General features: G+C 59.7%; 58 protein-coding genes and 4 pseudogenes (1 of these 62 only partly in view). 31 read left to right on the top strand and 31 right to left on the bottom strand.

Annotated features, from left to right (window positions below):
- Nucleotides 1-361: 361 nt before the first annotated feature.
- The 3 genes from IVB27_RS24990 to IVB27_RS24980 all read right to left on the bottom strand — a co-directional run bounded on the left by IVB27_RS24990 (nucleotide 362) and on the right by IVB27_RS24980 (nucleotide 1,572).
- Complete coding sequence (locus tag IVB27_RS24990; RefSeq protein ID WP_247445817.1) at nucleotides 362-802, bottom strand: DUF2285 domain-containing protein; 441 nt, start codon at nucleotides 800-802, stop codon at nucleotides 362-364.
- A 139-nt stretch (nucleotides 803-941) separates the two neighbouring features.
- Nucleotides 942-1,073 carry a transcriptional regulator domain-containing protein gene (locus IVB27_RS24985; RefSeq protein ID WP_247390226.1) on the bottom strand — a complete coding sequence of 44 codons (132 nt, stop codon included), beginning with the start codon at nucleotides 1,071-1,073 and terminating at the stop codon, nucleotides 942-944.
- A 220-nt stretch (nucleotides 1,074-1,293) separates the two neighbouring features.
- Nucleotides 1,294-1,572 (bottom strand): DNA -binding domain-containing protein, encoded by a 279-nt coding sequence (locus IVB27_RS24980; protein ID WP_247445816.1) that lies wholly within the window; start codon nucleotides 1,570-1,572, stop codon nucleotides 1,294-1,296.
- A 215-nt stretch (nucleotides 1,573-1,787) separates the two neighbouring features.
- Between IVB27_RS24980 and relB (IVB27_RS24975) the strand changes: the two genes are divergently transcribed.
- The gene (relB, locus tag IVB27_RS24975) at nucleotides 1,788-2,015 is read left to right on the top strand and encodes a type II toxin-antitoxin system RelB family anti-toxin (RefSeq protein ID WP_247445836.1); all 228 of its coding nucleotides are present in this window, start codon (nucleotides 1,788-1,790) and stop codon (nucleotides 2,013-2,015) included.
- 202 nt (nucleotides 2,016-2,217) lie between these two features.
- On the opposite strand, the gene IVB27_RS24970 is transcribed toward relB (IVB27_RS24975), so the two are convergent.
- Entirely contained in the window at nucleotides 2,218-2,493 is a 276-nt protein-coding gene (locus tag IVB27_RS24970) for a DNA -binding domain-containing protein (protein ID WP_247445815.1), read from the bottom strand.
- Between the two features lie 182 nt (nucleotides 2,494-2,675).
- Here IVB27_RS24970 and relB (IVB27_RS24965) point away from each other — a divergent pair, with 182 nt between their 5' ends.
- Nucleotides 2,676-2,912, top strand: a complete 237-nt coding sequence (relB, locus tag IVB27_RS24965) for a type II toxin-antitoxin system RelB family anti-toxin (protein ID WP_247445814.1) — start codon at nucleotides 2,676-2,678, stop codon at nucleotides 2,910-2,912.
- Nucleotides 2,913-3,475: 563 nt separating this feature from the next.
- Here relB (IVB27_RS24965) and IVB27_RS24960 read toward each other — a convergent pair.
- Entirely contained in the window at nucleotides 3,476-3,637 is a 162-nt protein-coding gene (locus IVB27_RS24960; protein WP_247445813.1) for a hypothetical protein, read from the bottom strand.
- A gap of 695 nt (nucleotides 3,638-4,332) precedes the next feature.
- Between IVB27_RS24960 and IVB27_RS24955 the strand changes: the two genes are divergently transcribed.
- A complete protein-coding gene (locus IVB27_RS24955) occupies nucleotides 4,333-4,773 on the top strand; it encodes an NlpC/P60 family protein (protein WP_247445812.1) in 441 nt (146 codons plus the stop codon).
- A 548-nt stretch (nucleotides 4,774-5,321) separates the two neighbouring features.
- Here IVB27_RS24955 and IVB27_RS24950 read toward each other — a convergent pair.
- The 9 genes from IVB27_RS24950 to IVB27_RS24910 form a co-directional block, all read right to left on the bottom strand.
- On the bottom strand, nucleotides 5,322-5,642 hold the full coding sequence (locus IVB27_RS24950; protein ID WP_018454792.1) for a DUF736 domain-containing protein: 321 nt from the start codon (nucleotides 5,640-5,642) through the stop codon (nucleotides 5,322-5,324).
- Between the two features lie 551 nt (nucleotides 5,643-6,193).
- Complete coding sequence (locus IVB27_RS24945; RefSeq protein WP_247445811.1) at nucleotides 6,194-6,676, bottom strand: hypothetical protein; 483 nt, start codon at nucleotides 6,674-6,676, stop codon at nucleotides 6,194-6,196.
- A gap of 138 nt (nucleotides 6,677-6,814) precedes the next feature.
- Nucleotides 6,815-7,738 (bottom strand): DUF2493 domain-containing protein, encoded by a 924-nt coding sequence (locus IVB27_RS24940; RefSeq protein WP_247445809.1) that lies wholly within the window; start codon nucleotides 7,736-7,738, stop codon nucleotides 6,815-6,817.
- A 331-nt stretch (nucleotides 7,739-8,069) separates the two neighbouring features.
- Nucleotides 8,070-9,131, bottom strand: coding sequence for a DUF7146 domain-containing protein (locus IVB27_RS24935; RefSeq protein WP_247445807.1), 1,062 nt, complete (start codon nucleotides 9,129-9,131; stop codon nucleotides 8,070-8,072).
- Nucleotides 9,131-13,453 carry a strawberry notch-like NTP hydrolase domain-containing protein gene (locus IVB27_RS24930; RefSeq protein WP_247445806.1) on the bottom strand — a complete coding sequence of 1,441 codons (4,323 nt, stop codon included), beginning with the start codon at nucleotides 13,451-13,453 and terminating at the stop codon, nucleotides 9,131-9,133. Before IVB27_RS24930 ends, IVB27_RS24935 begins: the two co-directional genes overlap by 1 nt.
- 185 nt (nucleotides 13,454-13,638) lie before the next feature.
- A complete protein-coding gene (locus IVB27_RS24925; protein WP_247445805.1) occupies nucleotides 13,639-15,759 on the bottom strand; it encodes a ParB/RepB/Spo0J family partition protein in 2,121 nt (706 codons plus the stop codon).
- A 108-nt stretch (nucleotides 15,760-15,867) separates the two neighbouring features.
- The gene (locus tag IVB27_RS24920) at nucleotides 15,868-16,824 is read right to left on the bottom strand and encodes an ArdC family protein (protein ID WP_247445804.1); all 957 of its coding nucleotides are present in this window, start codon (nucleotides 16,822-16,824) and stop codon (nucleotides 15,868-15,870) included.
- 500 nt (nucleotides 16,825-17,324) lie between these two features.
- Nucleotides 17,325-17,507: a hypothetical protein gene (locus IVB27_RS24915; protein ID WP_247445803.1), complete on the bottom strand. Its 183-nt coding sequence runs from the start codon at nucleotides 17,505-17,507 to the stop codon at nucleotides 17,325-17,327.
- 133 nt (nucleotides 17,508-17,640) lie between these two features.
- Nucleotides 17,641-18,162, bottom strand: a complete 522-nt coding sequence (locus IVB27_RS24910) for a thermonuclease family protein (RefSeq protein WP_247445802.1) — start codon at nucleotides 18,160-18,162, stop codon at nucleotides 17,641-17,643.
- 112 nt (nucleotides 18,163-18,274) lie between these two features.
- Between IVB27_RS24910 and IVB27_RS24905 the strand changes: the two are divergent.
- From IVB27_RS24905 to IVB27_RS24860, 10 genes and pseudogenes are all read left to right on the top strand, one after another.
- Nucleotides 18,275-18,645: pseudogene (locus tag IVB27_RS24905) on the top strand (ATP-dependent DNA ligase); the annotation flags it as partial.
- A gap of 561 nt (nucleotides 18,646-19,206) precedes the next feature.
- Entirely contained in the window at nucleotides 19,207-19,833 is a 627-nt protein-coding gene (gene lexA, locus IVB27_RS24900) for a transcriptional repressor LexA (RefSeq protein ID WP_247445800.1), read from the top strand.
- 50 nt (nucleotides 19,834-19,883) lie between these two features.
- The gene (locus tag IVB27_RS24895; RefSeq protein WP_247445799.1) at nucleotides 19,884-22,961 is read left to right on the top strand and encodes an N-6 DNA methylase; all 3,078 of its coding nucleotides are present in this window, start codon (nucleotides 19,884-19,886) and stop codon (nucleotides 22,959-22,961) included.
- Entirely contained in the window at nucleotides 22,958-23,686 is a 729-nt protein-coding gene (locus tag IVB27_RS24890; protein ID WP_247445798.1) for a hypothetical protein, read from the top strand. Before IVB27_RS24895 ends, IVB27_RS24890 begins: the two co-directional genes overlap by 4 nt.
- A gap of 64 nt (nucleotides 23,687-23,750) precedes the next feature.
- On the top strand, nucleotides 23,751-23,999 hold the full coding sequence (locus IVB27_RS24885) for a TatD family hydrolase (RefSeq protein WP_256468466.1): 249 nt from the start codon (nucleotides 23,751-23,753) through the stop codon (nucleotides 23,997-23,999).
- A 105-nt stretch (nucleotides 24,000-24,104) separates the two neighbouring features.
- A complete protein-coding gene (locus IVB27_RS43340; RefSeq protein ID WP_247445795.1) occupies nucleotides 24,105-25,814 on the top strand; it encodes an AAA family ATPase in 1,710 nt (569 codons plus the stop codon).
- On the top strand, nucleotides 25,811-26,641 hold the full coding sequence (locus tag IVB27_RS24875) for an HNH endonuclease (RefSeq protein ID WP_247445794.1): 831 nt from the start codon (nucleotides 25,811-25,813) through the stop codon (nucleotides 26,639-26,641). Before IVB27_RS43340 ends, IVB27_RS24875 begins: the two co-directional genes overlap by 4 nt.
- Before the next feature lie 255 nt (nucleotides 26,642-26,896).
- Nucleotides 26,897-27,211: a hypothetical protein gene (locus tag IVB27_RS24870; protein WP_247445793.1), complete on the top strand. Its 315-nt coding sequence runs from the start codon at nucleotides 26,897-26,899 to the stop codon at nucleotides 27,209-27,211.
- Nucleotides 27,208-27,579 (top strand): hypothetical protein, encoded by a 372-nt coding sequence (locus IVB27_RS24865; RefSeq protein ID WP_247445792.1) that lies wholly within the window; start codon nucleotides 27,208-27,210, stop codon nucleotides 27,577-27,579. Before IVB27_RS24870 ends, IVB27_RS24865 begins: the two co-directional genes overlap by 4 nt.
- Before the next feature lie 612 nt (nucleotides 27,580-28,191).
- Nucleotides 28,192-28,350 (top strand): annotated as a pseudogene (locus IVB27_RS24860) (Lrp/AsnC ligand binding domain-containing protein); the annotation flags it as partial.
- Here IVB27_RS24860 and IVB27_RS24855 read toward each other — a convergent pair.
- The 7 genes from IVB27_RS24855 to bioB form a co-directional block, all read right to left on the bottom strand.
- Complete coding sequence (locus IVB27_RS24855; protein ID WP_247445791.1) at nucleotides 28,297-28,662, bottom strand: hypothetical protein; 366 nt, start codon at nucleotides 28,660-28,662, stop codon at nucleotides 28,297-28,299. The pseudogene IVB27_RS24860 and the gene IVB27_RS24855 sit on opposite strands and share 54 nt — an antisense overlap.
- A 59-nt stretch (nucleotides 28,663-28,721) precedes the next feature.
- Nucleotides 28,722-28,916: a hypothetical protein gene (locus IVB27_RS24850; protein ID WP_247383929.1), complete on the bottom strand. Its 195-nt coding sequence runs from the start codon at nucleotides 28,914-28,916 to the stop codon at nucleotides 28,722-28,724.
- A gap of 653 nt (nucleotides 28,917-29,569) precedes the next feature.
- Nucleotides 29,570-30,832, bottom strand: coding sequence for an adenosylmethionine--8-amino-7-oxononanoate transaminase (gene bioA, locus IVB27_RS24845; protein WP_247445790.1), 1,263 nt, complete (start codon nucleotides 30,830-30,832; stop codon nucleotides 29,570-29,572).
- Nucleotides 30,832-31,464 (bottom strand): dethiobiotin synthase, encoded by a 633-nt coding sequence (bioD, locus tag IVB27_RS24840; RefSeq protein WP_247445788.1) that lies wholly within the window; start codon nucleotides 31,462-31,464, stop codon nucleotides 30,832-30,834. The genes bioA and bioD overlap by 1 nt, the downstream gene beginning before the upstream one ends.
- Nucleotides 31,461-32,615 (bottom strand): 8-amino-7-oxononanoate synthase, encoded by a 1,155-nt coding sequence (locus tag IVB27_RS24835; RefSeq protein ID WP_247445787.1) that lies wholly within the window; start codon nucleotides 32,613-32,615, stop codon nucleotides 31,461-31,463. The genes bioD and IVB27_RS24835 overlap by 4 nt, the downstream gene beginning before the upstream one ends.
- 27 nt (nucleotides 32,616-32,642) lie before the next feature.
- On the bottom strand, nucleotides 32,643-33,047 hold the full coding sequence (panD, locus tag IVB27_RS24830; protein WP_247445786.1) for an aspartate 1-decarboxylase: 405 nt from the start codon (nucleotides 33,045-33,047) through the stop codon (nucleotides 32,643-32,645).
- Between the two features lie 48 nt (nucleotides 33,048-33,095).
- Entirely contained in the window at nucleotides 33,096-34,091 is a 996-nt protein-coding gene (gene bioB, locus IVB27_RS24825) for a biotin synthase BioB (protein ID WP_247445835.1), read from the bottom strand.
- Nucleotides 34,092-34,216: 125 nt separating this feature from the next.
- Between bioB and IVB27_RS24820 the strand changes: the two genes are divergently transcribed.
- The 4 genes from IVB27_RS24820 (at nucleotide 34,217) to IVB27_RS24805 (ending at nucleotide 37,486) form a co-directional block, all read left to right on the top strand.
- A complete protein-coding gene (locus IVB27_RS24820) occupies nucleotides 34,217-34,855 on the top strand; it encodes a GntR family transcriptional regulator (RefSeq protein ID WP_247445785.1) in 639 nt (212 codons plus the stop codon).
- A gap of 216 nt (nucleotides 34,856-35,071) precedes the next feature.
- Nucleotides 35,072-35,377 (top strand): Dabb family protein, encoded by a 306-nt coding sequence (locus IVB27_RS24815; protein WP_524536502.1) that lies wholly within the window; start codon nucleotides 35,072-35,074, stop codon nucleotides 35,375-35,377.
- Between the two features lie 115 nt (nucleotides 35,378-35,492).
- Nucleotides 35,493-36,887, top strand: a complete 1,395-nt coding sequence (gene pabB / locus IVB27_RS24810) for an aminodeoxychorismate synthase component I (protein ID WP_247445783.1) — start codon at nucleotides 35,493-35,495, stop codon at nucleotides 36,885-36,887.
- On the top strand, nucleotides 36,884-37,486 hold the full coding sequence (locus IVB27_RS24805; protein WP_018457434.1) for an anthranilate synthase component II: 603 nt from the start codon (nucleotides 36,884-36,886) through the stop codon (nucleotides 37,484-37,486). Before pabB ends, IVB27_RS24805 begins: the two co-directional genes overlap by 4 nt.
- Before the next feature lie 156 nt (nucleotides 37,487-37,642).
- Here the strand turns inward: IVB27_RS24805 and IVB27_RS24800 are convergent, their stop codons facing one another.
- Nucleotides 37,643-38,152, bottom strand: coding sequence for a hypothetical protein (locus tag IVB27_RS24800; RefSeq protein ID WP_247445782.1), 510 nt, complete (start codon nucleotides 38,150-38,152; stop codon nucleotides 37,643-37,645).
- A 319-nt stretch (nucleotides 38,153-38,471) separates the two neighbouring features.
- Between IVB27_RS24800 and IVB27_RS24795 the strand changes: the two genes are divergently transcribed.
- Together IVB27_RS24795 and IVB27_RS24790 are read left to right on the top strand one after the other, a co-directional pair.
- Nucleotides 38,472-39,047 carry a helix-turn-helix domain-containing protein gene (locus tag IVB27_RS24795; protein ID WP_247445781.1) on the top strand — a complete coding sequence of 192 codons (576 nt, stop codon included), beginning with the start codon at nucleotides 38,472-38,474 and terminating at the stop codon, nucleotides 39,045-39,047.
- Nucleotides 39,040-40,263, top strand: coding sequence for a type II toxin-antitoxin system HipA family toxin (locus IVB27_RS24790; protein WP_247445780.1), 1,224 nt, complete (start codon nucleotides 39,040-39,042; stop codon nucleotides 40,261-40,263). The genes IVB27_RS24795 and IVB27_RS24790 overlap by 8 nt, the downstream gene beginning before the upstream one ends.
- A 141-nt stretch (nucleotides 40,264-40,404) precedes the next feature.
- Here IVB27_RS24790 and IVB27_RS24785 read toward each other — a convergent pair whose 3' ends face one another.
- The 4 genes and pseudogenes from IVB27_RS24785 to IVB27_RS24770 all read right to left on the bottom strand — a co-directional run bounded on the left by IVB27_RS24785 (nucleotide 40,405) and on the right by IVB27_RS24770 (nucleotide 41,885).
- Nucleotides 40,405-40,629: a hypothetical protein gene (locus IVB27_RS24785; RefSeq protein WP_247445779.1), complete on the bottom strand. Its 225-nt coding sequence runs from the start codon at nucleotides 40,627-40,629 to the stop codon at nucleotides 40,405-40,407.
- Between the two features lie 3 nt (nucleotides 40,630-40,632).
- A pseudogene (locus tag IVB27_RS24780) lies at nucleotides 40,633-40,895 on the bottom strand (ATP dependent DNA ligase); the annotation flags it as partial.
- Nucleotides 40,895-41,149, bottom strand: a pseudogene (locus IVB27_RS24775) (IS3 family transposase); the annotation flags it as partial. The pseudogenes IVB27_RS24780 and IVB27_RS24775, both read right to left, overlap by 1 nt.
- Nucleotides 41,142-41,885 (bottom strand): hypothetical protein, encoded by a 744-nt coding sequence (locus IVB27_RS24770; RefSeq protein ID WP_247445778.1) that lies wholly within the window; start codon nucleotides 41,883-41,885, stop codon nucleotides 41,142-41,144. The pseudogene IVB27_RS24775 and the gene IVB27_RS24770, both read right to left, overlap by 8 nt.
- A 369-nt stretch (nucleotides 41,886-42,254) precedes the next feature.
- On the opposite strand from IVB27_RS24770, the gene IVB27_RS24765 reads away from it, so the two are divergent.
- A complete protein-coding gene (locus IVB27_RS24765; RefSeq protein ID WP_247367787.1) occupies nucleotides 42,255-42,440 on the top strand; it encodes a hypothetical protein in 186 nt (61 codons plus the stop codon).
- 373 nt (nucleotides 42,441-42,813) lie between these two features.
- A complete protein-coding gene (locus IVB27_RS24760; protein ID WP_051113032.1) occupies nucleotides 42,814-43,272 on the top strand; it encodes a cupin domain-containing protein in 459 nt (152 codons plus the stop codon).
- 69 nt (nucleotides 43,273-43,341) lie between these two features.
- Here IVB27_RS24760 and IVB27_RS24755 read toward each other — a convergent pair whose 3' ends face one another.
- Nucleotides 43,342-43,608, bottom strand: coding sequence for a hypothetical protein (locus IVB27_RS24755; RefSeq protein WP_018457443.1), 267 nt, complete (start codon nucleotides 43,606-43,608; stop codon nucleotides 43,342-43,344).
- 420 nt (nucleotides 43,609-44,028) lie between these two features.
- Nucleotides 44,029-44,286, bottom strand: coding sequence for a hypothetical protein (locus tag IVB27_RS24750; RefSeq protein WP_247403341.1), 258 nt, complete (start codon nucleotides 44,284-44,286; stop codon nucleotides 44,029-44,031).
- Nucleotides 44,287-45,094: 808 nt separating this feature from the next.
- On the opposite strand from IVB27_RS24750, the gene IVB27_RS24745 reads away from it, so the two are divergent.
- From IVB27_RS24745 to IVB27_RS24720, 6 genes are all read left to right on the top strand, one after another.
- The gene (locus IVB27_RS24745) at nucleotides 45,095-45,805 is read left to right on the top strand and encodes a hypothetical protein (protein WP_247445777.1); all 711 of its coding nucleotides are present in this window, start codon (nucleotides 45,095-45,097) and stop codon (nucleotides 45,803-45,805) included.
- 169 nt (nucleotides 45,806-45,974) lie between these two features.
- A complete protein-coding gene (locus IVB27_RS24740) occupies nucleotides 45,975-46,202 on the top strand; it encodes a hypothetical protein (RefSeq protein ID WP_247282199.1) in 228 nt (75 codons plus the stop codon).
- Nucleotides 46,203-46,318: 116 nt separating this feature from the next.
- Nucleotides 46,319-46,489 (top strand): hypothetical protein, encoded by a 171-nt coding sequence (locus tag IVB27_RS24735; RefSeq protein ID WP_018457447.1) that lies wholly within the window; start codon nucleotides 46,319-46,321, stop codon nucleotides 46,487-46,489.
- 555 nt (nucleotides 46,490-47,044) lie between these two features.
- Nucleotides 47,045-47,236, top strand: a complete 192-nt coding sequence (locus tag IVB27_RS24730) for a hypothetical protein (protein WP_247282200.1) — start codon at nucleotides 47,045-47,047, stop codon at nucleotides 47,234-47,236.
- Nucleotides 47,190-47,603: a GcrA family cell cycle regulator gene (locus tag IVB27_RS24725; protein WP_345946568.1), complete on the top strand. Its 414-nt coding sequence runs from the start codon at nucleotides 47,190-47,192 to the stop codon at nucleotides 47,601-47,603. Before IVB27_RS24730 ends, IVB27_RS24725 begins: the two co-directional genes overlap by 47 nt.
- 357 nt (nucleotides 47,604-47,960) lie before the next feature.
- Entirely contained in the window at nucleotides 47,961-48,272 is a 312-nt protein-coding gene (locus tag IVB27_RS24720) for a hypothetical protein (protein ID WP_247282201.1), read from the top strand.
- A 548-nt stretch (nucleotides 48,273-48,820) separates the two neighbouring features.
- On the opposite strand, the gene IVB27_RS24715 is transcribed toward IVB27_RS24720, so the two are convergent.
- Together IVB27_RS24715 and IVB27_RS24710 are read right to left on the bottom strand one after the other, a co-directional pair.
- The gene (locus tag IVB27_RS24715; protein WP_083926480.1) at nucleotides 48,821-49,087 is read right to left on the bottom strand and encodes a DUF3551 domain-containing protein; all 267 of its coding nucleotides are present in this window, start codon (nucleotides 49,085-49,087) and stop codon (nucleotides 48,821-48,823) included.
- Between the two features lie 376 nt (nucleotides 49,088-49,463).
- On the bottom strand, nucleotides 49,464-49,736 hold the full coding sequence (locus IVB27_RS24710) for a hypothetical protein (protein ID WP_247445776.1): 273 nt from the start codon (nucleotides 49,734-49,736) through the stop codon (nucleotides 49,464-49,466).
- A gap of 538 nt (nucleotides 49,737-50,274) precedes the next feature.
- On the opposite strand from IVB27_RS24710, the gene IVB27_RS24705 reads away from it, so the two are divergent.
- Both IVB27_RS24705 and IVB27_RS24700 read left to right on the top strand, forming a co-directional pair.
- Nucleotides 50,275-50,442, top strand: a complete 168-nt coding sequence (locus tag IVB27_RS24705) for a hypothetical protein (RefSeq protein ID WP_018460477.1) — start codon at nucleotides 50,275-50,277, stop codon at nucleotides 50,440-50,442.
- Between the two features lie 110 nt (nucleotides 50,443-50,552).
- Nucleotides 50,553-50,771 (top strand): hypothetical protein, encoded by a 219-nt coding sequence (locus tag IVB27_RS24700; protein ID WP_247445775.1) that lies wholly within the window; start codon nucleotides 50,553-50,555, stop codon nucleotides 50,769-50,771.
- Nucleotides 50,772-50,820: 49 nt separating this feature from the next.
- Here IVB27_RS24700 and IVB27_RS24695 read toward each other — a convergent pair whose 3' ends face one another.
- Nucleotides 50,821-51,387, bottom strand: a complete 567-nt coding sequence (locus IVB27_RS24695; RefSeq protein WP_247445774.1) for a MarR family winged helix-turn-helix transcriptional regulator — start codon at nucleotides 51,385-51,387, stop codon at nucleotides 50,821-50,823.
- Nucleotides 51,388-52,112: 725 nt separating this feature from the next.
- Between IVB27_RS24695 and nadA the strand changes: the two genes are divergently transcribed.
- The gene (gene nadA / locus IVB27_RS24690) at nucleotides 52,113-53,219 is read left to right on the top strand and encodes a quinolinate synthase NadA (protein WP_247445773.1); all 1,107 of its coding nucleotides are present in this window, start codon (nucleotides 52,113-52,115) and stop codon (nucleotides 53,217-53,219) included.
- Nucleotides 53,220-53,271: 52 nt separating this feature from the next.
- Nucleotides 53,272-54,845: the 5' portion of an L-aspartate oxidase gene (locus IVB27_RS24685; protein WP_247445772.1), read on the top strand. It continues 31 nt past the right edge of the window; the window shows 1,574 of its 1,605 coding nt (coding positions 1-1,574); its start codon is at nucleotides 53,272-53,274; the stop codon falls past the right edge of the window.

The raw sequence follows: 54,845 nt of genomic DNA, 5'->3' as shown, positions 1-54,845 counted from the left end.
TGGAGCGCGACGGAGTTTGATCGCGCGTCGAGGGACACCATGGAGGAGCGAAGGCACTTGAGGGGATGCCGAACATTGTTAGGACGATTTCGGCACCCCTCCTTTTGGTTTCGCGCTGCGATCGCGAAAAGAGGACTGCAGGCTTTGGTAGTCAGCAATCGGCCGACGATTCTGCTGCGCAGCCAGGGACGTCTCAGTTGTTGGGCGTGGTGCGGGAAAGTTCGACGCGCTCCGATGCGCCGCAGGCGATCGGCACGCATGAGGCGTAAGATCCAACCGCGGGCCGCCCGCCGGTGAAGTCAGCGGGAGGGCGAGAGGCGCCAAACCTGACCTGGTTGCATCAGTTGTACGCTATCCAGATCTATTTCTTGCGGGATCTCGATCGAAACAATGCACGGTAGCCGGTACGCACGATGAAGCGACCGGCTTTGACCAGGCGAATGGTACGGCTGCGCAGGTCATGGGTCTTCCAGCCGCGGTCGATGAGCCGCCTTTTGCCGAACATCACCTCGGCGATCGTTCGATAGGATGCGCCATCCTCATGCCCATCCCGCGCTCGCAGAGCCAGGCCGAGCTTCTTCCGCTGCTGGGCCGAAAGCCGATGAAAGGCAGGTCCCGGCGGGCGGCCGTTCAGCGCTCGCCATAAGCGATGTGCGGCGTGGGCGCGCGCGACGAAATTCTCGTCAAGCGGCAATTCGGTGGCATATCCGGTACCGAGGTGCGGGGCCTCTCTGAGCCATAATCGATGCTGCGCTCCCTGGACCAGCAAGATGGCATGCCAGCCGTCCGGTGCTTGCCTCATGGTGGCCGACGTAAGGTCAGCAAGCGGAAGTACTACGTCCGAACCTTGAGGGCCGGACGCTCTCCGAACGATCGGCACCACCGTTGGCATCGCCTCGGGCGCCCAGAAGATGGTCTGCTCGTAGAAAGACCCTTGCGGGTCATGGGCGAAAGCAGACGCCCCATCTCCTTCTGAACTCGGGGCTTACGTGCCCGCCTTTGGCGCGCGCCTCCCGGTAGTCCCGTTGATATTCAGGATTGCGGCGGAGGAGCTCCCACGCGAAATCTTCCATTTCACCTGAGGTAATTGCGCGCTGATAACTCTCCGGTGAGCGCCAATCGAATGTCGACATTAAGATGATCCCAAAAGCCAGGCCGTAGTAGGAGACGATCTACGTAACCTTCAGTTGTTCGACAAGTCAGTAATCTGGCATCACGCGATGCCTGCAGGGCATCACCAGAATTTCCGCAGACGGCTATTCTCGAGAAAAAGCTTGCGACAGCTGTTTTCTGCTACTTGCCGGTGCCGCCGCGAAGCAGCTCGCGATAGCCGCGGTCCGCCATCCAATTTGCTCTGGCCAGATGAGTATCGAAAGCCCTGCGGGCGCGTGTCGGCTCACGATCGGGATCGATGTGCAGGACGATTCGCGAGACCTCCCTCCAATCAGCACCCGCGGCTGCTGCATCAAGCAGCCGCCAATAGGTCACCAGATGCTTCTCGTCATAGGACGTAAGGACTGGATCGTTCGGAGCTGAATCGGCCAGGTCGGGCTCGAGTGGGGGTGTCTGCATGGCCGTACCATCAACTTCGTTGCTCGATCCTACTCAATTTCTAGATGGCATGCCACAACCGTGCCATAAAGCCACAAGACGCCGGATCTATCTCTATTTCTGTGTGCGCGAACAGCGCCCGCCGAAGCGGAACGAATCGAGCCTTAGCCCGACGAAGCCTCGCCGCGTATTATAACACGTAGCGCCAAAATACGCGATTGCTTCCTATCCTGCGGATGGACATTCGCAAGCTTTTTGGAGCAAACACGCGTCGATTTCGCTTAGACCTTCGCCTGAGCCAAGAAGCTGTGGCAGAGCGCATGGGTGTCGATCGTGCGTTCATCAGTAGTATGGAAAGAGGGTTGCAAAATGTGACCCTGCTTACGATGTGGCAAGTTTCGCAGGCTCTCGAAGTTCGCCCCGCCCAATTGCTTGAGGAGAAGACGGCCAAGATTCGTCCATAATATTACTCGGTCGCCCCTACTTGAGATTAGAGACCCGCAAAGGGCGATTGGGTCCACAGTGCCCCAGTCAGGCGCAAGGCTGTGCAAATCAGGTTGTCGTGGAGGGCGTCAATTCTGTTTCCCGTGATGCTCACAACGGATCCGTCATGGACGGAGAGAATTGATTTCTTAACTGGGGGTGGCCAAGTGGTAAATCCTGCTATCAACCTGCGCCGCCGCGCAACATATGACGGTAGCCGTGATGTGCCAACCATCTTGCGCGCGCCAGATGGCTGTCGAAGGCGGTTCGAGCCCGCACGGATTGGCTTTCTGGATCAATATGCAGCACGACGCGAGCTACTTCCTTCCAATCAGCGCCATGGGTCACCGCGTCGAGAAGGCGCCAATACGTCACCAGATGCTCCTCGTCATAGGACGTGACTGCGGGATCTGCGGGTGCAGAGGTCGCGACATCCGGGTCAAGTGGCGGAGTTTTCATGGAGTTTCTGCCCAAGAATTAGAGCGGCATCTGTGTACTTCCACGCCGGCTTCTTGAACGCAGCAGCTGTAACTGCATTCGCCACGCCAACAACATAGAAAGCAGCTGAACATACCCGCGCCTGATGATTTGTAGAGAATACTCCGTGGCGAAATACTCTACAAGAGCATGGCCTCTCGCGTATGGATATACGCGAGATATTGGCGATCAATTTGAGGAAGTACAGACACGCCCGTCGCCTGTCACAGGAGGAGCTGGCACATCGTGCCGAGATTGACCGAACCTACATCAGCTCGCTCGAGCGGAGTGTTTATGCGGCCGGTATAGATGTCGTCGAGCGTCTTGCGCGCGCTCTTGGCGTTGAGGTCACGGACCTGCTGACACGTCCTGCGAAGAAGAAGAATCCGCGGCCAGACTAGAGCTGGATACTTAGCTGCATTTCGCCGTTGAGACTTCGCAGACCCTGTGGCTGCGGGACGGAAAGGACCGGCGCCAGAAAATGGGTAGCGGCCAGTGGGGTGAATGTGCCGACCGGCCGATCAAGTCATGCGGCCGCGTTAGCGCAAGGAAAACCAAGCTGCGCAATGGAGATCACCCAAGGGTCCCTCCGCCGCTCGCGTCTTGGAGGCGACGGTTGACACGTACTCGAAGCTGATCTGCTGATCTGGCACAGCAAGCTGGAAACTGCATTCCGGCTTCGCGCCCGGATCGAACACGGTTTTGGATGATGCCGAGTTGGACCGACTTCTCGTGGTGCCAAGCGCTTCTATCGATGAGTCACGTCGATCTGGTCTTCGCGCATTCCGATGGGACTCTTAAGCCGAGCAAACGTGCAGGCGAGCACAACTGGACTGGCCTGTTTGTTGAGACGTCAATACGCTGCGACCAGGTGGCCGCCGCTCGTACACACATCGTCGACCAATATCACAGGACCTGACGGCGTTCGCACCATGCGGTACGCGCTCTCGAAATGCTTCGGATCTCAGGGGCCGCCCTCGCGCGACTTCTGCTGGACCTCACCAAAGACCAGCGCCGACACAACCTTTAGTTGGCCGTTGCCATTTGCGGCGATCTTCTCTGCCAATTCGAGTGCCTTGAATCCGGGCGTCGTGGAGGCGATGACGTGCGAATTCGGGATAGGCACTAGAGTGGCTTCACGGGTTATTGACGCGCAATCATCCGGGCGAGTGCCCGAGGGAGTCGCTCTACGAACTCCGACACATTGGACTGATCGAACCGGCGCATCTTCTCGCCGAGTTTGAGTCAAAATATCCCTTGAGAGATGCAGATCGTGACAAAGGAATTCGTGCCGCTGCCATCCTGCTTCGCCAACTCGGCTGGCGTGCTGATGGGCAAGGACTATCACGGCTCTCTCGTTCGCTCATCGCGATGTGTATTCCGAGTTCTGGGTCAACCTTGACGCGGCAAGAGTACGACGCCGCCGAGTCGCAGAGTGAGAGGAAGGTGCTCGCCGTCCTCTTTGTTGGTGACCGAATTCGCGCGGCACTGCCGCCACGCAGTTGGCAAAATAGGTTCGCGCGCCCAAAGTGTAAGCATGAACGTCAACGACGGCAACGGCGCCAGAATTCCGGCCCATCGGGACCGGTGCGGTGGTTGCGCGGGCGCACCTTCCGCAGATAGCCGAAATAGAAGGCCGCCGTCGCCCATGTACCTCGCAACCAATCGGCCGGCTTTCTCGATTGCGACACAGCAGGGATTGTTACTGCCGATTATTCGCCGGAAGTCCTCAGGTCGGAGTGCCGTTGCTCTGTTGACAATTGATGCAGCCACGGCAAGGCAGTAAGATACCTCAACGCTCGAGCACGAAAGTTTAAGATTATGAAGACCGTGTCTGCGGACATGATACCCGACCACTTCTGGAGGATTAGGTACAATCAAGAGCACGATCCAGATACGCCAATTCTGCCGAGCCTTTCAGAGAGCCCGAATTGCCAGAACTTCGCCTACGCGCTGCTTAAGCATTTCGGGTATGACGTTTACCCATTTCGGTCGAGCAACCTGTGGGAGGACACCACCGACACCTGCTTGGTGTCAGATGAATTGAAGCCGCTCGACCTCTTGCTTTTCAATCGAACGGAAAACCCTTGGGGAGCACATGTCGCGCTCTACCTGGGCGATAACCAAGCTATTCATCTGAGCAAGAAGCAGTCCGCTCCGGTGATCTGGCCGTTTGCTCAATTTCTCGAGCTTCCCGAATATCGAACCTTCGTTGGCGCAAAGCGGCTCCGCCAACTTGCGCGGACCGATACTCGAAGGTAGTCTTCGCAATGCTGGTCACTCTGGCGGACACGCAACGTCTGTTCATGTCCCGCTGCCTCAAAAGTACCGAAGCTCGACGGGATGAGGAACGGTTGCGTTTGACCGGACGGCTAGATTGCTATCCTTCTTGCCTTCGTTTGATTCGTATCCATTCGGTTATGGCTGGCTGCATCCTAACGAGGCCACGTCCTGCTAGGGCGATCGCTGCTTGCTCGCGCTGTCGCCTCGAAACAGCTTGAGTCCGTCAATGGCTCGATTGGAGTCGCGCTCGCACGACGCGCCTGCCGGCCAACGTCGGAAATGGCAACGTTGAGCTCGGCATAGCGACTTCCCAACGCCCGGCGGCCGCTTCTCGTCTTTGTCTCATCCCGACCGACGAACATGGTTTCGGCTCCTACGGTTGCAAGGCCTTTGCGGTGAATGTTGGCGGCGATCTCCCCTCGCGGAGTGGACGACAAAATAGTTTTACCTCGAGCAAGATCGACTGCAGCCAAGGGTTCAAGAAAGTCCCCGCCCGATCAACTCGGGCGGGGCTTTGGACCGCGGCCTCACTCCCCGTTCTTGCGCGGCCGCGACCACAAGAGCGTGTAGCCCTCGCCGCCTTCGTCGTCGAACAGGTTCGCGTAGATCGGCGCGTTGAACGAGGGATCGTCGAGCTTGAGCGAGAGGTAATCGCGGCCCTCCTCGGAGCGCTTGGACCAGGCCGCCCCGATCTCCGCCCGGCCCACGTAGATGCGGTGGCTGGGAGCGTTGTCGTTGGAGCGGTTGGTCTCGGCGACGATGCGGACGCCCTTGGCCTGCAAACTCAGGGTGACGATCTCGCCCTGGAAATCGTTGCCGACTTTCTTGAAAGAACCGATGTTAGCCATGTCACTTCTCCTGTTGTGTTTCGAGCCCGCGACCACCGCGGCCTCGATGGCGATCTAAAGGCCGAAGACGATCGGCGACGCACCCGCTGGCGGGCCGGAGCGCAGCGGAGGACGCCGTTGGAGCGACTTTCTTGTCTCGCGAGGAATGGGCGCCAGCCCAGGGGAAGAAAGTCGCTCCAACGGCGTTGCGGCTCAGACGATCGAGGCGCAGCCGCTCTTGGGCCAGATCGAGCCATCAAAGAGGCCACGTGCGTCCGCGTGCTGAACCGCAATCTTAAGGAGAAGATTTGGCGAATCTCGGTGTGGTGAGCAAGAGGTCGGTACGGATCCGCGCAGAAGGAGAAACAATCTGCCGCAAAGGGCGGTATCGTCCCCGCAGAAATGATCGAGCACGGCGCGCCTCACCGCAGCTATGCGGGCCAGACAGAGATTGGTGGGGCTTGCTTAAAGGCTTCGAGGAGAAGCGCGGTTACCTCTCGCTCAAGCTCGACGCTCTCTCGTTCAACCTGGTCTCTCTGTGCGAGCTTGCTGGACCTGATGGCAACGACGCCTCATTGCTCGTGTTTGGCGGCGGTAAGAACTGGTCGAGGTGTATTCTCCACCACCCCGGCCGAGTCCGATGGGCGGGTCCTCGCGAAAAAGGTCAAACGCGCCCATGCCGTGCCGCCGATGCAAAGCGCACCTACGCAAGCAAAGGCCTCGCGCCAAACCAGCGAGGCGACCTCGATCTGCGACAGGGCAAACACCACATGATAGCCGGCGATTGCCGCGGGGACCGCGAAGACGGTTGCGATCGCGACGCGCAAGGTCAAGGACTGACTAACGGCGAGAGTGAGCTGACCAGCGGCAAGCGTCAGCGCGCCAGAAACAATTCCGATAAGCAGTGCGCCGAAGACGCCCGCGCCATCACGAAATGCGGACATTCCGACGGTAACTGCGACGAAAAACGGCAAGGCATAGACCGCGAGCGCAAAGAGCAGCCAGCAGAACAAACCGATGCCAAGCGTGTTGAGGGCAAGCCCAAGGGCGAGCATGGCGGTGGCTCCAATGCACAGACGTATTGGTCGCGCCTCCACCACCACCACGGCGCGGCTTTGCACGTAAAATCGAAACGAGGCGGAGTTGCGGCGCGCAACGCCATCTTGGTCGGCTTGGAGGCGAGTAGACGGCGCTCATGCGCCGCCGAACTTCCAAACGGGAATACCGAACCGCTTCGCCTTGTCAGCGAGATTGTCCTGAATTCCCGTGCCCGGGAAATGCATGACGCCGATCGGCAGGAGTTCGAGCATCGCATCGTTGCGTTTGAACGGCGCCGCCTTGGCGTGCCTGGTCCAGTCGGGCTTGAAGGCGATCTGTGGCACTTTGCGGCCGGTTGCCCATTTGGAGGCGATCAGTTCGGCACCCTTCGGAGAGCCGCCATGCAAGAGGACCATGTCGGGGTGCTTGGCATGAACCTTGTCGAGGCGATCCCAGATGAGGTTGTGGTCATTGAATTCGAGCCCGCCGGTGAGTACGATTTTCGGTCCTGGTGGCAACAAGACCTCGGTCTCGGCGCGTCGTTTGGCGGCAATGAAGTCGCGGGAGTCGATCATTGCCGCAGTGAGCGTGCGGTGGTTGACCAATGATCCCGATCGCGGCCGCCAGGATGCGCCGGTGTTGACCTCAAATCGTTCGATGGCCTGGTCGCGAAAGAGCTCCAGGCAGTTGCGGCGCTCTATCAGCGTGATGCCTTCGGCTGTCAGGCGCTCAAGCTCGACCGATCGCACTTCGGAGCCGTTCTGCTCGCGTTGGCTCTTCTGCTGCGCCTGTTCGTTATTATCGAGCTGCCGCTCAATGCGGTCGACGGCACGATGGAACAGGTTGACTGTCGACCAGAGCAGATCGTCAAGATCCGGCTCAAGCCGCGTGTCGCTCAGGGTCGCGACCAGGGCGTCGAATATATCTGCGACGGCGCCGCCAATCATCTTGCCCTCGGGGAGCGGTCTTGGATCGGGCTGGTCGTCGAATGGACGATGGCCGAAGAGCTGTAGTTCGGTGATGACGTGGTCGGTCGGAGAAGAGTTGTGCGGCGGTTCGATGTCGTCATGGTCGGTCATGGGAAGAGGTCCTTGCCGGATCGGCCGCGACCATCGCGGCCTTCGTGGCGATCCTCTGACGGCGGGCGGAGCGTGCCAGAACCCGAAAGGGCCGAAGCGGCAGCGGAGGATGGCGAAGGCCGGCTATTTTGCTTCGCGATGCAAAGCGCGCTAGCCAAACGTACGATGTGTCTTCACATCGCCGGCGCGCGGCGGAAAATAGCCGGACGCAGCCATTGCCGGCCCGCACCCGCTTGCCGTCCGATCGCCCTCTAGAAGGCCGAGGTCGCGTCCTCTTCCGGTATTGGCCTCGCCTATGACTGGCCCATCAACGTCGATTGAAGACCGGGAGCTATTCCGCGGGCACTGTCGAGGAATGCAGGAAGCGAACGACGTCCTCTGGCACGAGCTGGAACCGCAACGCTGCTCGGACGGCATCGAGGCCGAAGACATGGAGATCTTCGTTGAAGTCGCCCAGCCGGGGCGACAGCGCGATTGCTTCAATGCCGGCGTCCGCTGCGCGCTGGCTGAGAGTCGCCTGCACCGCATCGCCAGCAGCATCGAGATCGCGGGAGATGTAGAGCCGGCGCAGCCCAGTGGGAAGCACCATGGCTGAGAGGTGATTGGCCGAGAGCGCAGCCGCCATGGGCATGCTCGGCAGCACGTAACGTAGCGAAAGCATGGTTTCGATTCCCTCGCCGGCAGCGAGCACGTCGTCCACCACGCCGAAGCGAACCGCATTGCCGAGGAGATCGCCCATCGCGCGTCGTGGGGTATCGATCGGAGCTTTGCCCAGCCGAATGCGATCAAAGCCGTCCGGGTCGAGCCAGGTACGATGCACGCCAGTGATCCTGCATTCGAGATCCGTGACGCAGGCGATCATCGCCGGCCAGGTCTCGGCTGGCAGGTGTTCGTCGGGCCGATAATAGCAGCGCGGATGGAAGCGCAGACTGCCACCATGGTGCACGTGGGCGATCCCGCGACGCTGCAAATATGTCTCCACGAGCGTCCCCTCGATCGGTTGGGATATCATGAAGAGCCGTCTCGCCGCCTCTTGCGATCCAGCCGGTGCTAATGGACGAACGGGTTTCGGGGCGACCTCCGGTTCACTACGAGCCAGCCTCAGAAAGCGCCTCGCCTCCTCTGCGACCTCACCGAAATCGCGCAAGCCGCATGTTTCACGAATGACGTCGAGAAGATCGCCATGCTCGCCGGTTGCGGCGTCGGTCCATTTTCCGGCAGGGCCTTTCGGCAAATCCTTGAGCCGCACAAACAACGAGCGGCCAGGGGTGTTGTGGACATCCCCGACCAGCCAGTACCGGCCCTGCCGCTTGCCGTTGGAGAGATAGTGGCGGCACACCGCCTCGGCCTCGCGCGCGAGGCGGCGTGCCAATTCGCAAGGCTCGCGACGCATCAGGCGGCCTCCCGCTCACTGGCACTCTCGACCGGATAACGGTCGAGTACCTTGGACAGAATCTCGACGCCGTTCCCGTCCGTGGGCACGAACATGCGCAGCTTCCAGGAGATGATTTCTCCAAAGAGGCCGTAAGCCCGCAAGCGATCGCGCATGGTGTCGTTGAAGCCCGCCAGTTCGAGGCGGTGTGCGCCCATCACCCGGACACGGCGAAGCTGGAGACCCTCCGCAAGTTCGAGGACGGTCCGCCCCTCCATCAGCGCGGCGAAAGCGGCGTCTGGCGCGAGCGCCGGCGCGTCAGCCGCAAGGACATTCGTGACCCAGGTAACCGAGACCTTGCGGCCGACGATCCGCTCGCCCGCGTCGCTCTGCAGCCGATAGACGCGCGTCGACTCGTTCGGCAGCCGCTTCCAGATCGGCAGCAGCAACCCGGTCACGATGTGGATCGTGCTTTCCGTGAACGCTGGGATCTCGGTAAGCTCCGCCAGCCAGGCCGCGGCGAAGCGTCCGTGGTCCACTTCGACCCAATGGCTTTCCGCCATCATTCTTAAGGGGACGCTTTGCTGTTCCGCGGGCCGGATCAGGCGGACGCGCCGCTCGATCTCGCCGTCATCAAGCATGAAGCTCGGAGCCGCGACCTGCACCGCTGCTCGTCCCGAGCGCTCATTGATTAGCAGGATGGCTCGAGGATCAGAAAGATGAGCAAGAGCACCATCCAGGCTCACAGGATGATTGCGCTGGCGCTGGGCGATGGTGAGAAGCCGGGTCTCGGCGCCAGTGCCCGGATGGACATAGATGGTCCGCCGGTCGGTGACGGCAAAGCTCTCGGCGCTGAGCGTTTCCAGTCCGACGTCATAGCTGCCCGAGGCGACCGCGCCCTCGATCCGGGCGGTCAAGAGCTGCTCGAAGACGGTGAACAGAACGTTCTGAAGAACGATCGTGAGCGCCAGCAACCTGTTCAGGAAAGTCGTGATCGGAGGCAGGTCATCCCTGAGCCCATTAGCATCCGTGAGCTTCAGGCCGGTCGCATCCTCAAACCGCTCGAGCGAGCAGCCGTCGACCTTGCCCCGCGCCAGCAGCGTGTAGAGCTGGCGCAACGCGTCGCGGCCGTACCGGCTTTCGAGATTGTCCTCGGGCCGGAACAGGCCCTGCCCTCCGGTCTGGCGTTGGCCACGCGTGATGGCACCCAACGTATCAAGCCGGCGCGCGATGGTGCTGAGAAAGCGCTTTTCTGCCTTGACGTCGGTCGCGATAGGACGAAACAGTGGCGGCTGCGCCTGGTTGGTCCGGTTGGTGCGGCCGAGCCCCTGGATCGCGGCGTCCGCCTTCCAGCCGGGCTCGAGCAAATAGTGGACCCGCAGGCGGCGATTCCGCGCCGACAGCTCGGCATGGTAGCTCCTTCCCGTGCCGCCCGCGTCGGAGAAAACGAGAATCCGCTTGACGTCGTCCATGAAGGCCGAGGTCTCGGCGAGGTTGGCCGAACCGGCCCGGTTTTCGACCACCAGCCGGTCGCCCTTGCGAACGATGCGGCGCGAGCGGCCTGTGACCTCCGCGACCATGTCGGTGCCGAAGCGCTGGATCACCTGGTCCAACGCGCCCGGGACCGGAGGCAGCGACGCGAGCTTCTCGATGAGGCGGTCGCGGCGAGCGACGGCATCCCGGCTCTCGACCGGTTGGCCGTCGCGATAGACGGGCCGGGAGCAGAGATTGCCCTCCTGGTCGGTGAAAGGCTCGTAGAGCTGTACCGGAAACGAATGGGCGAGATAGTCGAGGACATACTCGCGCGGAGTTATGTCGACCTGGACGTCGCCCCACTCCTCGGTCGGAATCTCAGCGAGGCGGCGCTCCATCAGCGCCTCGCCGGTCGAAACGATCTGGATGACGGCGGCGTGGCCGGCGTCAAGATCGCGTTCGATCGAGCGGATCAGCGACGGCGTCTTCATCGAGGTCAGCAGGTGACCAAAAAAACGCTGCTTGGCGCTCTCGAACGCAGATCGCGCGGCCGATTTGGCCTGGCCGTTCAGCGTGCCGGTCTCGCCGGTGATGTTCGCGGCCCGCATCGCGGCATCGAGATTGTTATGGATGACGCTGAACGCTCCGGCGTAGGCGTCGTAGATGCGAACCTGCTCGGGCGTGAGCTGGTGCTCGATGAGCTCGTACGCGACGCCCCCGTAAGATAAAGACCTCGCCGCGTAGAGACCGAGCGCCTTGAGATCGCGCGCGAGTACCTCCATCGCCGCGACACCACCCTCCTCGATCGCCTCGACGAACTCCGCCCGGGTGGCGAACGGGAAATCGTCGCCGCCCCATAAGCCCAGCCGCTGGGCGTAGGCGAGATTGTGGACCGTGGTGGCACCGGTCGCCGAAACATAGACGACGCGGGCATTCGGCAACGCGTGCTGGAGCCTCAGGCCCGCGCGCCCTTGCTGGGAAGCCGCCTGGTCGCCGCGCTCGCCCTTCTGGCCTGCCGCGTTCTGCATCGCGTGGCTCTCGTCGAAGACGATCACTCCGTCGAAATCGGAGCCCAACCATTCAACGATCTGGCGAACGCGCGAAAGTTTCTCGCCACGCTCATCGGTGCGCAGCGTAGCGTAGGTGGTGAAAAGGACGCCTTCCGCGAGCCGGATCGGCGTACCCTGGCGAAACCGGGACAGCGGCGTCACGAGCAAGCGCTCCATGCCGAGCGCGGACCAGTCGCGCTGCGCGTCTTCGATCAGCTTGTCGGATTTGCTGATCCAGACCGCGCGACGGTGGCTCTTGAGCCAGTTGTCGACAAGGATGCCTGCGACCTGCCGACCCTTGCCCGCGCCGGTGCCGTCGCCCAAAAACCAGCCGCGCCGAAAGCGGACAGCATTTTCTGCATCGTCGTGTGCGGCCGCGACAACATCAAAGGTCCCATCCACGGTCCAGGAGCCCGCAAGGAAGTCGGAATGCGCCTCTCCGGCATAGATGATGCTCTCAAGCTGGGCATCGGAGAGAATGCCATCCGCCACGACCTTGGCCGGCAGATGGGGCCGGTAAGACGGCTTGGGCGGTGCCACGGAGGCCATCGCAGCGGATTGCACGAGCTTGGTCGGATGCGCATGCGCGTCCGGAATACGGATCGCCTGCAGTGCGTATTCCTCATAGAGCGCGTCGGTCAGTCGAGCGTCTTCCGAAGAGGTCAGCTCGACCGTCTCATAGGTGAGTTCGACGCCCTCGGGCGCGCCGTCTCCCGAAGTGAACGACGAGCGTGGGGCAAAAGCGCCTGCCGGCCGCGACGCCGCGGGGCGTCTGATGAAGTCGACCACGACAGGGGTGGCAATGGGCAGCCTGGGGGGCACATGCTGGCTCACCCAGTCGAGCAACGTGGCAACATCGCCCGCCATACCCAGCGAGTCCGGAAAGATTTTCGGATCTGCGGCAGGCTGCTTGTCGATCACGAGCAGCCTTGTGTCGGTCCGCGTTCCGTGTTTCGCGTAGACCGCGCCATCGATGGCCGCAGAAAACACCACTCGCCCGCGCTCCTGGAGGCGAACGAAGGCATCTCGCCATGCCGGATTATCGGGCGTAAGGCTCGCGCCGGTAATGGCGACCAAACGACCGCCGTCGCAAAGACGCGCGAGGGCTGAGGCGATGTGCCGGAAAGCCGCGTCCGCCATCCGTCGATCGACGTTCGCCAATGCCGAGAACGGCGGGTTCATCAGGACCACGCTCGGTACGACACCCGCATCGAGGTGATCATCGATCTGGGTGGCGTCGAATCGCGTGACCTTAACCTTGGCGAACAGTTGATCGAGCAATGCGGCGCGGGCCTCGGCCAACTCGTTCAATATCAAGGCGCCGCCGGCGAGCTCGGCAAAAATGGCGAGCAAGCCGCTCCCCGCGGAGGGCTCCAAAACCCGGTCGGACGGGGTGATGCCGGCCGCGGTGCATGCGGCGAGCCCTAGCGGGATCGGCGTCGAGAATTGTTGAAGGGCCTGACTGTCCTCGGAGCGCCGCGTGTGGGTCGGCAGACAGCGCGCGATTCTCGCGAGCATCGGCAGCATGGCAGCCGTCGAGCCGGCCTCGACGCGAATTGCGGGACCAAACTTGCGAAGAAACAGAACAGTTGCCGCCTCGCAGACATCATAGGCGGTTTTCCAGTTCCAGACGCCAGTGGCGTCGGAAGCGCCGAAGGCAGCTTCCATGGCGCTACGCAGGACAGCGGCATCGATGCGACGGCCGCGCTCGAGATCAATCACGAGCTGTCGCGCGGCCCTGACGGCGGCGGAGGTGAGACTTGCAGCGGCGCGCACCGAGAGCGGCGCGGCGGCAGCGCCGCCGGCGAGAGATTCGGTCATGAGAGGGTTTCTTTCGGAGAGCAGGAAAGGATCGAACCATCGGGCGCTCTCCTTTGACCCCGACGGCTCAAAACCCTTCCCGGCCCGGCTCTCCCTCTCAGCGCTCGCCCAGAAAAATGGGGACCGGCGCTGCACACCGGTCCCCAAGCACCTACGGACGGCCAGAGCCGTCCAACTCCATGATCTCACTCAGCGGCGTCGAGTTGTTGCGGATCCTCATCCTCGTTCGCGTTCTCCCGATCCTCGTCCTCTCCGAGGAATTCAGGCAGCGGGCCCGCTTCACTCTCCTGCTCCAGTGAGGATACGCCGGACTCGACGACACGCAGCGGTTCCGGCAACCAGCCCGAACCATCGAGAAGGCGCTCAGCCTCCTTGGCCATGTCGGCCTTCTTCAGGTGGTCGATCAATTGCGCGGACGATTCGCCTCTTGCTTCCCGCACCGCCTCCAGGATGCGAGGTTTGGTGACCCGGCCGAGATAGTTGTCGACGGAGGGCTTCCAGCCCGCTCGGACCATGTCGAGGCGGACGGCGCGCGCGAGCACATCCGCCTGGTCGAGCCGGGTGCGGACGCCGTGGGCGGAGACGCGGCCCTGATTGTAGCGGTTGGCCGGCTCAAAGACGGCGTTGACCGCAAATGACGCACAGTGAGCGAACAGGGACGCCTGTGCGCCGCAATCGAGAGCTGCGAGCGCATCCCAAAGATCGTTCTCGCTGTTCGGCAATCGTGCTTTCCAGGACTCATGCCGCGCCTCAACGGCCGTCGCGGACGCGCTTTCCCTCAAGCCAGGCGCTTGAGCCGGAAAGGTCGGCGTGCGAAGGCCGATCTCAAGGCAGCCGCCGGACGATGCGAAGCGGTAAAAGGCCGTCAGCACGAAGTTGTGCAGCACCGCCTGAAACGCGATCGCGGGATTTTGTGCTAGCGCATCCCGCAACGCCAACGTGCGATGCGCCGTCAGCTCGGTGATCAGCCTATCCGGCAGACGTTTCGTGGCGTCCTCATCGTCTTCTTCCACCTCAGGAGCGCCACCCGCGATGGCGATGGCCGTGTGCTGGACGGAAGTACCAGCCGCCTTCCCCTCGTTTGACTGTGTGTCGGCGCCCTGCCCGATATCAGGATCGTCTGCCGACATGTCGTCCTCCGGCCGGACGTAACCCCGATCCACCGAGAGGCGGCCTTCGGAATCGATGCAGACGAAGACGCCAGCGCGGACGATCTCGGCCGGATCGTAAATCATTGGCCGGTCTTCGAACGCGACCAGTGCCGCCTCGATTTCGCCGAGACGCTCATCGACCCCATCGGGCAACTCGTCGGCATCCTGATAATCGGATTCAAGCTTGGCCTGCTCCGCGTTGAGGGCGTCGATGGTGGCCTGCTCCTCCGGGGAGAGATCGACAGGTTTGCCCTCCAGCTCACGCAGGCCATCCGTGTGGCCGTAGTGGAATTCGACCGCGAGCGAAATCCACTTCCAGCCTTCGGCTGCAATCGACTCGGCTTCGGCTTTGAGTTTTTCTGTCACGAGACGGTCGAGCAAGGCAGTGTCCTGGAGCCAGCCGCCATCATCGCGCTCGAAAAGATCCCGCAAAACGCTGCCACCAGCCTGCTCGTAAGCATCCAGACCAATGAACTGCACGCGACGATCCGACGCGCGCACGGTGTTTTCCGTGAGCATTCGCCGGATCTGATAGGGCTCATCATAGCCGGATCGGCTGACATTTTCCCAGACCTGTTCCTGGCGCGTGTGATCCGCCGTGACCGAAAAGGCCATGAGCTGCTCGAGGGTCATGCCGTCTTCGGCATAGACGTCGTGCAGCTTTGGCGACACGGACGCCAGCCGGAGCCGTTGTTTCACGACAGCCGGCGTCACGAAGTGCCGAGCCGCGATATCCTCCTCGGACAGGCCGGCGCCACTCAAGGTCTGGAAGGCTCGGAACTGATCGAGCGGATGAAGTCCTACCCGCTCGTCATTCTCTGCGAGCGAGTCGTCTTCAGCGATGCCCCCCTCGCGCACGACACAAGGAACCGCCTGCGTCTTCGCCATGCGCTTCTGCTTTACGAGAAGTTCCAGCGCGCGATAGCGCCGGCCACCTGCCGGCACCTCGAACATGCCGGTCTCGTTGCCTTCAGCGTCCACGACCGCCCGCACGTTGAGACTTTGCAGGAGCGTACGCTGCGCGATACTTTCGGCGAGTTGCTCGATGGAAATGCCCCCCGTCACATGCCGGACGTTGGACTGGCTCAGCACCAGCTTGTTGAACGGAATATCACGGGAGGGCGACAAGGTGATCTTTTGGACAGCCTTCGTCATGTCTGATCTCCACGACGGGCGGCCGGGAGCCTCTCTCTCGGCCTCCAACCCGTCGCGAAAACCGCATCTCCCCTCTCACTCTCGTTTCCGAAGCGACTGGCGAGATCCTCACGCGGCCTCCTGCTCCGCTGTCTCGGTCCTCAGGTCGACAACAGACTCCGGCAGAAAGCTAAGGAGATAATCCGCGACCTTGCTGGCTTGCGAAGCAGCGCGCACAATTGCACGATTGTCCTCGCGCAGCACTTCAAGCCAGGAGCCGATATAGTCGGCGTGCCGGACCGTCGGCACAATACCGAGCGAAGCGCAACTGAACGCAGACGACATCTCGGCGATGAGCTCCTCGAAGGCATACTTCCTGGTACCAAAGCTGCCCGACAAGTCACGGTTGAGACGTGACGGATGGCCGCTGGCATGCGCCAGCTCATGCAAGGCCGTTCGATGCCAGTTGATCGGCTCGAAATAGGCTTGCGGTGGCGGCACCTGAACATAATCTTCTGTCGGCGCATAAAAGGCGCGGTTGCCGCCGATGCGGAAGTCGATGCCAGTCGCCTTGATGAGCTTTTCGACCTTCGGCTCGATCAGGTCTGGCGGCGGAGGCGGCGCTGTTGTTGCGATCTCCGGAGGCAAGCCCTCGCATTGATCGATGTTGAAAAGTGTGAAGCGCTTGAGGAACGGAATGGTCTGCGCTTCCTCACCGTTCTCGCTCGCGCGGCGCTGTTCGTCGACCGGCACAAAGCGGTCGGCATAGACGACGGTCGTGCCGCGCTCGCCCTTGCGAACGTGACCACCGAGCGTTAGCGCCTGGCGGAATGTGAGCCAGCTCTGACCTGTGAATGCGTGTTCAGTGGCAGCCCCCCAGAGAATTAGTATGTTGACGCCGCTGTATTGGCGGCCGGTCGCAGCACTCTTCGGCATGGCCAAAGGCGCCGTCGCCGCCGCGGTGCCCCAAGGCTGCACCCACGGCACACGACCGGCCTCCAGTTCGGCGATGATCTTGTTTGTGATGTCGTCATAAAGGCTCGTCCGGTCCTCACGGGTGCGCGCCCGAGGATGATGTCTGGACATCGCGGATCTCCGCGACGGGCGCCGCGAGCCTCTCTCGCAGCCTGTAACCCGTCACGGCAAAACCGCGCGACACTCTTACTCTCAGCCTCTATTCAGAATGCGACATTTGCGACCCGGTCCGCCTTCCGTCGCAGATCTTCACGGCGCTTGGCATTGAGGTGCCCGGGCCGAAGGCCCTGGCCAGGCGTGCGCCAGGGGCGCATCGCATCAACAGAAAATGGCACCCGGAGAGCGTGAGCATAGCGACCCGAAGGGGCACGCGGGTCCGAGTGTAGCGACGAGACCGGTTAACAGCGGCACCCGGGAACGGGGCAGTGATAGCGATCGCCGAAGGCGAGCCCCTTTCACGAGTGCCCCCGGCAAGGAGCTCCGCAGCTCTTGCGCGAGGGATCGACGCCGGACGGCCGAGACGCAAAGCGGCTCGGTTTACGAGAGCCCGCTGCGGCGGAAGCCGCACGCGCACAAGCGGAAGAACTCCACCAGGGCTTAAGTCGGAGGACCTAGATTTCCTCGCGCGCATTGGTCTGCGCGTCGTCGATCCTGATCTGAAGCATGGGAAAACGCTTCTTTAGTTCTTCGTCACCCGCCCTTGCGCCGTCTCTGGTTGCAAATTCGGCGTTGAGCCGGCCGTCCACTTCAAGCGCGTAACCAGAGGCCGGCAATTCACCGGTGGCTGCAACCATTTCATTCCCATTGTGCAGTGAGGTGATTGAAAATGATGGGTAGCGTGAGCAGCCCAAACGGCGCCAGAGCCACCTGCGCAAGTGCCATGATTGGCTGACGCACGTTCTGGATTGGTGCCTTGCAGGGATCGCATCAAGGATTGGCATTTGCATCGTCCGAACAGGCGGACGGCTTTCCACTTGCGCGGATGCATGCACGATAGAGCCACGGCTCGACATAGCTGCCCTTCCAGAGTCCTCGGCCCGCGCGCTCAGCCTCGCGCTGAGCTTCGTGATACCTGCCCTTCGAGTATTGGGGCCAATCCAGCGCAAGACCGTTGCGTACAAGCCAATCACCGAGATCGGTGCCTGCGACCGAGCAGGTAGCAACCGTGCGGCCATACGGGTCGAGGCTGACGGGAACACAATTGATGGGACGGCGGGCAATAAAGGCGTCAAGGTCCTTCGCGGCCTGCCCACCACACCGATATTGTAAGCTGTCGTCGCCACGGCACAGCTGGCTGCTCTCCGGTGCATCGATGCCCCAGAGCCGGATGCGCACTCCATGTATTTCCAATGTGTCGCCGTCGATAACACTGGCCTGGCCTACAAAATTGTCGGCCAACGCTACGCTCGACAGAATGGCGATAATCAATGCGACAGAGGTTCGACGCATTCCAATGACCTTCTAGCTACCGCAAATCTCGCGGATGATGAAGAAGCAACCCAGCAAAGGATTCGCGGGTTCCGGAACGATTCGAACTGTGGCAGTTTGGTGGAGTCCTTCAGTGGCGTTTCAGCGCAAGAAATCGGCCGCCATCGGCGTCAAGGCGCCGTTGCCCGGCTTCATCGAACCGGCCTTGGCAACCTCGATCGAGAGGGTGCCGTCCGGCAGGCGATGGATTCACCAAATCAAGTTTGACGGCTACCGCGTCCAGGTCCACCTGGCCAACGAGGTGGCCAAGATCTTTACCCGGCGAGGCCACGACTGGACGCATCGCTTCAAGAAGGTCGCCCACGACGCCTGGCGCACCAGGGCGAGCTCGGCCGTCATCGACCTATCGTCGTCCCCGCTGCCGACGGCAGCACCGATTTCTCGGTGCAGAACGAGCTCAAGGGTAAGTCGACCAAGATCGTGCTGGTGGCGTTCGATCTCCTGTAGCCCACGAACTTGCAGGACGCTAGACGGAAGGACCGATCGGTCGATACGCGCGAGCTTCCGTAGATTACCCGCGTGATATCGGGTTGATACTCAAACGGGGTCTCGCCAAGACCGATGCTGGTGTGCTTTCGAAGTATCTGTGGATTTCGCAGCGATCGAAGAGTTCGAGAAGCTCGGCGCAAAGCACAGTTGTCGGCTGAACAACCCCGAAAATCGCGAGACCATCGAGGGCTTCCCAAACTTCCCGACGAGGCCAAGCAGGCCGGGCGCGTCATTAGGGCGGCTCAGACAAAGCACCCGAAGTAAGGGTCAGAAATCCCGCAGCACGAAGGTGCAATGCGGCCTCGCGGGGCAAGCCGTCGTTCAGTGCCCCGGCCGCCAAGCCACCATTGGTTAATTATTGATACCTATATCTTATTTCCACCTGAGGCCGAGATTTCCATCAAGCGGCGCGCGGAAACCTCGGACCAGCGCACCGTTGTCGGGGCAGCAGCATCGCGTCGGCATATCGGAAGCGAAGCTTGAATACTGTACTTTTTTACAGTATCATGCTCGGCGATGGGCATTGACGCGGAATTGACTCCGAGACAACGACAAATCTTTGATTTTGTTGAAGAATATATGGCCGCGGTTGGCGCACCACCGACTCTGGAGGAGATTTGTGGCCGGTTCAGCTTCAAGAGCCCGAATGCCGCGCGCGAACACCTGCGGCTCATTGAGCAGAAGGGCTATTTGAAGCGTGCACCGCGCCGGGCCCGCGGAATTCGCATTGATCGTGAAGATTCCGCTTTAGGCGATCTCGTGCGGGTGCCACTCTTGGGCAGGATCGTTGCCGGCAACCCAACTGACGCTCTCGAGAATGTTGAAGCCAGGATTCCGTTGCCGCGGGCGCTCTTACGGGGCGCCCGTCTTTTTGCGTTGCGCGTTGGGGGAAGTAGCATGGAGGGTGCGGGTATCTTCGACGGCGACATTGCGATTCTGAACACCCAGGCGGAGGTTGCGAACGGCGCAATTGCTGCCGTTCTGATCGGCGAAGAGACGACCCTCAAGCGTGTTTTCCAGAGCAGTGCCGGTATTCGACTTCGCGCTGAGAATCCGGAGTTTCCAGATCTCGTTTTCGACCAGTTCAACGCCGGCGCGCTCCGCGTCGCGGGTGTCTTGGTCGGTATTCTTCGGCTGGTGTGAACGTGGCTGAAGTATCACCCTCACCCTTCCTCAGCATGCTCGAACGTGAGATGAGCAAGATCGGCTGTCCGGAGCTGATCGCGCTCGACGGGACGCCAGACGCCGCCCATCTCAACTATCTGGATTTGATGTCGGGCCGGCGGGCCAACGATTTACGGCCGAGCGCGGTCGCCGAGTTTCAGGGGCGTCCGATCCTTTATCTGGTCGATGGCCTGACGGATCGCGTTCAACCGAGCGACAATCAAGTGCGTCAGCTCGGCCAGTTGCTCGCAAACCGAAGTGAGCATGCGGTGTTGGGCGTTGTGCGGCCCGGCGAGCTGACGCTTTATCCGATCAACCTCAGTCGCGCGGAACTAGATGGCGCAACGCCGAAGCTGGTCTCGCTGACCAACCCGGATCCCCTGCTCTTCCAAGGTTTGGCAACAGGCCTGGTCAGCATCGAGGGACAGCCGACCGCCCCGGACTATGTGTTCGATGAGATTCACGAGCTGCTGACGGAGGCAGACGCGGCTCTCGCCGGGCGCATGTCACCGCTTGAGGTGCTGTCCGTTGCAGGGCGAGCCCTGTTCTTTCGGTTTCTCCATGATCGCAGGATCGTTCTGCCGGCTGAGCTCCACGAGATCTCGCCAAAAGCCAAGGATTTGAAAGACGTCTTTTCCGACACCGAGCGCGCGGCAGCCACGTCGTGCTGGCTGGACGAAACTTTCAATGGCGATCTGTTGCCGCTTGTGGACGAAGTAGCACATGCCGATCCAGCAAAACGGCTTGCCGCGTACAGGAAGTTCTTCCGCGAAGCCGACAAAAAAACCGACGGTAAGATTTTTCTTCATCTGCAGGCCATCATGCGTGGCTGGAAGCACCTGGGTGATTCAACATTCCAGACGAGGATCGACTGGGACGACTTCGATTTTGCGCATATTCCAATCGGAGTACTGAGCCAGGTCTACGAAACATTCAGCCATCGCTGGGATGAAGCCCACGCCGAAGAAACGAGCGTCCATTATACGCCCAAGAATGTTGCCCAACTTCTCGTCGAGGAGGCACTCGCCGGCGCGAAGGACGCCTGTGATGCCGTCATTCTGGATCCGTCATGCGGGGCCGGCGTATTCTTGGTGCTAGCGTTCAGGCAATTGATCCGACTTCACTGGCAGAAGGAAGGACGAAGGCCCGACAAGAACACTATTCACCGGATTCTCTATCGGCAGATACGCGGATTTGACGTCAGTGAATCGGCGTTACGGCTGGCCGCGCTTGCGCTGTACGTCACGGCCATCGAGGTGAACGGCACAACCCGACCTCCGAAGATACTCAAGTTTCCGCGAGCGTTGCAGGGTGAGGTTCTGTTCAACTTTGATTCCCCTGCGAGCAATGAAGCTACGCGCGGATTTGGCCTCGGAAGTCTGTCGTCACATGTACCGAAGGAATTCGATGCATTTTTCGATGTTGTCCTTGGAAATCCGCCTTGGACGCGGCTGCGGTCGAAAGCAACGACCGCTGCCGAAAAGACTGCCGATCGCAAGCGCCATAGTAAGATCAACCGAGAATTCACCGCAATTAGTCGGCGCGCGCTCACAGCGAGGAATATCGAGGGCCTCTCGCCGGAAGTTTACGAAAATCCTGATAACAATCCGGACCTTCCCTTTGTTTGGCGCGCAACGGAATGGGCCAAGCACGGCGGCGTCATCGCCTTTGCACTCCCGGCTCGGATTATCCTCAAGCAAAGCGGTACGGGTCGGCTAGCAAGAGAGGCACTATTTCGTGGCCTGACGGTGACAGGTATCTTGAACGCGTCAGATTTGGAGGAAACGGCGGTTTGGCGGCATATGAAGTTGCCGTTCATGCTTCTGTTTGCTCGGAACGCGCCAGCGCCGCTTGGACATCAGTTTCAATTTGTTACGCCGCTGCGCGAGAATGCTCTTACTAAACGGGCAGAATTTCGCATTGACTACCAGTCTGCTCAGCCGGTGTCGCTTGATGCCGTCGTAAAGAGACCTTGGATGTTGAAGACTCTAGGGGTTGGCACGGTCTTGGACGTTGAAGTATGGGATAAGATTGCCGAGCGAAAACTTCCCAATCTCGGAGAGCTGTGGAAACGGTTGGGCCTGTTCTCGAACGAAGGCTACAACGTAAAAAGTCTTCCGCAGGTCGCGGCAAAGCACATTCTAGCCCTGCCCGACTTTGAGCCTCCAACGAATGGGTTTGACATCAATTTTGGTGAACTTGATCTCTGGCGGAATAAGCACAGGCGAACGACTGCGAATCGGCCGCGTGAGCCCGAGCTGTATAAGGCTCCCCTGGTCGTCATCCCGCAAGCTCCAGGTGAAACCAGAGATCGACCGAAGGCATACCTGTCGGCAAGCCGGCCCATTGCGTTCTCAAAAAGCTATTATGGATATTCAACGAACGGCTATCGCGATGCTGATTTGTTGGCTCGCCTGCTTTATCTCGTCGTTCATAGTGAGCTTTGGCAACACTTCTATCTGACGCATAGTTCGCGCCTCGGCGCGAGCTATCGCACGATTCTGAAGGAGGAGCTGGATCGATTTCCTTTCCTCGAGCCTTCCGCGCTCGGGACCTCGGAAAGGCAGCAAATTCGTACGCTCTCGTCGCAACTTATGGCAAACCAGGTGAAACCCTGGGAAAAGATCGATCAGCTTATATTCAGTCTCTACGGACTCAGCGCGCATGACATCGATGTCGTCCGCGACACCGTACAATTCGGCTTACCATACAAGTCTGCCCGCGACCCCGCCGCTCTTCCGCCTGACAAGAACGATTGCGATCGGTTTTGTCGGTATCTTCACGGCATGTTGCAGCCGTTTGTACAGCCAACCATTGGAGAGCTGCGCATCGAGCCCCTGAACGAACTCACGGATACATGGATGCCTTCGTGGCGGTTTATTACTCTTGCGCCGGCGCACGCGGCTTCTGATGTCTCATCAACTCTGGTTTCCAAGGTGATGCGGGAAGCCAATCGTACGGCCGCCAGTCGCGTAATCATGGTCTTGCCGCAGCAGGGCCTCCTGATTGGCCTGCTCAATCAGCGCCGTTTCTGGAGCAAAAGCCGAGCCCGACTTTGCGGACTGCACATTGTTCGGCAGCATCTAAGGGCATTTCGGCACAGATGAGCATTGCGGGATTCTTCGCCGAAGGTATCGACTATCGTCTACCGCATCCGGCGTTAGACGACTCTGTTCTGCTGATTGCCCATAACGCGATCTGTCATGCGTTCTCGTTGTTGCGGGGAGCGCCTCCGGCGGGTTTTGAGCTTTCGTCAGCCCAAGAGAATGCCATAACCCAACAATTAGAGTGGATACTCGAGAACCGTCTTCGAAGGAGCGGCAAGGTGGCTGGCTTCGACGAGCGCATCTTTCAGAAGGTACGGCGTGGTGCGGAAGTTACGAATTATGATGGCAAGCATCCGAGCAAGAAGCCGGATCTCGTCTTTGATCTCGTACGAGATGCGCCGCTCGCGCTGTCGAGCTTGGATGCATTGTTTGTAGAATGCAAACCAGTCGACAAGGATCATTCGTTCGAAACGCATTACGGGACCAAGGGTGCGTTTCGGTTCATCAACGGAGACTACAGCTGGGCGATGCAAGAAGCCATGATGGTCGCCTATGTCCGTGACGGGAACGTGCTTTCAGCAAGTCTTGCTCGGTCTTTTGCCAAAGAACCGCTCCATTCGCTGCTCGGAAAGCCGACCGCGATGATGCGAGTGGCGAATTGTGCGGGTACCTCTGTGGCCGAGCCGTTGCATTTCACGACCCACGAGCGAAATTTCGAGTGGCCGCAAGATCGGGGAAGCGCAAATGCGATCCGCATCTTCCACTCGTGGCACAAATGCTCGTAATGCAAGCGGCAATGCCTTGGTTTTTCCGATTTGAGGTTGGGTGCGTGATTCCCACCAACCTAAGATGATTTGTGCGAAACGCCGAGATGACGCGTCAGCTCGTGGACGGGCCTTTATCGCAAGCTTGCCGATGCATCGTCTGCTGACCGAAACCGATGGCCCGTTCACGAATGTGGATGGCCGACCCGCCGAGCCGAGGGACGTAGAGGTTGCTATCAACGCGATTGCCAAGATTCTCGATAAACCGGTAAGCGCGATCTCGAAGACGATCCGCGCCAACCTCAAGACTGTCCTGGATCAAACGCGTAACTAATAGCTATTCGGCACCCTAAAGTATGGGTTGCCACAAAGCGCAATTATTGTAATCGACAATCGAGGATTGCCACCCGATTCTCGATTCCGTATAGTTCAGCGCATCGTGAGCACCGCAGAGCCCATTCCCGCAAACTCCCCGGTTCCCGTTATCTTTGCGCGCGACGCGAATGCGGCAGCGCTTGCCCCGATCGCACGACCTGCCGTCGCGGTGATACCCCAATACAGTACCTGGAATGATTTCACCTACTATTTCACCGCACGTCTGCTGGTGCTGCTCCCGCAACAACAGCCCATCCCGTTCGATATGCATCTTATGGTCTCAGGGTTCGGTCGAACTGATGGCTTCTTCAACCAACTCCTTCTTCACCAGCCTTGGGTGCCAATCGAGCTTGCGAATGCGAGCTACGTTGGCATTCTCGATAACGTCGAGTCTTACGGCTCGCTGATTCAACTGCTTGGCTTCGCGCGCGCCATAACGTCACTGCGATTGCTAGGTGACGCGGTCGTTCTTCGGACAGAGGGCATGGATACCACACGTCTGCCGCTTTTCGACACAGACCAATTTCACCTGGGCGCACTAAGGGCCAGCTCCAACTATGTCGCGTTCCGTCATGGCCGTCGCTATTTGCGGCCCGAACTGCAAGCTCCCGTCGCTGATGCGGCGACAAGCTTCCATATGGCGACGAACCTGCTTGCGGCCGACAATCCTTATGACATCGATTTCGACTTCCGACCGGACGAACTTAATCGTGATCGTGTCGCGGTCCTAATTGGACGAAACGGAACCGGCAAGACCCAGCTATTGCTAAGCCTCATCCGTTCGCAACGATCTCCCCAAGTCGGTGAGCCGGTAGTCTCGACTGTTTTCGAAACCGCCCCGACGTTCAGCCGGTTGATGGTCTTTTCATCTGTGGCGTCGGACTCCTACCCACGATCGATTCCGCCTTGGGATGGCGTCGACTATCAGTATTTTTCGATGATCGCCAATACGGACACTGAAGCCGATGCATCGACCGGCGCATTGATCGATTGCCTGCGCGATCATAGGCAGTTTGAGCCTTTCACTCAAGGTATGCCATTTAGCGGACCGAGCCGGCTGAACATGCTGGAAAGGTCACTAGCCCCCCTGTCCTTTTCAAAAACGATCCACCTGCCTCTCAGGGATCAATCGGAGCCTCACGATCTGTTCGATGTGAGAACCTGGCAGGGTAGAGCCTATTTTCCCCTGTTCAGATCGCTGAACGAGCAGCGCCAGTTGCAGTTGGTTCGCATGGTCGACTGGTCCAGGTCGCCGGTGACATTCGGCCTAGGCGAAGCGCCCCGCACACTCAGCAGCGGAGAGCAAGCGATGCTGAGGTTTGCGGCCCAGGCCGTCGGGTCGATCGAACAAGGCAGTATGCTGCTGTTTGACGAACCGGAAACGCACCTACACCCGAATTATGTTTCGGACTTCATGTCGATCCTGCACACGCTGCTGGCTGCGACGAGATCCGTGGCAATTATCGTGACACATTCTGCTTATGTTGTAAGGGAAGTCCCTCGGCAGCGAGTGCGAATATTATCGCTTAATGAGAGAGTGATTTCGATCAATCAACCTAGGCTCCAAACGTTCGGAGCTAGCATTGACAGCATCTCCCAATTTGTATTCGGCGATAGCGACATGTCCCACGGCTACCAGGACTTGCTGGTAGATTGGGTCAATCGTCTCGGTTCCGAAGTGACGATCGAGCGCATCGTTCAAGATCACGGCGAGAGGTTGAATCCAGAAACGCTCTCCTATGTGGCGCACCTCCTTCGCATGCGACAGCAATGATTGCGCTAACCGCTCCATCGTCTGCGGAGGACGATGCTTACCTCAACAAGATCTGTGCGGAGCCCGCCTGGAGTAGTTACCTTGGCCTGTGGGCGTCGTGTTATCACGCCTATCGAGTGCATGGCGGCAATCCCTGGTCGATCGTTGGCTCAAAATTCCCAGCGGCGCTGGGCACGGTTCAGCAGAAGCTTTACGAGACTCGAAAGAGTGTGACTCGTTTCAAGAACCTGCGTAGCCAACAAGTCGCGAGCTGTCCGATGTGTGGCTCTTCGGTGACGGGCACCCTTGACCACTTTCTGCCAAAGGAAACGTTTCCAGAGTTTTCGGTCATGGCGGCGAACCTGGTTCCGGCCTGCACGAGCTGCAACTCATCGGTCAAGGGCAGTACCTATAAAGGTGAAAGCCCGGAGGAGTGGCTCATCCATCCTTATTTCGACACGCTGGCCAACTCCGACCTCTGGGAGATACGGATCATCCAACCGTATCCGGCGGCGCGATTTGAAGCTATTCCCAGCTCTCACCATCCGCCGTCCGTGCAAAAGCGTATCGCTTTTCATTTGAAGTATGTGCTCGGTGAGCAGTTTCAACGCGCCTGTACGAACGCTTGGGCGACGCTACCACAATATATGCGCACCATGGGACCCACGGCTGGTCCCATTTCGGTCGCAGATATCCATGCAGAGCTCATCAAGCTCGTGAGCTATCATTATATCACCACAGGACGAAACGCCTGGTTAGCTGCGTTCCACCGCGGACTCCTGGAGGACTTGCCGGCGCAGGCATTCGTTGCGGCAAAAGCGACGACACTTACCAGGTTGGCTCTCTGAACCGTTCAGGGGACCCATACCTGTGTTCGCGGGGGCATAACGGGACGCTCGGCTGCTTGCCGGTTGGTGCCGCTTTTACCGGATGAGCTCCATCACCCGGACATGCCACTGGAAGCGCGATCTGAACTCTCGAGAGAACCGGACGCACCGAAACCGACCAAGCAGAAAAGCGGCGAATGACGGCTATAAACGCCGCTGATCGCCATGGTTGCATGGCTATCATCCCTCCGCCAATTAGGGCCTGAAGGGAACATCGTGGTTGAGAATTTTCGCAATGCTGTCGCGGCACTCTCTTTCACCACGGTCGCCGGCAGCAACTTTTTGTGGGGTTTTATGGATGACTATCTAGCCTGCGTCCTCGCACTGGTCGCTTCATTCATTGCCGCACGCTCCATCGAGCGCGCCTTTGTCAGCAGCGCCCATCGCCAGATGGCACGCATCTATGGCGCGGACTGGGGTTCTGCGGACAACGACCAGCCCAGACCGCTGATAAAACTCCTCGCGTGCACGCTCGTCGTCATCTTCATTGTCGGCGTCCTCTCATTCGATCAGAGAGACCTGCCCCGATGATCAAGCCCGCCTATCCTTTCCAGATCGCCCGCATGGAGCGCCTGCGGGAGCTGCTCGCGGTCAATTCCTCGAGCTCTGCGATCACCCCCGAGGTCGCCTCAGCCGCGACGCCGACTGAAAACCAAGGAGGCGCGACCATGCCAACCCTGGCCCAGCAAGCGATCGAGCAAGGCATCGTTGAGGAGGCCGAGGCGCGGGCGAGGCGCGGCGGCTCGCGGATATTGGCCGAGCACGCGCTCGACCTCAAGGCGCGGCGTGCCGGCGAGAGCAACCTTCAATTGGAAAATATCGAGGGACCGACCATGCAGACAATCAGGCTTCCGGACGGCGGCGAGACCGTTCGCCGCCGTCCGCGCGAAACCCCCTAGGATCCGCGCCAATGGCACCGAGAGATCCCTGGCGCCACAAGTTGAGGCGGTGCATTCATTGCGGACAGATCGGGCCGCGTGTTGTCGTCCTCGGCGGCTACGCACACCGCCGCTGCATCCCAAAGCCGATCCAAGCGACCCGACGACGGACGGAGCGATTCTCAGAGAAAGCCCAGCCGCGCCACAGGGCTTGAGTCCGAATGTCCCAATCTCGGTCGTTGTATGGACGGAAATCCGCGTATGACCCGCCGGGACGCCCATAAGGTATTCTGGAAAGAGTCGCGCTAAGATGCTCACCAAAATGAATTGCCCGCGCGTTCCTATCGATCGGGCCGTGAACCGTCGATCAAGGGTGGTTCGATTCCATCCGATGCAGCTCAACCACGAAGAGTTCGTCCCCTGAGTCACGTTCACTTTGGGTGGGAACCAGGGATCACATCCGAACTTGGGAGGGCCCAAGAATCCGATCCCTTCAACGCGTCATCATAGCGCAGAGGTTGATTACGATCGCCAGGGAAAGAGGATCGTGACTGCGCTCTCGCCAGGGTGAGGTGAAGCCTCTGCCCGTCCTCCAGAAGAGCGCTTTGGTGATGGAAATCGCGGCCTGGTCACCTGGAGCGGGAGCGTTCGGATATAATCGATAAGTTCAAGAAGGTCCTCAAATCGTCAGCTAAAGTCGTGTTTGGATCTTAAGTCAGAGGCGACGCTGACTTTGTCCTATACGGCACCGCAAATGGCATGGAAGACTACGAGCAGTTCACGCGGCGCTTCTCCGCGCGGTCGGTCCGAAGGCATCTTCGTGACGTCGCGCCAGATCTGTTTTGGGCGGCCTGCCGGATAGGAATCGAGGACTTGATCTCCAAGCGCCGGAAGTGCGCCTACAAGGGCAGCCGGTGCGAACACTGAATTAAGCTGAAGAGCCGAGTGCACCCGGCATTCAGCCGCGTGATAGGTCAGTTCTGAGGCGCCGCCGGCGCAGCGCCGCCACTTCACCCCGATCATAATTGCTCGCGGCCAGTCGACCGGGCTTAGAATGCTCAGCATCTCATGCCGAAGGATGAGCTGCTGGCGCAAATTGCTCAATCGACATATCCTGCGGGACTATCCTCCGCCTACCAGATCTGCGCAGTGCGAAGCGCTCGCTATAATTCGCAGGCGTCAACCTCCTCGTCCGAGAACTTCTCGGACTCCAGCTCCAGCCTGTTCTTCGCCCCTTCCAGCTCCCCGATTATGAGGACGTAGTCTTCGAACGTGCTCGACGGGCCGATGTGCTTCTCGATCAACTGCCGCAGCTCGCACGCGAACTGATACTTGCTGACGGTCATTCGCTCGACCATGCTGCAATCCCCATCGCGCTTAAGCCCATCAGAGACGCAACAATAAGCACTAGACTAAGGTAAAGCAGAAGTTGAAAGATCAAGTCACCGTCACGGTCCAACATCATATCTCCCAGCGGCGTTGCCCCATGTTCTGGCTGGGGCACGCTGACTTTGCCAGATCTTGCGCCTTTGCTCCCCAGACATTGTACGCAACTAGTCTCGGTCACATGAGAGCGTTGTCTCGGCTTCACATTTGCGTCGTTTCAGCTTCATATTGGAGCACTTCGGACAATCCATCAATGCAACACGTCCCGTTATCGCGCTCAAATCCTGTTGGATCTCCGGCTTCTTCGGTGGATTTCAACGCCTCTGCTATTGGCGACCTGCGGTCAGCACTGGTCCTGCTTCGTGATCGTGCTGGGAGCGTCCGCGGCGGCGGCAAGATCGAAAATCTGATGCGGACTGACATCAGGAACTGCAAGCCATCAAGCCGGCTTGCGCCACCGACATGGTCCATCACGCCCAAGCTTCATTGGTCAACTTCCCAGGAAGTCACGGACTTCATTAACGCAAGGGTGCTTTGTACGGGAGGCCGTCTTTCAGCCTTCTTTCTGAGATGATCAGAATCGCTACCGAGGAGGAGCGCGAGTCCGAACTCGAAAAGCGCGCCTTCAAGCCAGCGCATCGGCAGCATCGCTGATGCCAGCGTAGATTTCGTCGAGATCTACCGCGGTGACGCAATAGGGCGGCATCACGTAGATGGTATTGCCGAGCGGGCGCAGCAGCAGATTTCGGTCGTTAAAGAAAGCCTGAAGCTTCGGACCGATGTCCGCCAAATAGCCGCCATCGCTCGTTTTCAAATCAAGCGCTGTGATGGTCCCGGAACGACGAACGTTTTCAAAGCGCGCGTCGGCGCGGAATGGCTCAATTGCCCGCTCTTGCATGGCGGCGAGCGAAGTGGCGCGCTCGCGGGAGTCCTGATACCACCAAAGATCCAGGTTCGCTTTTGCAGCGGCACAGGCTACGGGATTCGCCGTATATGAACTCGAATGATAGAACGTACGCATACGATCTTTCGAATAATGCGCGTCGAAAATGTCCGCACGGCAGAGCGTAACCGCGAGTGGGAGCGCCCCTCCCGTGAGACCTTTCGAATAGCAAGCGATATCGGGCGTGACATTGCCCTGCTCGCAAGCAAATAGCGATCCGGTGCGGCCCCAGCCCGTCATGACCTCGTCGGCAATGAACAGGACGTCCGACGCCTCGCAGATCCGCTTCATCGCTGTTAGCACCCAGGCTGGGTACATCAGCATCCCGCCCGCCCCCAATATCAGAGGCTCCACAAGAAAGGCGGCTGGCATCTCGTTTCGGCATGCCGACTCGAGCGCAACGAGTGTCGCCTGCTCACGACCTCTCGCAGGGAACGGGATCGAGGTAACATCGAACAGCAGCGGACCGTACGCCGCGTTAAACACGCCTCTGGCACCAACGGACATCGCCCCAACCGTATCGCCGTGGTAGGAGTGTTGCATTACGACAATGCGTCTTCGCTGCTGACCGATATTATGCCAATACCCGAGTGCCATCTTCAAGGCGACTTCGACACTGGTAGAGCCGCTGTCGGAGAAGAAGACATAGTCGAGACCACGGGGTGCGACTTTCAACAGTTGCGCAGCAAGCTCTTCAGCCGGATCGTGGGTATAGCCGGCAAAGATGATCTGATTGAGCTTACCGGCTTGTTCCTGAATGGCGCTTACAATGTGGGGATGGCAATGACCATGCGTTACGACCCACCAAGATGAGATTGCATCGATAATACGGCGTCCATCTGCGGTGTGGAGATAAGCACCATCAGCACGCACAACCTTTGTCATTTCGCCTTGAAGCGCGTGTTGCGTGAACGGATGCCAGATCGGCGACTTTGTCTTCGGCATCACGGATTGAAATCATCAGCACGGAATGAGGCTTGGAATGCGGCCTGCAGCGTGTCTGCCGTGAGGGGAGAAAGCCATGGCAATCGCCCTAGCCAGCGCACCCGCCCCATCTCGCGAATTGCAACCTGAGTCTCAGCATTTCTTTCGCCAATGAAGGCCATCCCAAGAATGCGGATTTCGCGTTTTCGGAGAGCCTCTATCGACAGCAGCGAGTGATTGATGGTGCCCAGCGCTGTGCTTGCGCAAAGCACCACTGGAAGCCGCCATCGCTCGAAGACATCAATGTAGAGTGTGTCGCCGCTCAGCGGCACCATCAGCCCGCCCGCGCCCTCGATCACCAAAGGCCGCTCCCCGGTATCGGGCACATCGAGCAAATCCGCGTCGATGCGAACTCCGTCAAGTTCGGCAGAATGATGGGGAGAAGCGGGGGTCCGAAGGCGGTAGCGTTCCGGCAGGATGCGATCGGCCGAGAGGCCGCCAAGACAAGAGACGACCTCGGTATCGGTTTCTCCCTCGAGACCAGCCTGAATCGGCTTCCAATAGTCCGCTCCGAGGAGATTGGCGAGCCCCGCGGAAAACACCGTCTTTCCAATTCCGGTACCTGTGCCCGTCACGACGATTTTGACACTCATTGAAGCTCGCCTTTCGTCTCCTCGATCAAGGCATCGAGCATTGCACGCACGTCGTCCTCCTCCACGTTAAGCGTCAGTGAAACTCGCAACCGGGCCGTGCCCGTCGGGACGGTTGGCGGCCGGATTCCGCGGATATCGAACCCGCGAGCCTGCAATGCAGAGGCGAGCCGCATCGTGCGCGCATTGTCGCCTACGATGCATGGTACGATCTGCGAATCCGAAGGACTTTTCCAGCCGCGCTCTCTCATCTCCCGATGCGAGAACGCGACCAGCTTGGTGAGACGCTGCTGTCGATCGGGTTCTTGCTGCAGGATCAGAATCGCCTCCCTCACGGCGACAGCCATCAGCGGCGATGGTGCGGTCGCGAAGATGAATGGACGGCAACGATTGACCATAAAGTCTCGCAGCACGCCGGACGCAGTGACGAGCGCGCCGGCCGCGCCCAGCGCCTTGCCGCAGGTATGAACGACCAGCAGATTTTCGCGTCCCTCATAGGGCGCGGTGAGTCCTCGTCCCTGCTCGCCGTAAACGCCTGTTGCGTGGGCCTCATCCACCATCAGGAACGCATCATGCCGGTCGGCGAGCGCGACCATATCTTTGAGAGGCGCAAAGTCGCCGTCCATGCTGTAGAGACTTTCGACCACGATCCAGATCCGGCCCATTCCGCCACCGGCCCGCCAGTCACGAATCGCGCTTTCGACCGACTCCGGATCGTTATGCGCGCTTGTCCGAAAGTCGGCCCGGCCAGCTCGCGCGCCTTCATGAATACTCGCGTGCACCAGAGCATCAAGAACGAGCAAATCGCCCCGCTGCGGCAGCGTTGTCAGGACAGCGAAATTTGCGACATAACCGCCGCCAAAGAAAAGCGCTGTCTCCGCCCCAAAGAAACTTGCAGCGTCTGCTTCGAGACGTTCGTGCTCATCGCAATTGCCGCGCAAAAGCCGCGAGCCGCCGGCACCGATCGGTGTACCGGCCTCGAGCGCGTCCAAGACAGCCGTTTTCATGCGCGGTGCGCTCGCCAGCGCGAGATAGTCGTTCGACGCGAAATCGATCCCCGCACGCGGCTTGAGGCCGCGCAGCCGGTCGTCTTCTTTCAGGGCGTGCAAGGCTACGACATAATCGGCAACTTTGGTCGCATGGATTGGATTCATTCTTCACTCGGACAGTAGCGATCGATCTTACAAAGGGTCTGATGGCGGCGAAGAACAAGGCTTCAGTTTCGGGCCCTTGGCTTCTGGCAAGATGCGATTTTCTCGGTCGACCAGCACAACGTGCGGCTTGAAATTGTTTGCTTCGGCTTCGTCAAAGGAGGCATATGCAACGATAATAACTTTGTCTCCTGGCATCGCGAGTCGCGCAGCCGCACCATTCAGACCTATGATGCCTGATCCTGTAGGCGCTTCGATCACATAGGTGGCAAACCGCGCTCCAGTGTCGATGTTGTAGATTTCAACGCGTTCGTTGATCAAGAATCCCGCAGCATTCAGCAGCGCACGGTCAATCGAAATCGAACCTTCATAGTGCAGGTCGGCTTCGGTGACTGAGGCGCGATGGATTTTGCCTTTCATCAACGTAATCTGCATTTCTCGCCCAAGCTGGAGTTCCGCGCGGCGCGCGCTGCTCTGATTGATTCAGGCCAGGCTGGACGCGATGCCGAGCCGGTCCAGCAAGTTTGCGTCGCGATCGCGCTGCGGGTTCTTGGTGGTCAAGAGCGTGTCGCCGATGAAGATTGAATTCGCGCCGGCAAAAAAGCACAGCGCCTGCAGTTCATCGGTCATATACTGCCGTCCAGCGGACAACCGGACGACGCTCTTCGGCATCATGATCCGAGCGGTCGCCACCAGGCGGACCAGCGCAAAGGGTTCGGGACGCTCCGCGGTGTCGTTGACGGGCACGCCCTCGACCTCGTTCCACATGTTGATCGGAACGCTCTCCGGATGGCTGGGGAGATTGGCGAGCAGCACGAGCATGCCAAGGCGGTCCTCGACGCGCTCGCCCATGCCGATAATGCCGCCGCTGCACACCTTGATGCCGGCCTCTCGAACATGTGCGAGTGTGTCGATGCGATCCTGCAAAGTACGGGTGCCGATGATCTTGCCGTAGAACTCCGGCGAGGTGTCGACGTTGTGATTGTAGAAGTCGAGTCCAGCCTCAAAGAGCTGTATGGCCTGGTTCGGGGTCAGCATGCCGAGCGTGACGCAGGTTTCCATTCCAAGACCTTTGACCGCGCTAACCATATAGCAGACCTGATCGAGATCGCGGTCTTTTGGACTGCGCCAGGCCGCGGCCATGCAGAAGCGGCTCGCGCCGGCATCTTTGGCGCGCTGTGCGCTGGCGACCACATCGGCGCAATCCATCAGGCGGGTCGCTTTCAGACCGGTCTGGTAATGCGCGCTCTGTGAGCAGTAGCCGCAATCTTCCGGACAGCCGCCGGTCTTGATGCTGAGCAGGCTTGCGGTTTCGACGTGGTTTGGATCGAAGTTGTCGCGGTGAACGCTCTGCGCCTGAAACATCAGGTCGGCAAACGGCAGGCTGTAGAGCGCTTGGGCCTCGGCGCGCTCCCAGTTACTGCGGAGCTGTGCGCCGTTTCCACTGTCGTTCCGTTCTACTCTCCCAGAGGCAATCATTAAGACTTGCGTTCCCATCAATGATTGATCATAGATAATACGGGCGATTATCTATGATCTTTGACCTTCGCTTGATGCTAATCCACACCGCTTGCGAACGCACCCGTTTTTTCGATAGATAATCTATGATGACCGACACCGAGAGTACGACCGTTGCCTGGCGCATTGCCGAGTCAATCGGAGAGCGCATCATCAGCGGCGCCATCCAGCCAGATGCCCCGCTGCGGCAGGATCATGTCGCGCGGGAGTTCAACTCGAGCCACGTCCCGGTACGCGAGGCTTTTCGGCAATTGGAGGCGCAACATCTTGTCGTCGCTGTGCCCCGTCGCGGCGTTCGGGTTGCCCCGCTTGATACCACTTCAGTGAAAGAGATCGCCGAGATGCGTGCCGCGCTCGAAGTGGTCGCATTGCGCAATGCGGCGCCAAAGTTCACATCCAACCATTTGGCACGAATTGAGCTTGCCCTGATTGAAGGAGACAATGCCCAGACGATTCAGGATTTTGAGATGGCCAACCGCGCCTTTCACCAGGCGCTGGTGGCGCCGTGCGCGATGCCGCGCCTGCTCGCCAGTCTCGACGGACTACAGCTTGCAAATTCGCGATTGGTGTTCGCGATGGCGCGCAATGCTGGGGGGCGACCGCGATCCAATCAGGATCACCGCTTGATTCTGCAGGCACTGCGAGCGCGCAACGTCGATCAAGCCTGCAACCTGCTCTCACGCCACATTCAAACGATTGAGCGCCTTGCCCTTCCCGCGTCCTGACTAGAATGAGATTGGCGGGCTCCGCTTCAGACCGCAGGCCATCGCAAGAGTGTCAAACCCTGTCTGTTTGCCGCGCGAGGCGGCATGAGGCGCTAGCGTTGCAGCGGGCTCGATTCCAAGATAGCTATGCGACCTGCTCGCGATTTTAACCTATGGCCATCCATGATCCGTCACATTGTCTTGTTTACGGCCAAAGATAAGGCCCACATCGACCAAATGATCGAAGGCCTATCGCTTCTCACCAGGATCTCGCATGCCCGGCGGCTCGAGATTGCTCTCAATCGCAAGGCCGACCAGTTCGGCAACGATATCGACGTCGTAGTCTACGGTGAGTTCGACAACGAGACGGAACTCGCAGCCTACAAAGCGCATGAGCTCTACCAGGAATCGATCAGGCGAGCACGACCGCTGCGCGAGCTGCGCCTCGCGGCCGACTATGACGTATCAACAGATGCGCGTTTCGTCTCAGCGGCAGGCGGAGTCCAACTTAGCCCGCGCGTCGTATCCCCCGACGGGGCTTAGTCTGACAGTCAATCTCGAGAGCTTGCGGCGCTCCGACCAGCGTCGCTCGCGTTGTGGTCGGGATCATAATCGAAGCGTGTCTAACAGCACGCCAGTCAGCGGTGACTCATAGGCGATGCACGTCCGTGAACTACAGTGGATTGAGCCTATCAAAGCGGTGCAATGTCTCGCGCATCGACCGCACCTCTCGTTTCTCGATAGCGCAGCAATGCATGAGTTGCTCGGGCGTTACTCATATGTGACCTGCGATCCATTCAGCACCTACATAGTCGCGGGTGGACGGGCGAGTTGCGACGGCGAAGATATCGATGGCGATCCATGGGAAGTTCTTCGCACTCTTCTCGCCAACTATCCGCAAGAGCATCGTCCCGATCTCCCGCCATTTCAGGCAGGCGCGGCTGGCTTCTTCGCTTACGATTTGAACAGGACGCTGGAGCGATTGCCGGCGCCGGCAATTCCCGGTCAGCGTTTACCCCATTCCATTCTGCATCTTTACGACGTGGTCGTCAGCTACGACCACCGGAACAACAGATGCTGGATCGTCTCGACCGGATGGCCGGAGCAGGATCCCGCACGTCGCGGCGAGCGCGCACGTCGTCGAGCCGATGAGTTCGCAGCCCTGCTTGCCAACCCAAAGTCGCCGCGGATCGTGCTCCCCGGCACAGCGGGTGCATGGAATTCAAACTTCAGCCGAGAAGCATACATTACGGCGGTACAGCGCGTCATCGACTTGATTCTGGCCGGAGACCTCTTCCAAGCCAACATTGCGCAGCGCTTCACGGCCAGGCTGTCGACTATATTCGATCCGCTCACCTTCTATCGTCAACTGCGGTCATTGAACCCGGCACCCTTTGGGGCCCTCCTACGGTACGGAAAGCTGACCATCGCATCGAGCTCGCCTGAGCGATTCCTGAAGCTCGACGGAACAAAGGTCGAAACACGACCGATCAAAGGCACGATCGCGCGTTCGGCTGATTCCAACGAAGACCAGCGCCGGGCTAACGTGCTCGTTGCGTCCGAAAAGGATCGTGCCGAGAACATTATGATCGTCGACCTCCTGCGCAACGATCTATCACGTGTTTGCACTCCACATTCAGTCCACGTTCCAGCCCTGTGCGATCTCGAGTCCTATGCCTCAGTGCATCACCTCGTCTCAATCGTTAAAGGTACACTCGCGGGAGACGAAGATGCGGTTACGCTACTGCGAGCTTGCTTTCCTGGTGGCTCCATTACGGGGGCGCCAAAGGTGCGAGCGATGCAGATAATTACTGAAATCGAGCGTGTGGCGCGCGAGGTCTATTGCGGGGCGATCGGTTTCATCGGCTTCAACGGGCAGATGGATACGAATATCGCGATCCGCACTGTAACGATCGACGACGATATGGCTGTATTTCATGCAGGTAGCGGTATAACGGCGATGTCGGACCCGGCGGCAGAATACGAGGAGACGCTTGCCAAGGCGCAGCGAATCTTTGACGCATTTGGTGCTGAAACATCCGGTGCGCTTTGATTGTCATCATCGACAACTACGACTCCTTCGTCTTCAACATTGCCCGCTATTTCCAGGAGCTTGGTGAAGCAACGGAAGTATTCCGGAACGACGTGGTCAGCGTCAGCGACCTCATTGACCTCAAGCCGCGCGCACTGGTCATCTCCCCCGGTCCGTGCACTCCAATTGAGGCTGGAGTATCTACGGCCCTCGTCCGTGAACTTTCGGGTCGCGTTCCAATTCTCGGCATCTGCCTGGGACACCAGTGTATTGGGAGCGTATTCGGCGGACGGGTGGCGCGTGCACGTTGCCCTATGCACGGTCGGTCCTCGTATGTAACGCATGACGGCCGAGGGCTATTCCGGGAGCTACCGTCGCCACTTTGCGTTGGCCGCTACCATTCTCTTGTTGTTGAGCTCGATGAGTCATGCGCACCGAATCTTACGGTGAGAGCGCGTTCCGACGAGGGCGAGATCATGGCCCTCGCACATCGCTATCACCCAACTTTTGGTGTGCAGTTCCACCCGGAATCGATCCTTACCCAAGACGGGCACGTGGTGCTTAAAAACTTCTTGCGACTCGCAGAGACTTATCGCTCGCAGCATAAGACGACAACGTGAGGTCGTGGGTTGGAAGTGGGGCTGCTATCTCGCGAAGCCAGCTATTATCCGGCGGCGGCGGCCAGGGCGAGGGCGCTCCGCAGCCCGGAAGGTTGGTGCCGCGCTGCGGAGAACAGCGCGCTGCTACGTTCGTTTCCACCGACCGGCGGGGGGCGCTCAGCGACTCATGGGCTGGGCTTCGTCCCAGATATCGACGAGAGTCTGCAGAGCGGCCGCGGCGCAATACAGATTGCACTTTTCTTCGGCGGTCAGGGTCTCCTTCTCATGGGCCGTGAGCGCCTCCCGAATGTAGACGAGGTACAAATCGCCGATCAGGGAAGCACTCGTGGTGAAGCGGAACTGGAGCTCTTCGGCCGCGGCGTTCTTGTCGAATGTGGAAGGATCGAACTCCGAAATGTTCGCGCGTGCTCGCTCCTCCTGCTCCCGGAGCTGCCGCATCAAGGGCATGATGCGACGCGGGTACGAGTGAAGGGGCACTTCGTCGTGAAGGGTATAGGCCGTCACGAATGCATCCCATTCGAGCTTTGGTGAGAGCCGGATTCCCTCGCGGCGAAGACGCTCGATCTTGTCCTGAAAGTTCGTGATATCTCGACCCCGAAGCTCGTGGAGCCGACTGTAGGGGATCCCGCTTGCCTGCCCGAAATAGCCTTCCGTGTCGGCGTACATCGTTCTACCTCCGTGTTCTGCCCGGCGCAGTGTGGCTGGGGCTCGCGGACGCCAATCGGGGTTTTCGCGCGAAAATCCCAACGTGAGTGTTCCGGTGGGATCGACGGGCGGGAACCGACATGTGGGGGCTTCAGAGCCGGCTCACCATGGCGTTCGAGAAATGGAGCTACGTTGTCGCGCCCCTGTTGTCCAACTTGTTGATATATTATTATTATCATGACAGCCTTGATGATAAGAATAGTTATCGAACTTGAAATTAGAGGCACGGACGTGATATATCATTCTTATCGAAGCGATCCTTTGATTAGGATTATATGTCATGTCGTATCCGAGCGAAGAGCTTGTCCGGACTGTCCAGGCGAAACGCACGCAAGAGCGCATAAGCCAGCGTGCGTTGGCGGTCCGATCGGGTCTGACCCAGGCGCACATCTCCCAGATAGAGACCGGCCGGGTCGAACCGGGCCTGTCCAGCTTCATCCAGATGGTCCGGGCACTCGACCTCGAGGTCGTACTCGTGCCCAAGAAGCTGCTTCCCGCGGTGGAGGGCATCCTGCGCTCAAACTTCAACGAATTCTCCCTTGAGGAAGGACCCTCAAACCTCTTCGTGAAGGCCGAACGCATCGTTTCCGGACAAAGGAAGCGCCACGGTAGCTCCGCTGCGCTCGACCGCATCGGGGAATACTTGCGCTTTCTGAAGCAGGTCCATCTTTCGAAAACTGACCTGAACCTTATCAAAGACATCGTCGATACACTGCGAGGCTATCGCGCCGAACCTATCCCCAAGCCAGTGCTGGAAAATTCCGCAGGCGTATTGCAAGGTCTACGCAACCGGATCGCGCATCCCGTAGAGGCCCCCCGCCCGGCCTACGCTCTCGAAGAGGACGACGATGCCTGACGTATCGGTCCTGGACGTACGCCTGCACGACAACCCCGTAGCGACCCTCACGCTCGTGCAGGGCGACCGGTCGCTGCTCGCCTTCAACCAGAACTACATCGACGACGCCGCACGCCCAACATTGAGCCTGTCCTTCAAGGACACGTTCGGAAATCTGCTCACCTCGTTCAAACCGTATCAGCAGGTCGTTCCGCCCTTCTTCTCCAATCTTCTGCCGGAGGGCGCGCTGCGTCGCTACCTCGCGGAACGCGCGGGCGTGAAGGAAAAGCGCGAATTCTTTCTTCTCTGGATGCTGGGCCGGGACCTCCCGGGCGCCCTGTCAGTCCATCCGGCCGAAGGAGAAGTGTTGCCTTCCCAAGTCGAGGAGGATCTCACACCGGACGAGCGGCAGAACCTGCTGCGCTTCTCGCTCGCGGGCGTGCAGCTGAAGTTCTCGGCGCTCAAGAACGATCCCAAAAACGCCGGTCTGACCATTCCCGTCCAGGGCGTCGGCGGTTCGTGGATAGTCAAGCTTCCGTCCCATCAGTACCCGGGCGTGCCCGAAAACGAATTCTCCATGATGACCCTGGCGAAGGAGATGGGCATGGAAGTGCCCGAGCTCCAACTGATCGACGTCGAGTCGATCAAGGGGCTTCCGGAAGGAATCGGCGAGCTGAAGGGACGTGCGCTCGCCGTCAAGCGGTTCGACCGCTCCGCCGACGGACCGGTCCACATGGAGGACTTCGCGCAGGTATTCGGCGTGTTTCCGGACGAGAAGTACGACAAGGCCAACTACCGTAGCATCGCGCGCGTGCTCGGCATCGAGACCGGCGAAGCCGGCGTCGCCGAGTTTGTCCGACGCCTCGTGTTCAGCACGCTGATCGGCAACGCCGACATGCATCTGAAGAATTGGTCGTTGATCTACCCCGACCGCCGCACGCCCGTCCTGTCGCCCGCCTACGATTTGCTATCTACGATACCCTACATCGCGGACGACAAGATGGCGCTGAACTACTCGCGCACGAAGAAGATGACTGAATTCTCCAAGGACGAGCTCACGCATCTGGCGGCGAAGGCGAAGATCTCGGAAAGGCTGGCCGTCGACACGGCCGCGGAAATCGTCCAGCGCTTCAAGAAGATATGGTCCGAACGCAAGGGCGATCTCCCGCTGGAAAAGAAAGTCGTCGAAGTCGTCGACGCACACGCCGCTTCGATCCCGATCTACAGCGAGCTCTGAGCCGTGGCTTACTTAGCCGGATCGAAGGGCGGCAGCGCTGACATACAACCCCACGCTGGTCATCTGTCTCTCCCGTTCAATCGGATGGGCCCAAGCCACGCCTTCAGGATCGTTTTCGGCAAGCCATGCGCTTGCGGCCTCCTAGGTGGCAAAGACCTTTATCCAATCCACATCGCCCGCGCGCTTATGACCATGCTCGTAAATCCAGACAGACTCTTGTCGTTTGAGCGCCGCCTCGTTGACCTTCTCACGGTCAAACCGATCCTCAGGGCGGAAGGTCCATGACAGCGTGGTACGATTCAGCCGGGGTCGTGCGCCGATCACCCGGAGGCTTTCCCGCCCATTCTCTCCATTGGTCGAACGCATCAGTCATCCCAAAATTTTCCTCAATTCCTTGAAGAACGGATGCCGCACTTTTCCTTCGGCGCTCTTGGTCCTGTACTCGATCTCCGCCAGCAATTGCGGTTCACCCCAAATGCCTCGATGCGCGATGCGCTTCGTGTAGGGTTGTGTCTTGCGCATCAGCGGGTTGAGTTTCTTCTGAAGCTCCTCCGCGTCGGCTGGCGAAAAGCCGTGATCAACTTTGCAGGTCCTCGCCCTTGCGGCGACTAAGGTAAGAGGCCATCCCATTCTTGTGGTTAATCAGATAGCCCTCCCGCTTGAGCAAAGCATGCAGCCGCCGATAACCGAAGCGGCGATGCTCCTGGGCGATCGCCCGCATGCGCTGGCCAAGGCTGGTATCGTCAGCCCGGGTGGTCTGGTATCTCACGGTCATGCGGCAACAGCCGATGGCTTTACACGCCTGCCGTTGGTTCATCCCGAATGCCTCTCGCAGATGCACGACAGGTTCCGCTCCCCCCGCAGGCGTTGCGCGCCGTTTACGGAGTCGAGATCAATCCACTAGCTGTCGCTACAATCCACCGGTTGCCCCAACGCACGATCGAATCGATTCGCCCGATGCCGGGAACTGTATCGCCGCGCATTGCCATCCGAACCCCATCGGGCCCTCCGAGAACCGCCGTTCCGCCGCGAACGTCAAGAACGGTCCAACCCTCAATGGTTGCTGGTCTTGTCTCCGGGGCAGGCATGAGAGGTCCGCTGGGCGCTATCGAGCCGGTCGCCGTCATATCTGCTTCGATGGCCTGAGAAACGGTGCTCGATACGTCGACGGATTGATGAGCCCTGTCGGACCATGTGGCTGTAGGTTCGGCGGAAATGCTCGCTCCATCTGCGGAGAATTGACTTACGCCTGGCGGTGTTCGCAAAGCCAAAGTCGATACCGTCTTTCGCGGGCCTCCGGTCCTGCGGCCTGACTTCGTTTCAGCGATTCGACGCGAAGGCGTTTCTGTCTGAGTGGTTGAATTGAGCGACGCGAATGTTATAGGACCGTACCGACCAAAACCGGCAGCCCATCCCAACGCAAAACCAGCGATCACCGCGCCTGCGACCAGCCAATTGGTGCGCTTTCGATCGCCGTCTGCTTTCAATAATGCAAGAACCTCTTCTCGGCTGGCACTCGAGAAATCCCGCGCGCTCAGCGTCACACGCGCCATTGGGTCTTCGCTGGCTTCAGCGACCCTCGCCTCGATCTCTTCCAAGGTATTCGCCTGGCGCAATCGCATGATCGCATCCCTTGTCGCTCCCCAATGATCATGCTGCAAACTGAATCAATCATTAACGGCGAATGACCCGCCAGATCAATATTGATTAGAACCATTGCGCAGCGGGCGACTAGAGGTGGGGTCATGAATCGCACGGCGGCGATAAGTTCAGCTTTCTTAACAGGGGATCCAGCCCGTCCGAACGGCACCGCTTAGCCTCAGCCTGCTGTAGAGGCTGATCAGCCGCGCCCTTTATTGGTCGTTTCGCGGTGTCGGCTCTTCTGTTTGCGGCCCTGGCGTTCAGGTCATGGGATCGTGCCAATGACGAGGCGTAAAGTCGCGACGCGGTGGAAGAGCGACTTGCTTTGGTGCGGATGGCGGTAAATCAGCTTGCTCTTCTTCGCCAGGCTGGACGTACGCAACATCCGCGCGCTCACCGGCAGCTGGCATATCCAGTTTGATTGTGAATGGCAGGCGATCAGCCTTGTTACCGGCTACTATTGGCACGACCACATCGGCCGCGGGCGGCGGCCCGGATTTCTTCGTGGCTGCAGCAATAGCGCCCAGTCCAACTAGGCAAGCCACTCCAAGCACGACGATTCTAATCACGTGGCGGCTCCCGGTGCAGAGCGGCCGACGGTCATGATCAGTTGGTCCAAAATGAGGCTGCTCGCTTGGTGTGGTTAACCCACGCAGCGTTAAGCTGAAACATGGGCTCGTGGGTTGGAGCAGTAGCTGAGTAAGCTTCGAGCGAGAAAATGCAACGGGCCGAGTTCTTCGATGTTTCGTCCGAGCGTTGGCAAGCCAAGGTCAGCGGAGCTGTCACTCTTGGTGGGATCATAAATCTGCTAAGGCCTCCAATCGTTAGAATGCGGCAGCGGCAGGCTAACTTTCAGTTGACTTGCTTCACCGCTGGCACACGATGCTCGCTCACCAAATGGAGGAGATCATGCTCAGTCGCTTGCTCGCTTCGGCTTTCGTCCTGGCAGGTGTGAACACAGCCATTGCCGATGATATGAAAATGCCGATTAACTCTGGTGAGCTTAAATGGGAGGCAGCACCACCCACCTTGCCGAAGGGGGCCGACATCGCGGTACTCTCGGGCGACCCGTCCAAAGAAGGGCTGTTCGTTCTCCGCCTAAGAATGCCAAGCGGTTATAAAATTCCCGCCCATAATCATCCAACAGATGAAGGCGCTACCGTCATATCGGGCAACTTTCACATCGGAATGGGCGACAAACTCGATGAGAAGAAAGCGATCGAGCTAACAGCGGGCGGGTACGCCGAAGCGCCTGCCAAAATGAACCACTATGGTTGGACAAGTAGTCCTTCCGTTGTTCAAATTCATGGCCAAGGGCCACTCGGGATAACTTACGTCAATCCCGCAGACGATCCGAGTAAGAAGTAGCGAAGCAAACGAATCGTCTCTGTGTCGCAAGGCAAAAGAAAAGCCCGGACGGTGGTCCGGGCACATTTGTTAGTCGTTGTCGTGATGAATGACGGTTTTCTCTCGGCTGCCGTCCTCATTCTCTTTCTTAATGACCGTCGTCCTGTCACTTTCCGTGTGCTCAGGCTCCCTGACGACCGTTGTGCGGTCCCGATCAACGGGGCGGTGCTCGTGAGACTCTCCGACTGTGACGCCTCCGCCGACCGGACCGGCCTGAACGCCGACACCGACTTCATCCGCGATTGCGGGTGTCGCGATTGCACTCACGATCGCCGCAGCAAACAAGTACTTGCGCATCCTATTCTCCTTCACTTCGTGAGTTGGAGAATGTCTGCGTGCGACAGTTTGTTCCAGAACAAGGGGTGTCAAGCTGCTCATTGTTCACGCAAGTTCCCGTTGCGGGTGAGGCCTTGGATTGGGCGGAACGATTGAGGTTTATCAAACCGCGGGTCTCTTCCGAGCATTGGTTGCGCCGTCTCTCGGAGTGGCTGAGTGGCATCGGATCTGAAGTTCTGGATGGGCGGGGCAGCATCGCGATGATGGCCGCCGACGCCCACTTTAGCAACGCATGGACGGATGCCAAACGGAAGCAGGCTCACGGGGCACGCGTTTCGTCGCTAAGCGGATCGCTCAAAGGGCCTCCGGGTCGGGCCGAAGCTGCTGGCCGAGGTCGAGTACCGCGCGAAGTCGGCGGAGAAAAGTCCGGCCACCCGATCTTCAAGGCTTGCGGAAAGATTTGTGACGGGGGCCTATGATCGCGGCAGGAAGCAAGCCCGACGTTAGCGCTCGTTGCGCATGTAGGACTACGCTCGCAGATCTCCCGGTGGGCGGGATCATCATATAGATCGAGGCCTGCGGATGCCCTTGCTTGGCAAACGTATCGAAGCCGGCGCGCTGCTCCCGAATGGCCAGCATGGAGAAGAACACAAACGCCGCCCCAGCGACGGCGATCAACATCCACCAGCTGCGCTTCATGTGCGCCTCCGTCGGAGCTCGCAACACCGATACCGCACTGGCGATCAGCTTGCGATGCTCGTTACGCTCAGGCCTTTCGTAGGATCAGGTTCCCCCCAGAACCGGTTGCGACACCGCAAACGCAGGCCCCTCGGCTGCCCGTGGGCGGCGGTCCTGCGGTTCATGTTTCAATTTTACCTTTTGAAACAAGCGACCAGCGCGGCCGTTTACGGTGCGTAAGAAGAAGGTGGAGGACGGCTTCTTATGCAACAAGCACCGCTGCCGGTCTGCTGGCCCTCTCCGCTGCGAGTGCCTCGGCCGCCATCGCATGTCAGGGGGCTTTTGCTGCGCGTTCATTCCCGCTAATCCCTACTCCCCGTCCCCGACCATCGTCATCAATCCTGATTATTGCAGGCCGCCGACAGCAACCGTAGTCATTCACGAGCGCTGGCGTCCGGTCGAGCGCTTCACCCGGGAGTACGTCGTTCGAGACTATGGCGGCTTTGACGATCCAGAATGGTAGCCAAGTCGCACATGGAAATGCGATGGCCCCAGCACGCAAACACTGAGGCCGGTTTAATGATGGGCGACGGAACAGCTTCCGCATTCGCGGCCGATCCGAGTTCCCGGCTTGTGCCGCTCCCTCGGGCGGGAGCAAAACCTCCCCAACGGTTGGCGAACTCGGCTGCAGCACTGGTTTTCAATTCGGACCCGAATCTCGTTTCAGACCCACAATGAATCCATGGCGCCGCCAGAGTTGGGCCGCATGGCAGCCTAAGTGGCCGCGAAGGGGTGGTCCCGGTGTGGGGCGCAACACCGGGAGTTTTCGATGTCCGGTTATTTGCGAGTTTGCTTCGCCGGTTTGGTTCTTGTTGGAGGTCTTGCGGCGACACCTGCGGTCTCCGACCCATTTGCCGACTTGTTCAATGGCGCTCCGCGCGAGCCCGCAGCAACCTCTTTGGCGCAAGCGCAATGCTTGCCGCGACCCGGCAACACGACCGCGGACGGGGCGCATTGGGTCTATCGGTTCGACGGTCACCGTAAATGCTGGTTCCTGACCGAGGGTATGGCGAAGGTGAAGAAGACAGTTCGTCATCGCGGTGCCGAAGATCGCACCGCCAGTTTGGACGAGAACGGGAGTGCGCGGCCCAGGAAGAGCGCGGTGGTTAATGCGCGCGCGGAGTTGCTGCGCTCCGCACCGGCCGAGCCCTCCCAGCCGCCTGCAGCCGAAATCAAGGTGGCTGATGCCGCTTCCGTGCTCGATATGGGCACCACCATGACCTCAGCGGTACCCACCGATCTTCACAGCCGGCCGCCTACGCCTGAGCACTCCGTGCCCGGCCAAATTGACGTTGAGCAGCTCCTCGCGCCCGCCGGCTCACCTCCAGCTATGCCAATGGGCGCGCACCTTGCAGAGGCGCACGACGAGGCACGCAGCTGGACGGCAACTTGGTCAGGTGTGCTGCTGATGATGCTTGGTGGCTTCTCAATCCTAAGCTCGAACCGCACGCTTCGGGACGCAGTGAGATTACGCCAGTGAGGTAGCGCAATAGCCTAGGCACGTACGCGCGCCGCTGCGCGATCGATGAATTTCAAGTATAGCCGAATTGCCACACGTACAAAGGTTCCGCCCGCCCACACTTAGTTTGCCCGCCGCCTTAGACGGACATTCGATTACGATGACGGTCCCGTTGGGATCGGATTGCGGAATGCGGTACAAAGCATTCGTGGTGGACAGCAGCCGGCAAGTGATCTGCGTGGCGAAGCTCGACTGCATTGACGAGCAGGCGGCGCGGCGTCGAGCCGAGCAAATGCATGCCGAGCACGACGTTGAGCTTTGGCAAGGCGATCGATTTGTTGCTGTGTTCCGTGGTGCAACCACGAACGACAATGAGCGCGCGATCCTGAATAGACGGCCGGTCTCGCCGCCGAGTTGACATTCGAATATTGTGAGTCATGCCGGCCTGGCAGGCTGCCGACATGTCGCAGGGCCAAAGTCGCCGAGCATGCCCTTAAACACCCCGCGTTTTCGGAACCGGGGTGCAGCTCAGGAATGGGTTTCGCGCTGAAAAACATTGAAGCGGTTGAACTTCGCGCAGCTGGGTTGGTCGAGAAGTGGCTCCAGACTCAGATATTGAACGATACCAGCATACTTGGTCTGGGCGAGCTTGAAGTCTCGCGCGAGAGCGCCGTCAGCCGCATGGCGGCAAGAGCGACTTCCTGATGTACTCGGAGGAAGCGGACACCTTCTACGAAGAAGAGGTAATGCTGGGAGCGTTGGACGAGAGTCACATTTTCCGCACCATCGAATATTGGGGTGTTGAGCGGCAGCGTCGTCCCGGGTCAGAACACAGAGCCGTAATTGTCGCAGAGTGAATCACGAGCCGTTTTTCAACTGCTAGGGGTCCTCAATCGTTCAGTGCCGATGATCGCAGTGCAGCTCGGAGCTTTCAAGCTGGACGAAAGCAACGTGGTTCTTCATGGCGTCACTGTGTTGGATGTTACCGAATAGACGCCTGAAGTAAATACTTCGGAGGAGGCTGAACGAAGGGATACGGAAGTATTGGGAGAAGAAGCGCGACTTTGCTTCATTGGCCGTCCTGGACAAGATTCCAACCGCCCTGAAGGCGGCTGGGCTCGAGGAACGCCTGTCATACAACAAGCATCACGTAGCACTTGGATAAACGGGTAATAACTTCTGTTGGTTTCACCCTCGCAGACGCGCGTGCCGTCCGCCATGAATATGCGACTACGCGTGTTTTCGAGGAGTAGCAGCCACATGAAGCAACATACCTTCGAAGCATTTTCCACCACCGCGATCTACTGGACACCGCTTGTGCTTATGGGCACCGCAATGCCGCCAAGAGATCCCGATGAAGACGAGGAGGACGAAGACGACGAAGAGGAAGACGACGAAGAGGAAGATGACGCTGACGAACCGCCGGTCGTGCGCGAGCCGGACGACGACTAGACTAGCGTGTTCGGCAGCCAGGGGTATAATATTTGTCATGGGCTGGCATGCAAATGACATAGCGCTCCTCAATAGGCTCTGGTCCGCAGGACAGAGCGCGGCGCAGATAGCGCGTCGTCTCGGGTGCAGTCGTAACGCGGTCTGCGGCATGCTGACCCGTCTGGGCCTGAAGCGCGGCCACAAGCCGCCCACAGCAACGCCCAAGATAAGGCCGTCCCCGAAGCTGAGGCCGACGTCGTCGGCAGCCTGCGCTCGTCCAGTCGCACGGAAGGTGTCGCGGAACACAGCGGAGAGGCAACAGCCCAAGGAATTCAGCAAGCAGCAGCTCTACTCCATGCTGGCTGAGGCCGTCAGAAACACTGACTAGGAGCTCACCACCAACGTCGTTGCGCTCCTCGCTTCAGCTATCGTACACGAGCCGACGCACGCAAGTCCGTCCGACGAACTGCGTCCATAAAGACCATAGCCTTGTTGCAGCTGCACAGATCGGCAGCTAGTGGGCTTCTTGTTTCGCCATTCCGCTCAACGCCAGGTTTCTATTGTTCTGGAAGCTCAGGGTGCCAGATATTCGGACCTTGTGCTGAAGCAGTGCCTTCGCCGCCGCGATCTGCTCCCGAGTACGGCGGAGCATCTCTCGTGTCATTTGGCTTGCCTCGTTAACATGGCCTGTGCACTTCTATTGCGACTGTACCGAAAGACTGCCTCGATTTAGGAGCCGAGTTTAGTGGGTTGGATCGCGAATTTGCTCCGTCGGCCGGATGTCGGCCTGCGGCCTGGGAACGGCGCACAAGTAGACCTAGAACCGCTATCCGAGCACGGCGGCCGATGGCTGAAGTACAACCTGTTTCGCTTCCCGGGCGCGGTGTGGTCTGGCAAGCGCGGTTGCGTGGAGCTGGCCGAGGGCGACGTGATCGCACTGCATCTCGTGGTCGAGCGGTTGAAAGAGGCCGGGGTTCGAGTGAGGTTCTACGGGCGGCTTCGGCGCTGGGACGGCACGTCACCGGTCTGGACGTTGCTGGCACGCGGGAAGCAATGATCCGGCGACTGTCGCAGCGACACCGGCACCGCGCACGCTGCGGCCGGCCCCGCTCTTGGGCATTTTCTGCGTAATAAACAAGGCAGGTTTTAACTCGTCCTGCACTGCCCAATGCTGCTACCCTCAAACGTTTCCCAGTGTCACTTCATCTAGCTTGTTGTCGTCTACATGGGGCGCGAGGGCCCAGTCGCCTGCGGCCGCGCGCTACACCATCGGTTTCGGCGGCGAGCTTCATCGCCGGCACTGCCTCGCGCTCACGTCGTACTCGATGTCCATCGCACGCAATTATGGTCTCGGGTCGTAAACGATCACGCGTCGATGCAGAAATATGGAGCCCGGCCACGCACAGGTTTGACGCTGGTCTAAGGGTCGGGAAATCGCTCCTCTCTCATCGAGATAAGGTTACGCACTGAAGTCTTTTGGATATGTCTTGGGCAACTTGAAAACAAAGGTCTTGGCCTTGGGAAGAATATTGGTCGGTGTTGTCGAGGTCCGCAAAAGGGACAATCTCGACCAGGAATTGACAACGATCTCGTGGCGATCGCAGATCAGCGTGATTGTCCTGCCTGTCGCTGGAACGCGTAGATGGGATTCAGACCGCAATATGCGAGGGTGCCGGATGCGGTGGCCATGCATTGATCGTAGGTTGAGAACTGGCAGTTGCCAGGATATCCCCAGGTACGTCCCTGCAGGCAATAAACGTCCTGCCGAGCTGGGGGGATGTACGAACGAGCCCGCGGAGCGGCGGTCGAAGGTGATCCAAAGCAGACGAGCATGGGAAGTGCAAGCACAGCAATATAAAGAAGGTTGCGCATGATCTAGCCTCCGTGAAGTCTTGAGAGGATAGAGAGTGTAGAATTGACGCTTTGATCTTGGTCAATGGCAAAACGCTTAGTAGACGGTTTGACCGATCGGTTTCAAAGTAAGTCTAAGCGTCAGGCGCTCGGGTTTTGGAGCAGCTTTCCTGCGAGTTTTGCGGATGGAATGCATTTTTCAAGCGCGGTGGGGGTTCGTGCGTTTGAAAAAACCTAGGAGAATAGGCAATCCTAGCTTGAGAACTCCGCGCACGGCAATATGCCGATTTGGGACAGCCGCAAACCCGCGCGCTTATCAAGCACAAATCGCCGCACTACTGTCACCTCAATTTGTGCCGCTGAGCGTGCAGGGAAGCTTCGGCGGGCTCAAGCTCGTCTAGGCTCTCGTGATCGGCCTGATCCGGCGCTGCTGGGAATTGGCATATTCCTCGCGCTCACGCGTGAAGTGCTCTTGGTGCGCTTTGAAGCTCTCGACCCGCTTCTTGATCTCTTCGCGTTCGCTGCCGTCATACTCTGACGCGCTGAGGTCACCCCGCTCGACGGCTTCCTTCGGCAGAGACCGGGGCAGCTGGATCTCTAGCTTCAGCGATTTGGTGAATGCCATCGTTTCAGCGACCAGTGCGTCAAGTTCGTTCTTCCAATCGTGCATTAACGCCCCCATGCGGCACTGCTGTGCTGGCCAGCTAATTCATAATAATCTGAGCTGCGGCTATAAGCACCGAAGCCGTCGCATGTAGGCCAGTCCCAAATCGTGTTATTGCTGAAAAAGGCCGCCGACAATATTGCCGGCGGCCTTCCCGGGTTCAAAATGCCTATCGTGAAAAAATGCGGTCCAGCCCCGGTGCGAGCGATCCTACACACAAAACGTCTCTCTTCATAGTTTTGCCGTTCAGAAACCTTAACGCGGGGCGATCCAGGTTTGCTCGAAAGGGGGGAGGCGTCCGGAAGAGATCACTGCCGCCTTGTTTCCAATTATGTGCAATCGGTCCGGACCTGTTTCGGCGTGGCTTGCATCAAAGCGCGTAATGGTGTTGCCTCGACGAGGTCAGCTATATCACGAGGACTGCAAGAGCCATGGTCTGGATGAATGGCGCTGTGAGCCCGGCCGTACATCGTGAACTGGACATTCGGGTTAGCGAGGGTTCTAAATGCCAGATTGTGTGATTGTTCGGGCCCATGGGAGGCAATTGGATGTCTTGCGCGAAGAGGCATCGCGCATTGCACGGGCTGCCAAAATCGACTGGTCGATTGAGCGCGCCGATGAGGGGGCACATTTTTGCTTCGAGAATGCCGAGGCGAAAAAGGCGTTCGTCACCAGCTGCAAGCGCTTTGATATGCCGCACCGAGACGCTTAGAAACCAAGTTCGCGTGCGATGAGTCAAGCCAGTCCAGAACTCTGCGCCCCACGCGTAGAGCTCGGGCCGCATACCGAATCTATCTTGAACGGGACTTCCAGAAAAGCGGCATGAGCCCAGGATCGACCATCGTATGGGCCGGGATGGCAAATCTGCTCATTGACTTTGACATGAGCCAGCCAGGTTCGCCCTTACTTGCTGCTGCAACGTCTCACGAAGCGGATGTGACCGTGTTGTCGCAAAAAGTTGTTGGACCCGAGCACCTGATAGATCGGCGCTGGTCGAACGCCGAGGCGGAATTGCAATGCGATGAGCCGATGGGCGCTTGATGATGACGGTGCCTGGACGTGCGTGGTACCCTCGCATTCAAGGCAACCATCAGCGATCCAACGAGCTTCCCTTCGTCGACTGAAGTCGTCCCCTGCCTCGGGTTGTCACCGCGCCAATATCCATGGCGGCTTTTAAACGAGCCCCGTCCAGCCGTCGCCTGAGCGCTGCAAATCGGCTAGACAGTTTGGTCAATTCCTCAACGCCAAGCTCACCGAACACAAATTGATCGAGTTCCTTCTGTTGTGCAGCGACGTTCGCGAGGCGCTTACAAGCCTTGTCGGTCAGTGACATGTGGACGACCCGACCATCCCTGATACAGGGCTTGCGCCGCAGAAATCCGGCCTTCTCCAGCGCCTTGGAATTTATTGTAATGAAGGACGGGTCAACTTTCAGCAATTTTGCCACCGTGCTGACTGCAACATCCCCCTCGCTCGCCAGGTCTGTCACTGCCATCAAGATTGTCAATTGTGGTCCAGTGATGCCGAGTGCCTTGGCCCGGACTTGAAGAAAATCCTCCAGACAGATTTTGAGGGATCGGACCTCCAACGTTAATCGCCGCACCAGCAGCTGAGTGTCAGCAGAGTCGTTCCCGACTTGCGTTGCTGGCTTGGTCAAATGCGGCGCCACCGGATGTTAGGTCCTATCCTCAGAGCTCGTTCGCACTGACAAGATTTCAACAGAGGATCTCTGCTCGTTGCAGCGATCCTGTGCAAGCATCACGCGCTCACCTGCGCCCACGATTTAAGAACGATTATTAGTGATTCGGATTACTGGCTTTTCGACGAGAATCTCGGGCCGCCGTTGGCGGACGCGCCTAACTGAGTTGCGAATGCTAGTAATCTCACCGAAATGCACGTTCAAAGGAAGATCTCGATCCGTAGTCTCGCGCAGCGGCGCGGCGTTTCGCCCGCTTCTATAGCGCCAATTCGAAGGTCTGTTGCCGGATCCCGGGCAACGGCTTCGAAATGGCTTCCATACTGAGCAGCTTTGGGGCGCAACCTCGCACAGGCGCGGCGGTGAAATTCATCGAAATTGATGGCCTGAACGCGGGATTCAATCGCATTGCGTTGTCGCGTCTCTGTCGCAGTTGCCGTCCACGAGCGCGTGTTACTCGACGGGTTATGCGACTTCACACTTTGCAGCCTGGTCGCCCCTTATAAGTTCAGTCGAGATCCAAAAATTCGACCGTGGAGCTCTTGGAGTAGTGTTAGTTGTCCTGGTCTAATTTACTCATTGAGCATATTTGAGCGCTGCTGAAATCGAACCCGGCCTCTCGGCCGGGTTTCTCAGGCTACGTTTGTACTCAAATTGAGCCTATTTAACATTTGCGGGAGGCTTCAATGCCGATCTCTGGACTTTACGGCCCCGACGACTTTGCCAACCGACCGCAGCGCCAGACCACCGCTGCGCCGCGTCCCGTTCCAGTGGGCTCGAGGCCCGCACTGCCAATGCCTTCGCTGCAATGGACGCCGGAGGTCGAGCGCGCCACCGCGCCGCTTTACGAGCGCGTGAAACATGTGATCCCGCCGATCGAATGGCCGCTGATGGCGCCGACCATCAAGGCGATCAACGAGCTGAAGCAGGCGCGGGGCGCGGTGATCCTCGCGCACAATTACCAGGCGCCGGAGATCTTCCACTGCGTCGCCGACATCGGCGGCGATTCGCTTCAGCTCGCAGTCGAAGCCACCAAGGTGAAGGCCGACATCATCGTCCAGTGCGGCGTGCACTTCATGGCGGAGACGTCAAAGCTGCTCAATCCGGACAAGACGGTGCTGATCCCCGATACGCGCGCCGGCTGTTCGCTCGCGGCCAGCATCACCGGCGACGACGTTCGCCTGCTTCGCGAAAAATTTCCCGGCGTGCCTGTCGTTGCCTATGTCAACACCTCCGCGGAGGTGAAGGCCGAGGTCGATATCTGCTGTACCTCGTCGAACGCGGTTCAGGTGGTCGAAAGCCTCGGCGCACCGAGTGTGATCTTCCTGCCCGACCGCTATCTCGCCACTTACGTGGCCTCGAAGACCGACGTGAAGATCATCGCATGGAAGGGCGCCTGCGAGGTGCACGAGCGCTTCACCGGGGCCGAGCTGCGCAGCTACCGCGAGGCCGATCCCTCCGTGCAGATCATCGCCCATCCCGAATGCCCACCTGACGTGCTGGCGGAGGCCGACTTCACGGGTTCGACCGCGCACATGATCAACTGGGTACGCGAGCGGCGGCCGCGGCGGCTGGTGATGATCACGGAATGCTCGATGGCCGACAATGTGCGGGCCGAGCTGCCTGACGTCGAGATGCTGCGCCCCTGCAATATCTGCCCGCACATGAAGCGCATCACGCTCGCCAACATTCTGGAGAGCCTGCTGATGCTTCGTGAAGAGGTCACGATCGATCCCGCGCTTGCGCAACGCGCAAGGCGCTCGGTCGAGCGGATGATTAATTTGAAGAACTAGCGACACACACAGCGGCCGTGCCGGGACGACGGCGGAGTAAATGGAGACAGCCATGCACAACACCATCCACACCCTCACCCGCTCCGACGACGTCGTCATCGTCGGCGGCGGTCTCGCCGGACTCTTTTGCGCGCTCAAACTCGCGCCGGGGCCCGTGACATTGATCTCGGCCGCGCCGCTCGGACAGGGCGCGTCGTCCGCATGGGCGCAAGGCGGCATCGCCGCGGCCGTGGCCGAAGGCGACACGCCGGACGCGCACGCCGCGGATACGATCGCGGTCGGCGGCGGCATCGTCGACCAGGCGGTCGCACTGGGCATCGCGCGCGAGGCCGCGCCGCGGATTCACGACCTGCTCGCCTATGGCGTGCCGTTCGACCGCGATCTCGAAGGCAGGCTCGCAGTCGGGCGCGAAGCCGCACATTCGGCGCGCCGCATCGTGCATGTGCGCGGCGATGGCGCGGGCGCCGCCATCATCGCGGCGCTGGGCGACGCGGTGCGGCGCACGCCGTCGATCCGAGTGATCGAAGGTTTCGTCGCCGAAGCGCTGCTGACCGAGGACGGCGCCGTCAGCGGTCTTCAATTGCGCGAAGCCGGGAATTTCGTCGCACGGCCGGTCCTGCTCGCCGCGCGGACGGTCGTGCTGGCCACCGGTGGCATCGGCCATCTCTATGCCGTCACGACCAATCCGCGCGAGGCCAGCGGATCTGGTCTTGCGATCGCCGCACGCGCGGGCGCGGTGATTGCGGATCCCGAGTTCGTGCAATTTCACCCGACCGCCATCATGGTCGGCCGCGATCCCGCGCCGCTTGCCACGGAAGCCTTGCGAGGCGAAGGCGCCACGCTGGTCAACGGCCGTGGCGAACGTTTCATGGCGGCGCGTCATCCGCTCGCCGAGCTTGCATCGCGCGACATCGTGGCCCGCGGCGTGTCCGCGGAGATCTCGGCCGGGCGCGGCGCCTTCCTCGATGCGCGGCAAGCGCTGGGCGCATGTTTTGCCGACAGATTCCCGACCGTTCATGCAAGCTGCATCGCCGCCGGCATCGATCCCGCCACGCAGGTCATCCCGATCGCACCGGCGGCGCACTATCACATGGGCGGCATCGCGGTCGACCATCGCGGACGCAGCTCGATCGAAGGGCTCTGGGCCGGCGGCGAAGTCTCGTCCACCGGAGCGCACGGCGCGAACCGGCTTGCGTCGAATTCGCTGCTGGAGGCCGTGGTCTACGCCGCGCGCATCGCCGACGACATCGCCGGCCGCGCCATCCCCTCGCCCGCCCGGCTTCCCGATGCGCTGGTGCCGCCGCGCGGCGCCGCGTCAGATGCCGCGGCCGTGAAGCGGCTGCGGACGCTGATGAGCGCACATGTCGGTGTGATCCGCGATGGTGACGGGCTTGCGGAAGCGGTTCGCAGCTTCGCCGCGTTCGAACGCGAGGCCACAAGCATCGCGGTCCGCAACATGGCAACGGCCGCCCTGCTCGTGGCGGCGTCGGCCTGGAGCCGATGCGAGAGCCGCGGCGCGCATTTCCGCTCCGACCATTCCGCGGACGTTCCCGCACTCGCGCAACGCACAATGACGACGCTCGCAGCAGTGCGCGAGATCGCAGATGGCCTGACCGAACGCCCGAC

This window comes from Bradyrhizobium sp. 197, from assembly GCF_023073375.1.
In the GTDB taxonomy this organism is placed as follows: Bacteria; Pseudomonadota; Alphaproteobacteria; order Rhizobiales; family Xanthobacteraceae; genus Bradyrhizobium.
The sequence above is the reverse complement of the archived record's forward strand: the minus strand, read 5'-3'. Positions and strand labels throughout refer to the sequence as shown.

What these genes read in the sequence shown, in the direction of transcription:
- IVB27_RS24955 (WP_247445812.1), top strand. Translation starts at nt 4,333, where the DNA reads ATGAAGACCGTGTCTGCGGACATGATACCCGACCACTTCTGGAGGATT.
- IVB27_RS24750 (WP_247403341.1), bottom strand. Translation starts at nt 44,286, where the DNA reads ATGAAGCGCAGCTGGTGGATGTTGATCGCCGTCGCTGGGGCGGCGTTT.
- IVB27_RS24725 (WP_345946568.1), top strand. Translation starts at nt 47,190, where the DNA reads ATGACGCTGACGAACCGCCGGTCGTGCGCGAGCCGGACGACGACTAGA.
- lexA (WP_247445800.1), top strand. Translation starts at nt 19,207, where the DNA reads ATGGGCATTGACGCGGAATTGACTCCGAGACAACGACAAATCTTTGAT.
- IVB27_RS24755 (WP_018457443.1), bottom strand. Translation starts at nt 43,608, where the DNA reads ATGCGCAAGTACTTGTTTGCTGCGGCGATCGTGAGTGCAATCGCGACA.
- IVB27_RS24815 (WP_524536502.1), top strand. Translation starts at nt 35,072, where the DNA reads ATGATCGAAGGCCTATCGCTTCTCACCAGGATCTCGCATGCCCGGCGG.
- IVB27_RS24790 (WP_247445780.1), top strand. Translation starts at nt 39,040, where the DNA reads ATGCCTGACGTATCGGTCCTGGACGTACGCCTGCACGACAACCCCGTA.
- pabB (WP_247445783.1), top strand. Translation starts at nt 35,493, where the DNA reads ATGCACGTCCGTGAACTACAGTGGATTGAGCCTATCAAAGCGGTGCAA.
- IVB27_RS24915 (WP_247445803.1), bottom strand. Translation starts at nt 17,507, where the DNA reads ATGGTTGCAGCCACCGGTGAATTGCCGGCCTCTGGTTACGCGCTTGAA.
- IVB27_RS24785 (WP_247445779.1), bottom strand. Translation starts at nt 40,629, where the DNA reads ATGCGTTCGACCAATGGAGAGAATGGGCGGGAAAGCCTCCGGGTGATC.
- IVB27_RS24980 (WP_247445816.1), bottom strand. Translation starts at nt 1,572, where the DNA reads ATGCAGACACCCCCACTCGAGCCCGACCTGGCCGATTCAGCTCCGAAC.
- bioB (WP_247445835.1), bottom strand. Translation starts at nt 34,091, where the DNA reads ATGATTGCCTCTGGGAGAGTAGAACGGAACGACAGTGGAAACGGCGCA.
- nadA (WP_247445773.1), top strand. Translation starts at nt 52,113, where the DNA reads ATGCCGATCTCTGGACTTTACGGCCCCGACGACTTTGCCAACCGACCG.
- IVB27_RS24990 (WP_247445817.1), bottom strand. Translation starts at nt 802, where the DNA reads ATGAGGCAAGCACCGGACGGCTGGCATGCCATCTTGCTGGTCCAGGGA.
- bioD (WP_247445788.1), bottom strand. Translation starts at nt 31,464, where the DNA reads ATGAGTGTCAAAATCGTCGTGACGGGCACAGGTACCGGAATTGGAAAG.
- IVB27_RS24835 (WP_247445787.1), bottom strand. Translation starts at nt 32,615, where the DNA reads ATGAATCCAATCCATGCGACCAAAGTTGCCGATTATGTCGTAGCCTTG.
- IVB27_RS24910 (WP_247445802.1), bottom strand. Translation starts at nt 18,162, where the DNA reads ATGCGTCGAACCTCTGTCGCATTGATTATCGCCATTCTGTCGAGCGTA.
- IVB27_RS24715 (WP_083926480.1), bottom strand. Translation starts at nt 49,087, where the DNA reads ATGCGCAACCTTCTTTATATTGCTGTGCTTGCACTTCCCATGCTCGTC.
- IVB27_RS24850 (WP_247383929.1), bottom strand. Translation starts at nt 28,916, where the DNA reads ATGGTCGAGCGAATGACCGTCAGCAAGTATCAGTTCGCGTGCGAGCTG.
- IVB27_RS24925 (WP_247445805.1), bottom strand. Translation starts at nt 15,759, where the DNA reads ATGACGAAGGCTGTCCAAAAGATCACCTTGTCGCCCTCCCGTGATATT.
- IVB27_RS24970 (WP_247445815.1), bottom strand. Translation starts at nt 2,493, where the DNA reads ATGAAAACTCCGCCACTTGACCCGGATGTCGCGACCTCTGCACCCGCA.
- relB (WP_247445836.1), top strand. Translation starts at nt 1,788, where the DNA reads ATGGACATTCGCAAGCTTTTTGGAGCAAACACGCGTCGATTTCGCTTA.
- IVB27_RS24770 (WP_247445778.1), bottom strand. Translation starts at nt 41,885, where the DNA reads ATGCGATTGCGCCAGGCGAATACCTTGGAAGAGATCGAGGCGAGGGTC.
- IVB27_RS24795 (WP_247445781.1), top strand. Translation starts at nt 38,472, where the DNA reads ATGTCGTATCCGAGCGAAGAGCTTGTCCGGACTGTCCAGGCGAAACGC.
- IVB27_RS24930 (WP_247445806.1), bottom strand. Translation starts at nt 13,453, where the DNA reads ATGACCGAATCTCTCGCCGGCGGCGCTGCCGCCGCGCCGCTCTCGGTG.
- IVB27_RS24730 (WP_247282200.1), top strand. Translation starts at nt 47,045, where the DNA reads ATGAAGCAACATACCTTCGAAGCATTTTCCACCACCGCGATCTACTGG.
- IVB27_RS24760 (WP_051113032.1), top strand. Translation starts at nt 42,814, where the DNA reads ATGCTCAGTCGCTTGCTCGCTTCGGCTTTCGTCCTGGCAGGTGTGAAC.
- IVB27_RS24950 (WP_018454792.1), bottom strand. Translation starts at nt 5,642, where the DNA reads ATGGCTAACATCGGTTCTTTCAAGAAAGTCGGCAACGATTTCCAGGGC.
- IVB27_RS24940 (WP_247445809.1), bottom strand. Translation starts at nt 7,738, where the DNA reads ATGACCGACCATGACGACATCGAACCGCCGCACAACTCTTCTCCGACC.
- IVB27_RS24920 (WP_247445804.1), bottom strand. Translation starts at nt 16,824, where the DNA reads ATGTCCAGACATCATCCTCGGGCGCGCACCCGTGAGGACCGGACGAGC.
- IVB27_RS24800 (WP_247445782.1), bottom strand. Translation starts at nt 38,152, where the DNA reads ATGTACGCCGACACGGAAGGCTATTTCGGGCAGGCAAGCGGGATCCCC.
- IVB27_RS24745 (WP_247445777.1), top strand. Translation starts at nt 45,095, where the DNA reads ATGTCCGGTTATTTGCGAGTTTGCTTCGCCGGTTTGGTTCTTGTTGGA.
- IVB27_RS24890 (WP_247445798.1), top strand. Translation starts at nt 22,958, where the DNA reads ATGAGCATTGCGGGATTCTTCGCCGAAGGTATCGACTATCGTCTACCG.
- relB (WP_247445814.1), top strand. Translation starts at nt 2,676, where the DNA reads ATGGATATACGCGAGATATTGGCGATCAATTTGAGGAAGTACAGACAC.
- IVB27_RS24985 (WP_247390226.1), bottom strand. Translation starts at nt 1,073, where the DNA reads ATGGAAGATTTCGCGTGGGAGCTCCTCCGCCGCAATCCTGAATATCAA.
- IVB27_RS24885 (WP_256468466.1), top strand. Translation starts at nt 23,751, where the DNA reads ATGATTTGTGCGAAACGCCGAGATGACGCGTCAGCTCGTGGACGGGCC.
- IVB27_RS24865 (WP_247445792.1), top strand. Translation starts at nt 27,208, where the DNA reads ATGATCAAGCCCGCCTATCCTTTCCAGATCGCCCGCATGGAGCGCCTG.
- IVB27_RS24820 (WP_247445785.1), top strand. Translation starts at nt 34,217, where the DNA reads ATGATGACCGACACCGAGAGTACGACCGTTGCCTGGCGCATTGCCGAG.
- IVB27_RS24710 (WP_247445776.1), bottom strand. Translation starts at nt 49,736, where the DNA reads ATGCACGATTGGAAGAACGAACTTGACGCACTGGTCGCTGAAACGATG.
- IVB27_RS24945 (WP_247445811.1), bottom strand. Translation starts at nt 6,676, where the DNA reads ATGCTCGCCCTTGGGCTTGCCCTCAACACGCTTGGCATCGGTTTGTTC.
- IVB27_RS24935 (WP_247445807.1), bottom strand. Translation starts at nt 9,131, where the DNA reads ATGCGTCGCGAGCCTTGCGAATTGGCACGCCGCCTCGCGCGCGAGGCC.
- IVB27_RS24875 (WP_247445794.1), top strand. Translation starts at nt 25,811, where the DNA reads ATGATTGCGCTAACCGCTCCATCGTCTGCGGAGGACGATGCTTACCTC.
- IVB27_RS24895 (WP_247445799.1), top strand. Translation starts at nt 19,884, where the DNA reads ATGAGCAAGATCGGCTGTCCGGAGCTGATCGCGCTCGACGGGACGCCA.
- bioA (WP_247445790.1), bottom strand. Translation starts at nt 30,832, where the DNA reads ATGCCGAAGACAAAGTCGCCGATCTGGCATCCGTTCACGCAACACGCG.
- IVB27_RS24735 (WP_018457447.1), top strand. Translation starts at nt 46,319, where the DNA reads ATGGGTTTCGCGCTGAAAAACATTGAAGCGGTTGAACTTCGCGCAGCT.
- IVB27_RS24740 (WP_247282199.1), top strand. Translation starts at nt 45,975, where the DNA reads ATGCGGTACAAAGCATTCGTGGTGGACAGCAGCCGGCAAGTGATCTGC.
- panD (WP_247445786.1), bottom strand. Translation starts at nt 33,047, where the DNA reads ATGCAGATTACGTTGATGAAAGGCAAAATCCATCGCGCCTCAGTCACC.
- IVB27_RS24700 (WP_247445775.1), top strand. Translation starts at nt 50,553, where the DNA reads ATGAGCCCAGGATCGACCATCGTATGGGCCGGGATGGCAAATCTGCTC.